Source organism: Bacteroides sp. AM54-2NS (assembly GCF_003602935.1).
In the GTDB taxonomy this organism is placed as follows: Bacteria; Bacteroidota; Bacteroidia; order Bacteroidales; family Bacteroidaceae; genus Bacteroides; species Bacteroides xylanisolvens.
Genome location: NZ_QTMZ01000007.1, coordinates 115344 through 173014, shown reverse-complemented (window position 1 = coordinate 173014; position 57671 = coordinate 115344). Strand labels below are relative to the sequence as shown.

Here is a 57671-nt window from a genome sequence, read left to right as displayed (position 1 = left end):
TACCGAGTTTCTTCTTCAGTTCCTTAGGCAGAGAATCTTTGTGTACCATCACACAGATTGTTTTAGCACGTACATAGCTTTCAGACATATTCAGATAACCTCCGGATTTGTTGCTTTCCGCTCCCCAGGAATTCTTGGTGATATAATATTTAGTACCATTCTGATCTTTCACAATACCGGTGATGTGCATCAGGTGGTCGTCAGTTGTCACAAACTTCTCGTAACCATCCTGACGGATTTCCGGTGTTACGTTGATTTCCGGATAAGGATGCTCAAACTTGAACACTTCGTCCATTCGTTGATATTTTGGCATTTTCTCAAAACGGGCACGGTCGGTTGTAGAGTAATCTTTCACATCCTCCACTTGCGGATTGATGGCGATTCCGTTCTTGAAAGAGAAACCCTGTTCGCTTACGTCACCGTCCCAACATACAGTATATCCTTTGTTCAGTGCATAGTCGATAGCCTCGATCAGTTCGTCCAACGGAAGATTATACATCGGCTGGTTTTCCCAGTTGTCGGGAACTTCAGGTGAGAATGTCTCATAATAAGGCTTGTGAGTGAAACTAGTCAACTCAACGTAATCATCCATATTCAATCCCAGACTTTCTGTGAAAGATTGAGGAGTATATTCTTTTCCTTTATAAGTGAATTTTTCAGGAAGCTTGCCTAGATAAATATCAAACAGATTATTAATAAGCGCATCAAATTGCGGAGTACGCTTTTTAGATTCAATATTTGCATCTACCAATGCTTTGAGGTAGCGTGACAATGCACCGTGATTGTGGTCTTTGTTATCGCCCAGCAATCCGGTGTACACTTCTTCCGGAACAATTCCCGCTTTCTTATAAGCGTTTTTGAAAGTGTGTGCCAAACTTCCTTCACCGATACTTCCTTTACCACGACGGAGATAATTGTCCTCCATCTGATTCATGTACTTTTGGCGGACGATAAACATCTCCGAGAGATCATATTCTCCTTTTCCCATTCGGAGCAGTTCCGACTCCATGAAAGAAGCGGTGGCAAAGCACCAACAGGTTCCTGTGGAACCCTGATCTTTAACAGGCGTTGCTTGGTGGGATACAACGGTTGTGAACTCATAACCGGGTGTTTGTGCAAAAGAGGTTACGACCAATATGAGGAGCGCAACCGACATAAATAGCTTTTTCATAATGTGTTTTATTATCTTTCTTCTGCAAATGTATAAAAAAAGCGAGGATACTCGAAAGTTCCTCGCTCTATTTATTATAATTAGTGTGTTTATTTACATGGCAACCTGCTGTGACAGCAGTTTTTGAAGTTTACCGTTTAATGTTTGGCACATGGCACCATTTCCCATTGCTTGATAGCGTTTAATACGGTACTGTAACATCATAATTTTTTCATTTGCATTCTTTTTCATAATTTGTTTCCTCTTTTTTTGCCCTCCACGTTTTGAAGAGCGGTTTTACATCTTGTTTTCTCTAATAACACTGCAAAGATACAAATTGTTTTCGGATTATATGCTGTAAAACATAAAAATCTTCTTTTTCTTTTGAATTTTCTTTTTATAAGGGTTCGAACACGGTCTATATTACAAACCTGTTACATAATTCCCGGATTTTCCCATCAATGACAATATTATTCTTATCTATCACATTTTTATGTACTTATCTAGGTATTCAGAAAATATTCTTCTATTTTTGTCAGTCAGCAACCTTATTAATAGAATAAACCAAACACTTATATGAAAACATTCACCCATCTTTTGTGCGTCCTGATTTTGTCGATTGTACTGTTTGCTTGTAACAATGCTCACTTCCTCAAAGAAGAATCCTACCGGAATCAAGTAGCTCAAGACTTTGAGCAGAAAAAACAGGCACTTCCTCATGGAGATTTATTTGCAATCTTTGCCGATTCTATTTTGTCAGTCTACGAGCGCGAAGCATTGATGTTTCTCTACGCTTATATGCCGATAGGGGATGTGACGGACTATCCGGGAGATTATTACTTGGAGAATGTCCGGCTGTCGAAGCAGACACGTGACGAGATGCCTTGGGGCAAAGAGATTCCCGATGAAGTGTTCCGTCATTTTGTTCTGCCGATCCGGGTGAATAACGAGAATCTGGATGATTCCCGCCGTGTGTTTTATGATGAACTAAAAGACAGGGTGAAGGGACTGCCGATGAAAGACGCGATATTGGAGGTGAACCACTGGTGTCACGAGAAAGTAGTCTATCGTCCGAGTGACGCGCGTACCAGCTCACCGTTGGCATCAGTCAAAACAGCGTATGGGCGTTGTGGCGAAGAGTCTACATTTACGGTGGCTGCGCTCCGGGCAGTCGGTATTCCGGCACGGCAAGTGTATACGCCCCGCTGGGCGCATACGGATGACAATCATGCTTGGGTGGAAGCATGGGCGGATGGACATTGGTATTTCTTCGGAGCCTGTGAACCGGAATCGGTTTTGAACTTGGGATGGTTTAATTCCCCTGCCAGTCGGGGAATGTTGATGCATACCAAGGTTTTCGGACGATACAACGGTCCGGAAGAGATTATGCTTGAGACACCGAATTATACGGAAATCAATGTGATTGATAATTATGCCCCTACTGCTAAAGCTATCGTAACGGTGACGGATGCCGAAGGTAAACCGGTGGCAGATGCCAAAGTCGAATTTAAGATATACAATTATGCGGAGTTCTATACAGTAGCCACGAAATATACAGATGCAGAGGGGAAAGCCAGCCTGACTGCCGGTAAAGGAGATATGTTGGTTTGGGCATCCCGCAACGGACAATTTGGTTATGCCAAAATCTCATTTGGAAAAGATGATGCATTGCAACTCGCTTTAAATAGGAAAGAAGGTGAAGCCTATTCCTTGCCAATGGATCTTGTACCTCCGGTGGAAGGAGCGAATATTCCCGAAGTCACTCCCGAACAACGGGCGGAAAATGATCGGCGGATGGCGCAGGAAGATTCAATCCGCAATGCGTATGTAGCAACAATGATGACGGAAAAACAGGCCAAAGAGTGGATAGATCAACTATATGGAAATACCTTACAACCGGAAAAGAAAGAAAAACTGGTAAACTTCCTGGTTGCTTCGCGAGGAAACCACCAAACCTTGAAAGACTTCCTTTCAGCTATCCGAAAAGAGAAAGACGCTGTTTCATGGGAAGAAATACGGGCTATATGGATATTAGAGAGTCTTTCGGCTAAAGATCTCCGCGATGTAACTCTGGATGTATTGAATGATCATCTGCTGACTAATATCTCGGATTGGGAGAAGATAGAGACTGATTTATTTAAAAGAATGTACCTCAATCCTCCTCGTATAGCTAATGAAATGTTGACTCCTTATAAAAAGGTACTTCGTGAAGCCATTGAAAAAACAGTGTACCAGTCTGTGCCCGATAGCATGAAACGTGATCCCAAAGTATTAATAGAATGGTGCAGAAAAGAGATTAAAATCAATAATGAACTGAATTCCCAACAGATTCCTATCTCTCCGATGGGAGTATGGAAAGCACGGGTGGCTGATGAAAAGTCGCGTGATATATTCTTTGTGGCAGCTTACCGGAGCATGGGATGGGCGTCCGCTGCCTGGATTGATGAAGTGACCGGAAAGGTGCAGATTCTAAATGAAGAATTTGCAAAGGAAGATGTCAACTTCGATACGGCAGAAGCTGCACAGTCTCGAAAGGGAGTGTTACAAGCGACTTACACGCCTATCCGTTCTGTGGAAGATCCTAAATATTATTCGCATTTCACTCTTTCCAAGTTTAAAAACGGCACATTCCAGTTACTTAATTATGACGAAGGAGAGACGGATATGGGGGATGGAACTACCTGGCGTAATTTGTTAAAATATGGGAGAGAGCTTGATGAAGGCTATTATATGATGGTGACCGGAACTCGGTTGGCAAGTGACGCGGTGCTTTCCAACAGTACATTTTTTACTATAGAACCCGGTAAGACAACCACCGTTGACCTGGTGATGCGTGAAAGCAAAGATCAGGTGCAAGTGATCGGCAATTTTAATTCGGAAGCGACCTATCGTCCGGTTGACAGCACTGAACAGCGGAGTATTCTGCAAACCTGTGGACGTGGCTATTTTGTAGTAGCTGTGCTTGGAGTAGGGCAGGAACCTACCAATCATGCGCTAAGAGATATAGCCGCTTTGGGCAATGACTTCGAACAATGGGGGCGTAAGATGGTCTTTCTTTTCCCTTCGGAAGAACAATACAAGAAATTTAATGCCGACGAATTTAAAGGACTTCCGTCTATCATCACCTACGGTATTGATGTCGATGACAGCATCCGCAAAGAAATAGTGCAGGCTATGAATTTGAACAATTCTATTCTGCCGGTATTTATCATTGCAGATACATTTAATAGGGTAGTCTTTGTTTCTCAAGGATATACAATCGGTTTGGGTGAGCAATTGATGAAAGTTGTACATGGGTTATAGAAAAGAGGAGGTATACAATAATCGTTAATTCTTGCCCTTAATGCGTTTTTTCGGAAAAGAATGATTACGTTTGCAGCAAATTATGACTAAGTACATTTTTTGCATATTAGCATGTGCATTTCTGGTATTGGGATTTAGTAATGTTTCCAATAAAGAATTGCAGGGATTTCAGAAAAAAACTGAAACCTCGTCTAATGACATGCGATATGAAGCAGTGTCATGCTGTTGCGTTTCTTCTGCCGGCTTCGACAAGCCAGGTAAAGATTCTCATTCGCAGTTTGTTGACGAGACATCCACTTGTAATGTTAGTGACTGCATTTTTGATAATATCTCTTTTCCGAGAAGCATTGTTCCTTTCAAGAACCTGAAGTTCAATACCAATACTGTCATTATACAGATATTGAGCTCTCTGAATGTTATGCTTCCGGAGAATCGTTTGGGGCATACCGGCCTTGATGTCAATTACACTAAATATTCGTGTAAGTATTACGTCTATACATTGGCGCATATTCTCATTTAGACTATATTCTTATCTTTGGGTAAGGTGAGGTACCTATTCAGATCCTCCATCTACCATCATTTCCTTTATTTATTATCTTAGTTTTATTCATGTTAACATGGAAAACAAAGAATGTATTTCCTATGACTTGGAACAAAGGACGGATATTGATGTGCCTGTCTTTAAGGATTAAAATATTGTGTTCCCGTTGTGAAACGGGAGTTACGTCGTATAAAAGCAAGGATATTTGAATAAGATTATACAACCTAATTTTTTATATTACTATGATTCATTTATTACTATCTACTCTTGCGATGATGGGGCTTACGTTCCTCATCGGTTTTTTTGTCGCTGCGGTCATTAAGTTGATTGCCTATGCGGCCGATTCATTTGATTTTTATAGTTCCCACCGTTTGGAGCTACTCCGTTTGCGACGCTGGCGTCAGCATCGGCAAAAGGTGGAGAGATTAGTCCGACAGATTCCCATTGCAGATGAAGATGCTTTGGGAGATTTCCGTGAAGATTACAGTAAGGGGATCGACAGAAACTTTACTGGCTATTCCGGCTATTATCATGGCGTGAGTCCGGGAGCTTCTGAAAATAATCTGATGAATTATTATTATTCACAGGATACCCGCGAATTCTTTCTTCGGGAAGAAGAGCAGGCACATGTCAATAAGAAGAACTCAAAGAAACTTACTAACAACAAACAATAAAAGAAAACTAATTTATGGAAAATATAGATTTTGCTACCTTGTTTCAAGGTATTGGTACAATGATGGCAAGCGGATGGGTGCTTGCTTCTGCAAGAGTTTTTTTAGTACTTCTCGGTTTGTTACTGATCTATTTAGGCTGGAAAGGTATACTCGAACCGATGGTAATGATTCCGATGGGACTGGGAATGGTAGCTATCAACTGCGGAACCCTCATTATGCCCGACGGTACACTGGGTAATCTCTTTCTCGATCCGATGCTTTCAGATACAGATCAATTAATGAATACTATGCAGATAGATTTCCTGCAACCTGTTTATACCCTGACGTTTAGTAACGGGCTGATAGCTTGTTTTGTCTTTATGGGTATCGGGACGCTTCTAGATGTCGGCTTCCTGCTTCAGAAACCATTTGCAAGTATATTCCTGGCTTTGTGCGCAGAGCTGGGCACTTTCCTGACAGTACCTATTGCTTCTGCTCTTGGTCTGACTCTGAAAGAAAGTGCATCTGTGGCTATGGTGGGTGGAGCCGACGGACCAATGGTGTTGTTTACTTCGTTGGCATTGGCAAAGCATCTCTTTGTCCCTATTACGGTGGTTGCCTATCTTTATTTGGGCTTGACGTATGGAGGCTATCCTTACTTGGTAAAACTGTTGGTTCCCAAACGCTTCCGCGCTATTAAGGTGGTGACAAAGAAAGCTCCGAAGAATTACGACGCTAAAGTGAAACTGGCTTTCTCTGCTGTTCTTTGTGCTATTCTCTGTTTCTTGTTCCCGGTAGCTTCTCCTTTGTTTTTCTCTTTGTTCCTGGGTGTTGCTGTTCGTGAGTCGGGTATGAAACATATCTATGATTTTGTGAGTGGTCCGTTGCTTTATGGCTCCACTTTTATGTTGGGCGTACTGCTGGGTGTACTTTGTGATGCACATCTGTTGCTCGATCCGAAGATCTTGAAACTATTAGTATTAGGTATTGTAGCATTATTACTTTCCGGTATCGGAGGAATAATCGGAGGATATATCATGTATATTATTAAACGGGGTAATTACAATCCGGTAATCGGTATTGCAGCTGTTAGCTGTGTACCCACTACCGCGAAGGTTGCACAAAGGATTGTAAGCAAAGATAATCCGGACTCATTTGTTCTGGGAGATGCTTTGGGAGCTAATATCTCGGGAGTAATTACTTCGGCTATTATTACTGGTATTTATATTACGATAATTCCATATTTATAAATAAAAGTATAGCAGTTTTTTGAGATACTGTTGGTAATGATGCAAAAAAGAAATGGTGAACAAAAGGCTTGAAGGCTGTATGTTCACCATTTCTGTCTTGTATTAGTACTATTATGAGACGATATCTCATCCCTTGCTGCCATATTTATCCATGTAAAGCGGCATCAATCGTTTCTTTTACTCTTCGTATGGAAGTTACATTTCGTTCGTATTCGTTGATGTGTACCGTGCCTCCCATAGAGACGGCTTCATTTCTGAATTTCATCTCACTTTGAATGTTTTCGCGTGCCGAGAAATGAAACTCGTTGATTCCGGTTTCTGCGGCAATGCGTGCGATATTATTTTCATTTACTCCGCATCCGGCGAGTAACATGATTCTTCCGGCGGCCTGTTTCTGTAATTCTTCTAAAAGGGGGATTCCCTGTTCAGCCGTAGGTTGCTGACCGGAAGTCAGAATACGGTTACATCCCAGTTTGATGATCTGTTCCAATGCTCTCTGCGGGTTACGGCATACATCAAATGCCCGGTGAAAAGTCACAGATAGCCCTTGAGCAGCTTCCATTAGTTTCTGCATTACTGGCAAGTCTACTTCACCCTCTGCTGTCAGGCAACCGAATACCACTCCGTCTGCCCCTAATTTTCGTGCCATTTCAATATCTTTCAGCATTGTCCGGATTTCGATATCCGAATACAGAAAATCTCCTCCACGAGGCCGGATAATAACGTGTAGGCGGGTATGAGTCAGTACTTCCCTTGCGATGGCGATCTCACCATAGGAGGGCGTTGTTCCACCTTCCGGTATTCCGGAACACAGTTCCACACGGTCTGCACCACCTTTCTGTGCGGCCAGGCAACTTTCCACTGAATTGGTACAAATCTCAAATTGATACTTTCCCATAGGCGTGTATTAAAAAAGGGCGAATTTCTTCGCCCTTATATGAATCTTCTTTTGAATCGTTACGTTATTTAGCGAAACTTACCGCACGTGTTTCACGGATGACGGTAATCTTCACTTGTCCCGGATAAGTCATTTCATCCTGGATCTTCTTGGCGATTTCACCTGACAGGCTTTCTGTCTGCTTGTCGTCAATCTTATCTGCACCAACGATAACGCGGAGTTCGCGTCCTGCCTGGATAGCATACGTCTTTGTTACACCCGGATAAGCCATTGCCAGCTGTTCGAGATCGTTCAGACGCTTGATATAAGCCTCTACGATTTCGCGGCGTGCGCCCGGACGTGCACCGGAGATGGCGTCACAAACCTGTACGATAGGAGCCAGCAGACTGGTCATTTCTGTTTCGTCATGGTGAGCACCGATAGCGTTGCAGATATCCGGTTTTTCTTTGTATTTCTCGGCAAGTTTCATACCCAGCAATGCGTGTGGCAATTCTGGTTCTTCATCAGGCACTTTACCAATATCATGCAGCAAACCTGCACGTTTTGCTTTCTTCGGGTTCAGTCCCAGTTCTGATGCCATCACAGCACAAAGATTGGCTGTTTCGCGTGCATGCTGCAACAAGTTCTGACCGTATGAAGAACGATATTTCATCTTACCGATGATACGGATCAATTCAGGATGCAGACCGTGGATACCCAAGTCGATGGTCGTACGTTTACCCGTTTCGATAATTTCTTCTTCCACCTGTTTGCGTACTTTAGCTACCACCTCTTCGATACGGGCCGGATGGATACGTCCGTCAGTCACAAGCTGATGCAGGGCCAAACGGGCAATTTCACGGCGAACCGGGTCGAAGGCAGAAAGAACGATTGCTTCCGGAGTATCGTCTACAACGATTTCAACACCGGTAGCAGCTTCCAGAGCACGGATATTACGTCCTTCACGTCCGATAATACGTCCCTTGATTTCATCCGATTCGATATGGAATACTGTAACAGAGTTTTCAATGGCAGTTTCCGTAGCCACCCGTTGGATAGACTGGATAACGATACGTTTGGCTTCTTTGCTGGCAGTTAATTTAGCATCATCCATAATGTCGTTGATGAATGATTGTGCCTGCGTTTTAGCTTCTTCTTTCAGTGATTCTACCAGGCGTTCTTTGGCCTCTTCGGCAGACAATCCGGAGATTGCTTCCAGTTTATCGATTTCCTGCTGTTGCAGTTTATCGAGTTCTTCTTTTTTCTTGTCAACAATCACAAGTTGCGCTTCCAGATTCTCTTTTACCGCTTCGGCTTCCATCTTTTTACGTTGGATTTCTTCCTGACGCTGGCTAAGTACCATTTCACGTTGCTTCAACTTGTTTTCCGCTTGCTGAATCTTCTGATTCCGCAATGCTACCTCCTTTTCAAGGTCTGCTTTCTTATTCAGGAATTTCTCCTTCACTTCCAGCAGCTTGTTTTTCTTAATTACTTCCGCTTCCGTCTCCGCTTCTTTCAGGACATTATCGTATTTGGATTTCAGTACATACCGGAATAGTATATATGAAAGGACTCCTCCTACGATGAAGCAAGCAATTGCTGTTGCTATTATTGCTATCATTCTACATTTAATTTAAGTATATAAATAAAAACGCACCGCCAAATATCAAAGCAATTATTTTTGCTTGGATATTGTGCAGTGCGTGGTTGTTTTATCTCTTATCAGCGAATAGCCGGTCGGGATTTATTCTTCCTTAAAATAATCCTCCAGCAATTCTGTCAGTTCTTTTACCTTCTCCACATAGGGGCTGGTATCATTACGTTGCATCAATTGCAGTCTCTCTAACGAGAACTGATAGGCTACCATGCAATAATTTTTTCGGGTTCCAGATTTTTATAGACTTCCCGATACTTATTAAGCCTGATATTTACCTGCTTGGCGGCTTCCCGTACCATTTGTTCTTCCTCACGGTTGATGGTTAACGGGTAGTTTGAGTCTGCTATCTGCAGGTTTATCTTTATTTTATCGTTCATACATCTTCTTCTTATTCATTCAACAAAGCGATGCATTTATCGACTTCACGCACTAATTTTGACAATCGCAGCTTCGTCTCTTTTACGTCGCTGCCGTTAAGGCTGATTGCCGTAGCTGTTTTTAGGTTTGTATAGCTGACTTCCAATTCATCGTATTGAGCTTGTACCTTCTCGTTTTTCAGCTTTTCATTTTCGAGAAGCTTCTTCAACTCGGCATTTTCACGCTTAAGTTCATCGTGCAAATAAATCAAATGCCGTAGTTGCGTTTCAAAGGAATTCAATAACTTTTTTTCTTCTTCTGTCATCACTACACCAAAATTGTACACAAAAATACGATTAACTCTGATATTACAAAAACTTTTCGGGAGAAAATGTTCTTTTTCGTCTAAATTAGCTATGAACGGAGGGGAAAGTAGAGTATTGCATAGGAAGCAAATACAGACTGCTTATAATATTATGGTATATTTTAAATTAATGCGAATTAGTAATTGAAAATGAATTGTCATTCATTTTTGTACGATTCTGAATCATTACAAAATCGATTAAATTTTTCTACTGGGTATTTATTTTCAATCTTTCTATTTCTTCTTTCACCTTTTCTCTGTCTCTTCGATGAATAAGGAGTTTGCGGGTGAAGAGTAACAATTTCACCATCTCTTCACCTGTAGCGAGTAGTTTCAAAAATAGTTTCAAGGCTTGAAACAATCTGTTTCACACCGAGAAACACTTCGTTTCGCTACTTGAAACAAAGTGTTTCCCGCCTTGAAACTTTTAGTTTCAAACAAGGTTGAAACTAATTACGAAATAGCTTTACTAATTTTACTCAATGGTGGAATCTGGAGGCTGCAATTTGATTTGATTCACGATGAAGAGTAGGTGAAGGGGCAGCTATTCACCTACAAACTGCTTGTTTATCGGCCATACAGAAGAAAAGTGAAGGAGCTGGAAGAATTGGACGTATTATAGAGAAAGAGCATTGAATGATTCAAAACTGTATAAATCTGAATTCTTCTTTTTTGTTGGTATCGTAAAAGATTACTATTCAGCAAACTTTTGTAACTTCGGTATGTTTTTCAGGAAAGTATTAAGATATAATATCTGGTAGATAAGTCATTAATATACCTCCAAACGTGGCGTCGATGCACGCATTTTGATTTCCGCATCCAACACGATTGAATGATTGGGAGATGCCGGATCTTTGATTTTCTCTAAAATAAGTTCGGCAGCTTTTTTCCCCATCTGGTACAAAGGCGGTTCTACTGTAGTCAATTTGGGATAGACTATGTTGGAAAGTTCGGTTCCTGAAAAACTGGCTACGGCGATTTCTTCGGGTATTTTTTTTCCAAGTTCTCTCAATCTGTTCATAGCTCCAATGGCCAATGTTTCCGTAAAAGCGAAAATAGCATTGAAAGGAATATTTCTTTCCACTAATATATCCGCAGCTTTTTTCCCTTCTTCAAAAGTCATACCGGTTTTTATCAGCATATTATTCTTATCAAAAGGAATCCCGAATTTAGCCAAAGCGTCTTTGTATCCTCTGACACGTTCTATGGAGTTGTAAATATCGTCCGGTCCCTGTATATGAACAATCTGTTTGCGTCCGCTTCGGATCAGACTTTCTACGAGAAAGAATGACTTCATATAATCGTCCACTATTACTTGCGGAACTTCAAGTCCATAGGGAATACGATCATAGAACACCATAGGCATTCCCGCTTGCTGTAAACGAGCATATTCCTCCTTATTCCTTTTATAACTGCAAAGACAGATGATGATGCCATCCACCATGAATCCTTCCATCAGTTGCAGGTTCTCTTTTTCTTTTTCCGGATCTCCTCCCGACTCTGCAATAATCACCTTTATATTTTTGGTGTGAAGCACTTCTTGTATTCCGTTTATTACTCGTGAAGCAAACGGAGTAACCATTTCAGGAACGATCACCCCCACGGTATTGGTATGTCCGTATTTAAGGTTGATTGCTACAGGGTTTGGTCTATATCCCAATCTTTTAGCTGCTTCTATCACCTTTTCTTTCGTTTCTTTACGGATATTCTTGTCATCCCCCAATGCACGAGATACAGTGGAGACGGATATTGACAAATGTCGAGCGATGTCTTTTATGGTTATATACTTCATGCTGAATGATTGTTTAAATCAAAGTAAAGATATTGATTTCAAACAATAAATCCTAATATTGGAGTAAAATACGAATCCCATTTGCCTTTGTGTAATGCTTTTGTAACGTTTGCAGATTTTGGGAACGTTCCCGCAATCGTTTGCAGGCAAAAGAGTTAGGAAAAAACTTTTTTTCAAGCTCTTGTTCTTTATCTTTGCTACATCAACATGATGTCGAACTAAAGAAAAAGAACTATGAAAACACACCTCTTTTCTTATAAGTGCGGTCGAAAGCACATCAAAGTTTACCATCTATTTGAATTGGTAATAATTAAAGGATAAAAAACGGTCATGGACAAGAAAGTACGAAGTATAGAAATTTCGAAACGGGTTCCAATTGTGGGCAACTACGATGTAGTTGTCTGCGGTGGCGGACCAGCTGGTTTCATAGCGGCCATTGCGGCTGCTCGCAGTGGTGCGAAAACTGCTGTTGTGGAACAATATGGTTTTTTAGGTGGAATGGCTACAATGGGGCTTGTTACTCCTTTGAGTGTATTCACCTATAATAATGAAAAGGTGATAGGCGGTATTCCATGGGAGTTTATCGAACGGCTGGAGAAGATGGGAGGCTGTATCATTGAGAAACCTCTTGGCAATGTAGCTTTTGATCCGGAGCTTTACAAACTTTTATGCCAGCAAATGATGCTGGAAGCCGGTGTGGATATGTATATGCACTCTTACTTAAGCGGTTGCCAGGCAAAAGACGGCAAAATATCTTGTATCCTCTTTGAGAATAAGAATGGGACAGAAGCCATCAGTGCCGATATGTATATCGACTGCACTGGGGATGGTGACCTTGCCGCTATGGCGGGTGTTCCGATGCAAACTGATGAATGTAAACCGCTGCAACCTCTTTCCACCTATTTTATATTAGGAGGTGTGGATACAGATTCGCCCATGATAATTGATGCCATGCACCATAATAAACAAGGCAGAATTGTCATTGCATTGCAGTTCGTGAGAAACTTTTAGCAATGAAAGAGGCACTTGGCATCCCCGAATTCGGAGGTCCTTGGTTTTGCACCACTCTTCGTCCGGGCGAAGTAACGGTTAATATGACCCGTACTGCAGGAAATGCCATTGATAATAGAAATTTTACCGCAGCGGAATGTCGCTTACGGGAAGATGTATTTAAAATAGCACGAATCTTTAAAGAGAACTTTGAAGAGTTTAAAAACAGTTATGTGACGACCGTCGCCGTACATGCCGGTATTCGTGAGACACGCCGTATCAAAGGTGTACATACCATTACAGCAGAAGAATATGTGAATGCTTATAAATATCCTGATAGCATATCACGCGGCGCACACCCTATAGATATCCATGTGGCAGCAGGTGCGGAACAGAGCGTGACTTTCCTTAAAAAAGCGGCGTATGTACCTTATCGCGCTCTTATAGCTGAAGATTTTTCGAATCTGCTCGTAGCGGGACGCTGTATTAGTGCTGATAAGACTTCCTTTGCGTCACTTCGCGTTCAGGCAAGTTGTATGGGGGTAGGACAAGCCGCAGGAGTGGCAGCCGCACAATGTATAAAGGCAGGTGTGACCGTACAAAAGGCTGATATTCACAATCTCATAGAGGAATTGAAGAAACTTGGAGCAATTATATAAAGAAGAACCAGAATATGGAACAGTTAGATTATATTATTATTTTACTCTACTTTCTCGGACTGATTGCCGTGAGTGTTGTGATGTCCCGGAAAATTAAAAACTCCGAGGATATGTTTATTGCCGGACGAAATTCTTCGTGGTGGCTGTCGGGAGTCTCTTCCTACATGACTATCTTCTCGGCAAGTACCTTTGTCGTTTGGGGAGGCGTTGCTTATAAATCGGGACTTGTTGCGGTAGTTGTTGCACTTTGTCTTGGCGTAGCATCGTTTATTGTCGGTAAATGGATCTCGGGCAAATGGCGGGAGCTACGTATCAAATCGCCGGGAGAGTTCCTTACCATCCGGTTCGGACATCGCACGGTAAGTTTTTACACGATTTCAGGAATTATAGCCCGTGCGGTACATACGGCAGTGTCTCTGTATGCGGTAGCGGTTGTGATGTGTGCATTAATCAAAGTCGATGGTGGCAGTATTTTTGCAAGTACAGGTATGATGGGCGATTCACCGATGGGTTACCTAAGTATTTGGTGGGCGCTTCTTATCCTTGGTGCCATCGCTCTTGGATACACCATTGCCGGAGGATTTCTTGCGGTACTAATGACTGATGTAATTCAGTTCGGAGTACTTCTGGCCGTGGTTGTATTTATGATACCTCTTTCATTTAATGCAGTTGGAGGCGTAAGTGCATTTATTGATAAGGCCAGTGAGATACCGGGATTCTTCTCGGGCACATCTCCGACCTATACATGGGGGTGGCTTTTACTGTGGATATTTCTCAATGTGTCCATGATTGGCGGTGACTGGCCGTTTGTACAACGATACATAAGCGTGCCTACTACAAGAGACGCAAAAAAGAGTACTTATTTAATCGGAATTCTTTATATCGTCACTCCTCTCATCTGGTATCTTCCTACCATGATTTATCGTGTGATGGAACCCGGACTTGCGCTTGATTTGGATGCAACCACAATGACTTTCAACGGCGAACACGCTTATGTGAATATGAGCAAACTCGTGCTCATGAAAGGAATGGTCGGCATGATGTTGGCAGCGATGCTATCGGCTACATTGAGTAATGTTTCGGGCATTTTGAATGTATATGCCAATGTATATACTTATGATATTTGGGGACACAAAGAGAAAAACCGTCAGGCAGATGAGAAAAAGCGTATCAAGGTAGGACGTCTCTTCACATTTGTCTTTGGACTTGTGATTATCGCTTTGTCAATGCTCATCCCGTTTGCCGGAGGTGCCGAAAAGGTGGTAGTAACCCTTCTTACTATGGTGATGTGTCCTTTATATATTCCGTCGATATGGGGACTGTTCTCGAAGCGGCTGACAGGCAACCAACTTATTTCTGCAATGATTCTTACCTGGCTCGTTGGTATTATGGCTCGCGTCATAATTCCCGCCTCCGTTATTAGTCCAAGCCTTATAGAGTCAGTTGCCGGTTGTGTACTTCCTGTACTTATCCTTGCAATTATGGAAGTTTGGTCGGCACGTAAAAAGTATGAAGACAATGGTTATCAAGCCATTTGTGAATATACTGATCCTGAAGCCGATCGCGAACCGACATTAAAGGAGAAGAAAGCGGTATTAATCTATTCACATTTGGCTGTTAACTGCTTCTGTATTACCATTGGTGTCGTTGCGCTCTTACTGATAGGTCTGCTTATTGCCGGCGATCCGAAGACCCTTGCGGTCAAAGGAATTGTGATAGGAAGTATCGTACTGATGATTGCCATGATACTTGCTTATGTGATATACAGAATTATATATGCAAGACGTCTGAAAATGTCTAGCTAGTCAATTATTAATAACCCTAAATACTAATCAAATGAATCTAAAGATGTTATTGTTTGCAAGTGTGTCGCTTGTGCTTTTTGCATCTTGTCATAACTCGGATGATCCGTATATGACACTCGCGACAAAGACACTTGATGTAGAAGCAGAAGGTGGACTTTTCACTGTTGACCTTTCATCTAATGTCTATTACAGAGTCAATAATGACTGTCAGACTGATGGAAGCGATAGCCATTGGGCAGTTGTTGATTCGCATGAGACACAAGGTGAGATTACTAAGTTTACAATCAAAGTCTCTGAAAATTCATCGACTAGTTCACGTGTCGGTGCCATTCGTTTCATTGGCGATGATGTAACTCCTTTAAAGCTGGTTATTACCCAAAAGATGATTGTTCCAAAAGGTATCAGTCCTATCACCGAATCGATTGACGCAACTACAACAGAATCTTCGTTCAAAGTCTTTGGAGATAAGGAGTGGAAGGCTGTATGTACAGATGCGGATGTGACCGTTTCTCCTGCAAATGGGGTAGGCGAATGTGATATTAAACTTACTTTCCCGGAGAACAAGACATTTACCAAAAGGACAATTAAAGTAACGGTAACCATCCAGGATGATACAGACTATACCTATACTCTTGTACAAGATGCTTTCTCGGGTATTTTGGCTGATTGGGACTTGAATAGTTTAACTGCCAACACAAGTGGAACATTTGCTGATGATGAGGCACAATCGGTATTCCCGGGAACCAATGGCAAGTATATTGCTCCGAGTGCCGGAAGTGGTAAGATTGAGTATTGGGCATGTGACCGGACAGGTTATGTAGAGCAGAAAGTCGTATGCAGCCGTGCCGTGGGTGCTAATGGTGACCCGTATGTATCAGGAGCTATTCCGGGTGATTATTGGTATGTCTATGGGGATATGAAAGGTACGACCATTCCTGCCGGTACCAAGATACACTTCTATTTTGTGACCAAATTAGGAACGATGTGTTCCAACTACTGGATGATCGAATTCAAGGATGGAGAAGAATGGAAACCGGCTCTTCCGACTTCGACTCTTCAGGAAAGTGCGACAGAGACACTGTCGGGTGCACCTATCAATTACTCGGCGACTATTACCTACAACTTTGCGGGAATGTTGCTCGATAGCAGTAACAATGGCGCATATATCCCTGCCGAAGGAGTATTTACCACGACTAAGGATATGGATGAGATTGTGTTAAGATTCGGACAGGCAGGTCGTTTATGTCTTAATGGCGCCAAATTCGCTGGAAAGTATATTGACTGGACACATGCAAGCGGCCAGACACGTTTTTCAGCGCAACATCCGAGTAATCCTGAAACAGGTGCGGCAATCAAAGAGTATAACCAACATGTATTGCTTGAAATCGTAGAATAAAGAGTATGAAAAAAAGTATATTAAGCCTGTTATTGGCATGTTTCCTGCAAATCAATCTGGCTTTTGCACAGAATGTAATGAAGGGTGTCGTTAGCGATGCCAATGGTCCTCTTGTCGGAGTGGTGATCCACGATAAAGACAATGCAAAAGGTACTACCTCCGATATGTCGGGAAAGTATGCGCTCAATGGCGCTGAATCAGGCCATACAATAGAATTCCGTTATCTTGGTTATGTGACCGAGACTGTGGTGTGGGATGGTAAGAGTGTAGTAAATATAAAACTTAAAGAGGATGCTGTACAACTTGAAGAGACGGTTGTTATCGGCTATGGATCTGTAAAGAAGAAAGATCTTACAGGTGCGGTCGGTGTAATCAACAGTTCGCTTATCGAGAAACAGAGCACGTCTCAACTTTCACAATCTTTGCAAGGACTGATTCCGGGACTGACGGTTACCCGTTCGAGCAGTATGCCGGGAGCGAGTGCTACGGTTCAGGTGCGTGGTGTGACAACAATGTCTGATTCGAGTCCGCTTATCCTTGTCGATGGTATGATGGTCAGTAGCCTCGACAATATAGCAAGCGAAGACGTACAGCAGATTACTGTACTTAAAGATGCAGCTTCTGCATCCATCTATGGTGCCCGTGCTGCTGCCGGTGTTATCTTGATAACGACTAAGGAGGCAACCGAGGGACAGCTTTCGATCGGTTATAACGGAGAGATTTCGTTGTCTTCTCCTACCGAATTTCCGAAATTCCTGACCGACCCTTATCACTACATGACAATGTACAATGAATGGTCGTGGAACGATGCCGGTAATCCTGCGGGAGGCGAGTTTGCCAACTATTCACAGGACTACATCGACAACTATGCTACCAACAACAGGTATGATCCCATTCAATATCCTATCTATGATTGGAAAGACGCTATTCTTTCAAATACCGCTATGCGCCATAAGCATAACTTGACCATGACGTATGGCAACAAGGTAATCAAGAGCCACACTTCCGCTACCTACGAAAATGCCGACGCTATCTATAAAGGTTCAAACCACGAAAGAATCTCTATCCGTTCGCGTAATAATCTCAAGATTAGTGATAAGCTCTCCGGTTCTATCGATTTCTCGGTACGTTATGCCACGAAAAATGACCCGACTTCCGGTAGTCCGATTCGTGCAGCTTATATGTATCCTTCCATTTATTTGGGACTTTATCCGGATGGCCGTGTTGGTCCTGGTAAAGACGGCAGTCTTAGCAATACGCTTGCCGCCTTATTGGAAGGCGGAGAGAAGAAGACTGTATCCAACACAATGACCGGTAAATTCTCGTTGAGCTATAAGCCCATAAAAGATTTGACCCTTACTGCCAATCTGACTCCTACCGTCGGAACTGTTTCGATCAAGGAGATGAAGAAAGCCATACCTGTTTACGATGCATACGAAACCGATGTTATGCTGGGATATGTTTCAGGATATACTTCCAATTCGCTAAGTGAAGAACGCCGTAACATCAAATCATTGGAGAAACAATTCATCGCTACATACGACAAGACCTTCAGCAAGGTACATAACTTCAATGCCATGGTCGGTTATGAAGATTATAGTTATACGTATGAAACGATGTCGGGATCGACCAACGATATGTCTTTGTCTTCTTTCCCTTATCTTGATTTGGCGAACAAGAATGCTCTTGCCGTAGCCGGCAATTCTTATCAGAATGCATACCGTTCATTTTTTGGTCGTGTCATGTATAATTACGACAGCCGTTACTACCTCCAGCTCAATGCTCGTGAAGACGGATCTTCACGTTTTCACAAGGATCACCGTTGGGGATTCTTCCCGTCCGCATCGGTGGGTTGGGTCATCTCTAATGAGAAATTCATGCAAAACATAACCCCGATAAACTATCTGAAGTTCCGTGCCTCTATCGGTACGCTCGGTAATGAGCGGATTGGAAATTATCCTTATCAGACATACATTTCGTTCAATAATGCCATTATGTATGACAGTGCAGGTTCTACGCCCCAATCTTCGATGTCTGCCGCTCAACAGGATTATGCGTATGAGAATATCCATTGGGAGAAAACACAGAGCTGGGATATAGGTGTGGATGCCGCTTTCTTTAACAATCGTCTTGACTTTAGCGCAGACTATTATTATAAGAAGACAACAGATATGCTCTTGTCAGTGGCAATCCCGTCGTTTACAGGTTATTCGGCACCTGACAGGAATGTAGGTAAAATGCATACCCGCGGTTGGGAAGTGAAACTCGGCTGGTCTGACCGTATCGGAGATGTAAGTTATGCGGTAAGTTTTAATATCTCTGATTACAAGTCTATAATAGATAATCTTAATGGCAAGCAGCAGTTTAACAGCGATGGTACCATTATTACCGAAGGCGCAGAATATAACTCCTGGTACGGATATAAGACTGCAGGTTTGTTCCAGACCGCAGAGGAAGTCAGTGAAAGCGCTCTGCTTTCGGCTTCTACCAAACCGGGTGATGTGAAATATGTAGATGTCAGCGGTCCGGACGGCACTCCTGACGGAATTATCAATGAGACATACGACCGTGTAGTGCTTGGCAGCTCATTGCCACACTATCTATATGGAGGTTCTATTAGTTTGGGCTGGAAAGGTCTCTCTTTCTCCCTACTCTTCAATGGTGTCGGGAAACAACTTTCACGCCTCACCGAGAGTATGATTCGCCCTATGCAGGGACAATGGCTTCCGGCTCCGTCAGTCCTTCTGAACGACAATGGCAGCCGTAATTATTGGAGTGTATATAACACTGCAGAGCAGAACGCGGCAGCCAGCTATCCCCGTTTGAGCCATCAGGGCGGTGAATACAACAACTACAAAATGTCGGATTACTGGCTCAAGAGTAGTGCCTATATGCGTATAAAGAATATCAACGTTGGCTATACAGTTCCTAAAAAAATCGTCTCTAAAGTCGGAATCAAGGGACTTCGGGTGTACGTCAATATCGATGATCCATACTGCTTTGATAGTTATCTTTCGGGATGGGACCCTGAAGCAGGCGCTTCTACCTATATCACACGCACTTATACATTTGGAGTGGATATCAAATTCTAATGGAGTATGAAAAAATTACATAATATGAAAAAAATACATGTATTGATTTGCATGATAGCTCTTCTATCTGTAACTTCTTGTGTGAACCTCGATCTGAATCCTCCTTCAGCCGCATCCAGTGAAAACTGGTTCTCGTCACCGGAGGAAGTTCGAATCTCGTTGAACGATTTTTATCGCAGTACCTTCTTTGTTATAGAAGAAGGTTGGACGCTGGATCGTAATACGGATGACTGGGCGCAACGAACCAACATTTATACCATTGCGGCAGGTTCACTGAATGCGTCTTCTACAAGTAATCCTAACATCAAGACTGTTTGGAGTTACACGTATAAGAACATTAGTCGTGCCAACCGAATTTTGGAGGCACTCGACAAACTTGAAGGCAAATATTCCACCACTGAACTGAATACGCTTCGTGCCGAAGCCCGTTTTTTCAGAGCATTTGCTTATTCACGTTTGATTACTCTTTGGGGAGATGTTCCTTTCTACGTGACTTCGATTACTCCGGAGGAAGCATTTGAGATGGGGCGTACCGACAAAGCTGTCGTTCTGAAACAAATTTATGAAGATTATGACTATGCCGCAGAAAATTGCCGGCCGCAAATAATAATAGCGGCGCCACCCGTGTAGATAAAGGAACGGCTTATGCTTACAAGGCTCGTACCGCTCTCTATCAACACGACTACGGGACTGCCGCAAAGGCTGCGCAAGACTGTATGGATCTAGAAGTATATGACTTGGCCCCTGATTATGGAGAACTTTTCCGCGACAAGACAAGAGGAAGCAAAGAAGTTATCTTCTCTGTTGCTCACTCAAGCGATCTTGAGTTGGATGAAAACGGTAAACCTACTACACAGGCTATCGGTTCCTTTATTGCCCGTTCGGCAGGCGGTACACATAATGCGCAACCTTCGTGGGAACTTCTTGCTGTCTACGAAATGACGAATGGCAAGACGATTGATGAACCGGGCAGCGGTTTTGATCCTCACGATCCATTTGCCAACCGTGATCCCCGTTGCCTGGAAACATTTGCTGCTCCCGGCAGCCGTATCTATGGTATTGAGTGGAACCCTGCGCCAAACGCACTCGAAGTAATGGACTATACACAAAATCGTATGATTACAAACAAAGATTCCAAAGGCGGTTCAGATGCTTCCAATTGCGCTTACAATGGTTGTTGCCTGCGCAAAGGCGCGCAAGAGTCATGGCGTACTACTTTGTATAACGACAACCCCGTCATTCTCATGCGTTATGCCGATGTTTTGTTGATGTATGCCGAAGCTAAGATTGAACTGGGAGAGATTGACGCTACTGTCCTTGCTTGCATCAACGATGTCCGTGCCCGTGCTTATGGCACCACCCGTACACAAACCAACGACTATCCGTCCATCACGACAACCGATCAGACAGCATTGCGCAAAGTGCTCCGTCGTGAGCGTCGTGTGGAGTTTGCATGGGAAAATCTGCGCTATTTCGACTTGCTTCGTTGGCATCAGTTTGAGAATGCTTTCGGACACAATATGTACGGATTTACCCGTACAGCCAACAGGGCAAAGGAATACTTTGCGGCAGGCAACTGGTTTTGGCCGGAGACTCCGACATTTGACAAAGACGGATTTCCTTCTTTTGAAGCGATGGCCGACGGAACCTATATCGTCCAGCATGGTGAACGTAAGTATGATGAGAAGATTTATTTATGGCCATTGCCAAGTGATGATGTATTGATAATGAATGGCAAACTTGTTCAAAATCCAGGGTACTAACTTTATTAAATAAATGATATTATGAGCATTGGAGAAATTTTATTGCGCAGTCGCTATCAACCATTGAAAAGGGTGTTGAGCTATGATGTATTCAATACCGGCTTTAACGGCTGGATGACATTGATGCCTAACTTTACGGAATATCCCGATTTTGATGTTCCCAAGACATTGGTCAATAAAGACCAGTGGCCACCGGTCATGCTTAGTTCCGCTACTTTCAGGTATCCGGGCACTCACGGGGCTATGTCCGGCACTTACTCTCTTAAACTTTCGACAAGACCTGTTGCCGCTCCTTATACGGAGATTCCGGCGGAAGGTTGTCTGGGACATGCCATTAAGCGGCTTTCGTTCTCTCGCCCGGGCTGCAAATATTTGCAGATAGAATGTTGGTTTACATACACGGCGGAGCAGGATGTGGTGGATGGCGGTGACCGTCCGCAACCGGGTTTACATGAAAGTTCCATCCGCGACTTTGGCCTGGGATTCGATGTACAGGAGGGTGGAAAGCGCTACCATGTAGGAGTCCGCTATCTCAATGCAGTAGATGGCAAATTAATGCAGAAGTGGCAGTATGAACATTCCAATGAAGACATAACCGACCGCGATTGGGCTTATGGACTTGACGGAGACTGGTGTAAGAGGGGAGTCGATCCCTGGTGGTTCGGCCGCCGTTATCCTAATGGCGACCACGATGGATTCAAGGATTTGAAAGATGGTCATCAGAAACTCATTTACAATGAGACCGACTGTAAACTCAATTGGCAATACATGCGTCTGAAACTTGACACGGAGCTTCGTGAATATGTAGAGTTCCAATGTCAGGACAAAATTTGGGATATGCGTGGCATTGAGGCCGATACCGTTGACGGATATGGACGCATCGACAATCTTATCAATCCTCTTTTCTGGGTGGGTACTGATACCAATCGTCGTGTATTCTTTTATATAGATTCTGTTGTTGTTTCACAAGAATAAAAGGAGGAATGTAATATATGAAAATGTTTAATGATTCCCATCTTGAGGTAAAGAAGTTCTTTAAAGGTACTTTCTTCACTCATCCTTACGAGGCTGGTTGGGCAGATGAGGCTATATTCTTTGTTATGGTTGAGAAAATAGAAGGAGATCCCGTATTCGAAGGTCGTGTACAACTATCGCAAGACGGTATACATTGGGCTGACGACGGTAGTGAGCCTGTAATCTTCAAAGGACTTGGCCAACATATTATAAAGGTAAATTCAAATTTTGGTAATTATATTCGTCTTGCTGTCAGCATTGAAGGCGGAGAGATGTTTTTAAATCTTCATATAGCATGCAAAGGTTAATATTTATATTTAGTCTGTTCATCCTTGCGATTGTAGGATGCAGCTCCAATGAGTCTCACTCATTTTTGATTCGTCCGGATGGAGGTGGGGAAGATGCTGCCACTGAAATAGAGGTAGGTAAAACGATTCCTGCCTGGCAGGAGGGGGTGATGGATATTCATTTCATCAATACGACTACCGGTGAAAGCATGTTTGTAATATTCCCGGATGGTACGCAAATGCTTATCGATGCCGCAAGTTCGAGTGTTACAACCAACTCTAATAGTAATACGACCAATACCGGTATCCGTAGTCGTTGGGATCCGACTCTGACTTCTACCCGTGGTTCGCAGATTATAACTGATTACATTCGTAAGTGTATGGTATGGACAGGTAACAGTACGATTGATTATGCCGTACTTACCCACTTCCATAATGACCACTTTGGCGGTTATACTTCTTCCTTGCCAAAATCAGCTAATTCCAGTACTTATTCGTTGATAGGTTTTGCCGAGATTTTCGATAATTTCAAGATTGGTACGCTTCTTGATCGTGGCTATCCCGATTATAACTATCCGTTCGACATGGCGACAATGGCAGACAATGCTCCAAGTTGTAATAACTATATCAATGCAGTGAAATGGCATGTCGCCAATCAAAAGTTCGATGCTGCGATATTTAAAGCAGGGGCGAATAATCAGATCGTTCAGAAGTATAATCCTGCAAAGTATCCTACTGCAAAGGTGCAAAACGTGGCAGTGAATGGAGAGATCTGGACAGGTTCGGGCACTACCACAAAGAAGACATTCCCTGAACTCTCGGAGATTACATACGAAAACAGTAAGAACATTACCTCCAGTGACAATTGTCCGCCGGAGAATATAACCAGTTGTGTGATGAAAGTTTCGTATGGCAACTTTGACTTCTTTGCCGGTGGTGACCTTCAGTATAACGGACGTTCGACTTATGCATGGAAAGATGCCGAATTGCCCTGTGCAAAAGTAGTAGGTCAGGTGGAACTGATGAAAGCCGACCATCATGGAACGAGCAACACCAATCAGGTGGATGCTCTGAAAGCACTCAATCCACAAACGATTGTTGTCAATTCGTGGGTAGATTGTCATCCCCGTACCGATATACTGAATTCGATGGAGACAACACTCCCTGCGTGTGACATGTTTATCACTAACTTCTGGCAGGGCGATCGTCCCAGCGGAGTAGACGACCGGGTTACGGCGGAAGAGGCTGCGAGAGTAAAGGGATATGATGGACATATTGTAGTTCGTGTGACCGATGGAGGAAACAAATACAGAGTTGTGACAATCACAGATTCTGACGGGGCAATGACTGTTAAGACTATTTCCGGTCCATATACAAGCAGATAATGAATACAAAATATTATGATGTAATAGTAGCAGGTGCAGGTCCTGCCGGGATATGTGCGGCTGTAGCCGCCGCCCGGCAAGGAGCACGTGTTGCCCTTATCGAAAGATACGGAGTCATTGGAGGTAACCTGACCGCCGGGTATGTCGGCCCTATTCTCGGTAGTGTAAGCAAGAACACGATGCGCGATGAGGTTTGTGCTATTCTTGGCGTCGAAGACAATGACTGGATTGGCGAACATGGAAATGCTCACGATTTCGAAGAGGCAAAACTTACATTGGCAGAATTTGTCGCCAGGGAAAAGAACGTCGATGTCTTTTTGCAATGTTGCGTGTCGGATGTTATTCGTGACGGAAAGGTGGTAAAAGGCATTAAGTGTGCAAGTAACGAGGGGACGCTCTGTTTTGAAGCCGCGGTTACGATTGACTGTACCGGTGATGCCATAGTATCTTTTCTTGCCGGTGCAAAAATAGAAAAAGGACGTGCTGACGGACTCATGCAGCCTGTAACCCTTGAATACACCATTGATGGCGTAGATGAGTCGAAAGGAATTATCTGCATTGGAGATGTAGACAATGTTCAATTGAATGGCGAGTGTTTTCTTGATTGGTGTAAAAAGAAAGCCGATGAGGGCAAACTTCCCCGGATGCTTGCTGCCGTGCGTTTGCATCCGTCGGTCAGACCGGGTTGCCGTCAGGTAAATACGACACAAGTCAATAGAGTGGATATTACTTCGGTAAGCTCTATTTTCGCCGCCGATCTTGAACTTAGGCAACAGATACGCCTCCTGACTCAATTCTTGAAAGAAAATTTGCCGGGTTACGAAAACTGTAGAGTGATCGGAAGTGGTACAACAACCGGAGTGCGCGAAAGCCGCAGGGTGATGGGCGACTATGTGATCGATGCCGATGAAATGGCGGAAGGCTGCCGTTTTGCCGATGTGGTGGTACATAAAGCATTGTTCATTGTCGATATACATAATCCTGACGGAGCCGGACAGGCGGAACCGACCATCCAATATTGCAAACCATACGATTTGCCGTATCGTTGTTTTCTCCCGTTGGGCTTGGAAGGGCTTCTGGTGGCGGGACGGTGCATATCGGGTACTCACAGAGCTCACGCTTCCTATCGTGTCATGAGTATTTGCATGGCGATGGGAGAGGCAGTTGGTATTGCCGCTGCCATGAGTGCGTCGCAGCATTGTACTCCGCGGGCTCTCGATGTGGGAGAGTTGCAGAAACGGCTTGAGTCGTTAGGCGTAGAGCTGTTCGATTAACGTAGAACATAATCATACTTTAAATTTATAGAGCATACTTATGAAAAAGATCTATTTGTCTGTCGTGTGCTTACTGATCTCTATTCCCCTTATCGCCCAGTTGTATGTAGAGCCGGAGAAAGAGGTGGAGTGCTCTGTCTTCCTGGCAAAGGAAGGACGGGGGCGGGCACAGCAAGGACTTGAAATATGGGATGATTACATATTTTCGTGCGAGGATGGAGGGCACGTGAATATCTATGATTTCAAAAGTGCCGATCCGAAACCTGTGGCAGGCTTTGAGTTGGCGTCCTCCCATCCGGACAACCATGTAAATAATGTATGCTTTGGCGTCGAGACAAAACGCGGAGCATCGTTTCCTCTCTTGTATATCACAAACGGGAAGGTAGGAAGCGAGTTGGAATGGTTGTGTTTTGTGGAGAGCATCACCCGTCGTGGAAAACGTTTTAGCAGCGAAATCGCACAGACAATTGAACTCGATGGCTCGAAATGGGCGGAGAAAGGGTATGTCTCCATCTTTGGAGCGCCAAGCTGGCTGGTCGATCGGGAACGGGGCTTTATATGGATATTCTCGGCGCGTAAACGTACTGTGGCGAAGGTGACAAAGCATGCATGGGAAAACCTGTATGTCGCCACCAAATTCCGCATACCGTCGTTGAGTGAGGGTGCAAAGGTGCGCCTCGACGAAAATGACATTCTCGATCAGGTGGTGTTCCCCTATGAGGTATGGTTCACGCAAGCGGGCTGTATGCATGATGGTAAAATCTATTTCTGCTTCGGAGTTGGGAAACAGGATGACAGCCGTCCTTCCTGCATCCGGGTGTACGATACGGATAGGCGGACAATTACTGTCCGGTACAATGTGCAGGAACAGGTTATTTATGAACCGGAAGATATTGTGGTCAAAGACGGAGTTATGTATGTCAATACCAATACGAATGCGAAAAAGACGTCTGATCTTCCTTGCATATTCAAACTCTCTCTTCCGAAAGAAAAGCCGGTGGCCGAAAATCCTCTCGACGAGATACGCAGGGATCCGGAACGTGCGGGCGGCGTGTATTATGTGACCGATCTTTCACATCCGGTTACGCCGGCGCCCAAAGGATATACGCCTTTCTATATAAACGGCTATTTCCGTCATGGAGCGCGTCAGATAGACGATGAGGTGACTTATTCTGCCATATACGGCGTATTGGAGAAAGCTCATGCCACAAACAACCTTACCGATTTTGGGAAAGCCTTGTACGAACGTCTTGAACCGTTCAAGAAGAATGTGTTTTACAAAGAAGGCGATCTGACACAAATCGGTTATCGTCAGACAAGGGAGATAGGCCGGAGGATGGTACAAAACTATCCGGAAGTATTTGAAGGCCATCCCTATTTGAAGACTAACGCAACGAATGTGCTTCGGGTGGCGGCCACCATGCAATCTGTAAATTCGGGCATTTTGTCGCTACGCCCCAGGCTTGAATGGGCGGAGATAGACAACTCCCGTTCGTTCCTTACCACACTGAATCCATACGGTAACGTATGTCCCGGCAGGAGTCCGCTTGATAAATATATACTTGGTAAGGAAAACAGTTGGTATAAAAAATATCGTTCATATATAGATGAAAAGTTGGATGTGGATGCTTTTTTTAGAAGACTGTTTATAGATGTTACACAAGTAGAAAGTGAATATGACAAGTACGACCTGATCCATCGCTTCTGGTTAATGGCATCACTGATGCAATGCCTCGACCGCCAAGTGCCTATATGGGATATCTTTACAGAAGAGGAAATATTGGCTTGGGCGGAAATCGAGAACTATAAGTATTTTGCGCAGAAAGGTCCTGAACCGGTATCTCACGGGCGTAGTTGGGGACTTGCATCCCGCACGTTACGCCATTTGTTAGACGAATCTGCCGAAGATCTGGTGCGCAAGCGTCATGGTATCAATCTCAACTTCGGACACGATGGCGTTCTGATGGCCATCTTGACCAATTTGCAAGCCGGGACGTGGGCGCGGGAGGCTAGTAATTCCAAAGAAGCGTTACGGAGTTGGAAGTATTGGGATATTCCGATGGGTGCGAACCTTCAGATGATCTTTTACCAATCAGAAGGCAATCCGGACGTTTTAGTTAAGTTTATGCTGAATGAAAAAGACCTCCGGTTGCCGTTGGAAGCGGTTGAAGCATCTTATTACAAATGGAATGAGGTTTATAAATTCTATATAGAACATTGCGACAAGGTGGAAAAATCACTTGCCGAAACATTGAAATTATCGTATGAAGACTTTTAATTATAATCGTGCTGAAATAAAGGCCGGAATAGTACATTTCGGCGTTGGAAACTTCCATCGTGCACATCTCGAAGCTTACACAAATTTATTACTTGAAGATCCGTCACAAAGATGCTGGGGGGTATTCGGAGCCATGATTATGCCTACGGACGGGGTATTGTTCAACGCCCTCAAGAAAGATGACGGCATATATCAGTTGACGACATGCAGCCCTTCCGGCGAACAGGATAGTATGCTGATTGGTTCGCTTGTAGAACTGGCATGGGGGGAAATAGGCAGTGAGCCTATCATCGCTAAAATAGCATCGGAGGAGATAAAAATTATCTCTCTCACCATTACCGAAGGGGGATATAAGGTTGACTTTAACAAGTCGCGCAGTGTGTTCTGGTATGTAGCCGAAGGACTTAAACGTCGGATGGAGAAAGATTTGCCGATTACGATTCTTTCGTGTGACAACATGCAGATGAACGGCAATGTCGCCAAATGTGCGTTTATGTCATACTTCGAAGCGAAATATCCCGAGGTGGCAGCGTGGGCGAAAAAGAAAGTGACGTTCCCGAATTCGATGGTAGATCGAATCACTCCCGTAACAAAACCGGGTAAGGTTACAGATGTGTGTTGTGAAGACTTTATACAATGGGTGATTGAAGATAATTTCATTGCAGGCCGTCCTGCATGGGAGAAGGTGGGAGTTACATTCACCCATGATGTGACCCCGTATGAAATCATGAAATTAAGTCTTCTCAATGCGTCACATACTCTTCTTTCTTATCCTGCCTATATGGAAGGATTCAGGAAGGTCGATGCTGTAATGGCAGACGAGAGGTATCGTGCAATGATAAAGTTGTTTATGAATAGGGACGTTACTCCTTATGTTCCGGTTCCCGAAGGCGTTGACCTTGAAGCGTATAAAGACCAGCTTATCGAACGATTTTCAAACAAGGCGATCAGCGATCAGGTATCACGGCTTTGCGGCGATGGCATTGCTAAGTTTGCCGTTTATGTGGTACCCATACTCAAACAGATGTTGCAGGATGGGAAGGATATTTCGATAGAGGCTTTCCTGATAGCTGTTTATTGCAAATACCTGATAGGTGCGCGCACCGAGTCCGGTGAAAATATAGCTATCTCCGAACCTCACATCACCCCGGCGGACAGGAAGTTGATTTCCGGAGGATCGCCGGCCGAGTTCTTGAAAATATCACCTTTTGTGTCATTGGGACTGGACAAATATCCTGTGTTTATGGAAAAGTATGAGCAGTTTTATGCTATGCAGGTAGCGGAAGGGTTGAAGGTCTTATTACAGTAAACAACTAAAAAATAGAAGGCAATGAAGAAGTTTTTCATAACGGTTGTTCTGTCGCTTTCGTGCGTATTGTCGGTTTCGGCACAAAAACAGACGGAGGCGTCAACGCTTAACCTGATAGGTAAGCCGTTTGAATCGACTCCCAATCCCTATCATAGAGTTGATACATTGGTTTATAAAGGTTTTAACAGGACGGAGAATCGACAACTCCGTTGCTCTGCCGGTATGGCTGTGTTGTTTAAAACGAACACACGTAATATACAGATTACGACAAAGTGGGGATATGTATATTCGAGCCATTCAACCATGCCGATCTCTTATAAAGGATATGATCTTTATATCAAAAATGCAAACGGTCAATGGCAGTATGCGGCAAGCGGTTCATTGAAAGCGTATAAGGGCGAGAAAACCGAGACATTCACGCTCATTGAGAATATGGATGGTACGATGCACGAATGTATGATGTATATGCCGATGTATTCGGAGGTCATTTCTTGTAAGATAGGGATAGATGACAATGCTGTTATCGAACCGTTGAAGTCCGATTTTCGTCACAGGATAGCGGTATATGGCTCTTCGTTTACGCAGGGAGTGAGCACGGATCGATCCGGTATGAGTTATCCCATGCAATTTATGCGTAATACAGGTCTTCAAGTCGTGTCGCTCGCAACAAGCGGACGTTGCCTGATGCAACCTTACATGCTCGACGTTCTTGCGGAAGTCAAGGCTGATGCCTTTATATTCGATACTTTTTCAAATCCTGACGCAGAACTGATAAGAGAGCGCCTGATGCCGTTTATCGATCGGCTTATAGCGGCACATCCGGCTACTCCGTTGATATTTCAGCGTACGATCTATCGTGAACGACGTTCATTCGATACAGTTCTTGATGCGAAAGAACGGGCTAAGGCGGCAACCGTAGAGGAGTTGTTTGCGAAAATCCTCACGAACCCGAAATATAAAGACGTTTATCTGATTACGCCTGATGCTTCCGATGCGCATGAGACATCGGTCGACGGAACTCATCCAAGTAGTTATGGATATGCACTTTGGGCGAAGTCGATAGAGACTCCGGTAATAGAAATTTTAAGTAAATATGGTATAAAATGAGACAAGCGGTATTAGTAGAACCAAAACATATTGAATTTCGTGAAGTTGAGGCGCCTAAGGCGTCGGACCTGAAAGAACATCAGGTGCTTCTGAATATTAAGAGAATTGGTATTTGTGGAAGTGAGATACATTCTTATCACGGATGTCATCCGGCAACTTTTTATCCGGTAGTTCAGGGGCATGAATATTCGGCAGTGGTAGTCGCTACGGGGACGGCGGTTACGATCTGCAAGGCGGGTGACATTGTCACCGCACGTCCGCAACTTGCGTGTGGGAAGTGCAAGCCTTGTCAGCGGGGAGAGTATAATATTTGTGAAGAGCTAAGAGTGCAAGCCTTTCAGGCAAATGGAGCTGCGCAAGACTTTTTTGTGGTTGATGATGACAGGATTGCGGTATTGCCTGAAGGTATGTCACTTGATTATGGGGCTATGATAGAACCGGTGGCAGTGGCTGCGCATGCAACCATGCGTGGCGGGGACTTGAAAGGTAAGAATGTGGTTGTATCGGGTGCCGGAACGATCGGTAACCTCGTGGCGCAGTTCGCTAAGGCAAGAGGAGCCAAACGGGTTCTTATTACCGATGTAAGTGATTTCAGACTTGAAATCGCTCGTAAATGTGGTATAGTAGATACGCTCAATGTAGCTAAGACGCCGCTCAAAGAAGGAGCGAAGAGGCTTTTCGGGGATGAAGATTTTCAAGCTGCGTTTGAGGTTGCCGGGGTTGAGTCGAGTATTCGTTCGCTTATGGAGTGTATCGAAAAAGGGAGTACCATTGTTGTAGTGGCGGTATTTGGCAAGGATCCGTCACTTGATATGTTCTATTTGGGAGAGCACGAACTGAAGGTGAACGGAACGATGATGTATCGCCATGAAGATTATCTTACGGCTATCGATCAGGTAAGTTCGGGAGCTATCCGTCTCGAACCGCTTATTTCGAATCATTTCCCGTTCGAGCAGTATGACGAGGCATATAAATTTATAGACGAGAATGGTGCAACATCCATGAAAATAATTATTAAACTATAAAACCATGAAAATAATAGGTATAGGAGAAGTTGTTTGGGATTGCTTCCCGGAAGGTAAGAGACTTGGCGGAGCGCCTATCAATTTCTGTTTTTTTGCGAAGGAATTGGGAGCAGAATCATATCCCGTTACGGCAATAGGTGAGGACGAACTCGGCGATGAAACGTTTACAGTGCTTAAAGAGACCGGACTTGATTTAGGATATATTTCCCGTAATATTTTGCCGACAGGTAAAGTGCTTGTATCGTTGAATGAGGCCGGTGTACCGCAATATGACATTGTTGAGAATGTTGCTTGGGATGCTATCGAGTGTAGTCCTGCGACCATGAAACTTGTCAGCGATGCAGATGCTGTTTGTTGGGGCTCTTTGGCACAGCGAAGTGAAAAGTCACGTGCTGCAATCTTGAGACTCATAGATGCCGTGCCGGATACCTCTTTGAAGGTGTTTGATATTAATATCAGGCAACGTTTTTATTCAACAGACTTGATTGTGGAATCTTTGCAAAAAGCAAATGTGCTCAAATTGAATGAAGACGAATTGCCGTTATTGATCTCTCTTCTTTCCCTTTCGACTGATTTTGTGGAAGCTATCGCAGAACTCATTGCTCGTTTTTCGCTCAAGTATGTTATATTCACACAAGGGGCAGTACGTAGTGGCATATATGATGCAAGTGGGGAAGTGTCATCCATAAACACACCTAAAGTCGAGGTGGCCGATACTGTAGGTGCAGGCGACTCGTTTACTGCTACCTTTGTTGTGAATATACTTAGAGGGGCGTCGGTCGCTGAATCACACCGCAAAGCGGTAGATGTATCGGCATATACTTGTACACAAAGGGGGGCTATTAATCCGTTGCCGGATAGTAAAAAGTAATCTCTTTTGATTGCATTTTATAGATAACTCCAGTTAAATAGTTATTTTTGCAGAAATAACTGATTTTTACGAAATAAAGGAACCCATGTTGAAAATATTAGTAACCTACGCCGTACAAGGCGAATTTGTAGAACTTAAATGGCCGGATATAGAACCTTACTACGTTCGTACAGGTATTGGTAAAGTTAAATCAGCCTTTCATTTGGCAGAGGCAATCCGTCAGGTACAACCGGACTTGGTGCTCAATATCGGAAGTGCTGGAACAGTCAATCATCAGGTAGGAGATATTTTTGTATGTCGCAAGTTCATAGACCGTGATATGCAGAAAATGAAAGAGTTCGGATTGGAGTGTGAGATCGATTCATCAGCTCTGCTCGAAGAAAAAGGTTATTGCACGCATTGGACGGAACATGGAATCTGCAATACAGGAGATGGTTTCCTCACCGAGTTGACTCACGTTAGCGGAGATGTTGTAGATATGGAAGCATACGCACAGGCATTTGTTTGCCGTTCAAAAGAAATACCGTTTATTTCCGTGAAATACGTGACTGATATTATTGGTCAGAACTCCGTGAAACATTGGGAAGATAAACTTGCCGATGCACGGCAGGGACTATCACACTATTTCAATGTCTTGAAAGAAAGAATATGATAAGTGACTCCTGCGGCTATCAATCCCAGGAGAATCTTTACCCATATAAAAGGTATTAGGAAGAAAATGCAATAAAGCATCGTTCCCCACATTAATACGAGAGAAATTATTTTGGCACGGAGAGGAATCGCCTTGTTTTCGCGGAAATTGCGGATATAAGGACCGAAGTGCCGATGGTTGAGCAGCCAGTTATATAATCGGGGTGACCCTTTGAAATAAAGGGCGGCGGTGAGCAATAGAAAAGGGGTAGTGGGCAGTAGCGGCAGAAAGATGCCGAGAATGCCGAGCGCAAGAGAAATACTACCTAAAACAATATATAGAGTTTTCATGCGGCAAAGATAGTGCAAAAAAAGGGAAAAAATAACACTCTTTGCTGGATGAAAACTCTATTTTATATTACCTTTGCCGTTGCATCGAGGTGACATTAGATGCGTGTAACTATTAAAATACATACACTCATGTTTACAGTAATCAAACGCATGGAGATCTCGGCTTCTCATAAGCTGGTACTCCCGTATCGCAGTAAATGCGCCAGTTTACATGGTCACAACTGGATTATCACCGTCTATTGCCGTTCTATGCGGCTCAACTCCGAAGGAATGGTGGTAGATTTCACCCGCATCAAAGAAGTGGTCACGGAGAAACTCGACCATCAAAATCTGAACGAAGTACTCCCATTTAATCCCACAGCGGAGAATATTGCCCGGTGGGTATGCAAACAGATTCCTCAATGCTATAAAGTAGAAGTGCAGGAATCGGAAGGAAACATTGTCATCTACGAGAAAGATTCCGGCAGCGCAGAAGGACAAGAATAGCAAACCAAACAAATTTTGATGATGAGAAAGATTAATGAAATCTTTTACAGCTTGCAGGGCGAAGGCTACCATACCGGAACTCCGGCCATCTTCGTCCGTTTTTCCGGCTGCAACCTGAAATGTGACTTTTGCGACACACAACACGAAGAAGGAAAAATGATGACCGACGATGAAATAATCGCCGAAGTGAAAAAATATCCTGCCGTCACCGTTGTCCTTACGGGCGGCGAGCCTTCCTTATGGATAGACGATGAATTGATCGACCGTTTGCACCAAGCAGGCAAATATGTGACCATCGAAACCAACGGTACACGCCCCCTGCCGGCAGCTATCGACTGGGTGACCTGCTCCCCCAAACAAGGGGCGAAACTTGCCATCGACCGGATGGATGAAGTGAAAGTGGTCTATGAAGGACAAGATATAAGTATTTTTGAACTACTTCCGGCCGAACATTTTTTCCTCCAGCCTTGTTCTTGTAATAACACTGCTTCAACAGTGGACTGTGTAATGCGACATCCCAAATGGAGACTCAGCCTGCAAACACACAAATTAATCGACATCCGTTGAACAAAATAGACGGGTGATGCGGAAGAAGCTTAAATTATTACAAAATATAGTATGAAAGTAGGTTTGTTTATTCCTTGTTATATCAATGCTATTTACCCCAATGTGGGAGTGGCATCGTATAGACTATTGAAAAGTTTGGGAGTAGACGTCGATTATCCGTTGGATCAGACTTGTTGCGGACAACCGATGGCAAATGCCGGTTTTGAAGATGAATCGATGAAATTGGCACTCCGTTTTGACGATCTGTTTCGGGAATACGATTACATCGTCGGTCCTTCCGCCAGTTGTGTGGCATTTGTGAAAGAGAATCATCCGGGCATCTTGGAGAAAGAAGGACATGTTTGTCAGAGTGCGGGAAAGATTTATGATATTTGTGAGTTCATTCACGATGTCTTGAAACCTTCCAAAATTCCTGCACGCTTTCCTCATAAAGTCAGTATTCACAATAGCTGTCATGGGGTGCGCGAACTGTTGATTTCCGCTCCCACCGAACTGAACATCCCTTATTACAATAAATTGCGTGACCTGCTCAATCTGGTAGAAGGCATCGAAGTATTCGAGCCCAGCCATATTGACGAGTGTTGCGGCTTTGGCGGAATGTTTGCGGTGGAAGAGCAGGCAGTCTCCGTCTGCATGGGGCGTGATAAGGTAAAAGATCACATCGCTACCGGAGCCGAGTATATTGTCGGAGCGGACAGTTCCTGCCTGATGCACATGCAAGGTGTCATCAAACGGGAGCATCTGCCTATTCAGATTATCCATATTGTAGAAATTCTAGCGTCGCAATCATGAGTACAAAACATTCAAAGGCTGCCGAAAAGTTCTTGCAGGACAGCAAGATGGCAGCATGGCATAATGAAACCCTTTGGATGGTCCGTGCCAAAAGGGACAAGATGAGCAAGGAAGTTCCCGAATGGGAAGAGTTGCGCAACAAGGCTTGCGAGTTGAAACTATACTCCAACAGCCACCTCGAAGAACTTCTGCTGGAGTTTGAGAAGAATGCTACCGCCAACGGCGCCATCGTACATTGGGCAAAAGATGCCGATGAATACTGCGCCATCGTCTACGAAATACTGAATGAGCATAACGTCCACCATTTCATCAAGAGCAAATCCATGCTCGCCGAAGAGTGTGGATTGAATCCTTTCCTGATGGAGCGTGGCATCGATGTCGTAGAGTCCGATTTGGGCGAACGCATCCTGCAACTGATGCATCTCGAACCGAGCCACATCGTATTGCCTGCCATCCACATCAAACGGGAACAGGTAGGCGAACTATTCGAAAAGGAGATGGGCACGGAAAAGGGAAACTTTGATCCTACCTACCTGACTCATGCCGCACGTAAGAACCTGCGCCATCTCTTCCTCAATGCCGAAGCCGCCATGACAGGCGCCAACTTTGCCGTTGCTTCAACCGGTGACATTGTGGTCTGCACCAATGAAGGAAATGCCGATATGGGTACTTCCTACCCGAAACTGAACATTGCCGCTTTCGGTATGGAAAAGATTGTCCCGGATCTGGACGCGTTAGGCGTGTTCACCCGATTACTCGCCCGTTCGGCCACCGGACAACCGGTGACAACATATACCTCTCATTACCGCCGTCCCCGCGAAGGCGGTGAATATCATATTATCATCGTAGACAACGGCCGGAGTGCCTTACTGTCCAAGCCCGATCATATCAAGACACTGAACTGTATTCGTTGCGGTGCGTGCATGAACACCTGCCCGGTGTACCGCCGGAGTGGAGGCTACTCTTATACGTACTTCATCCCCGGACCTATTGGCATCAACTTGGGTATGGCCCACGCTCCGGAGAAGTATTATGATAATCTTTCAGCCTGTTCTCTGTGTATGTCCTGTTCCGATGTCTGTCCGGTGAAAGTAGATTTGGCCGAACAGATTTACAAATGGCGTCAGGATTTGGACGGACTGGGGAAAGCCAATACGGGAAAGAAGATCATGTCCGGTGGTATGAAGTTCCTGATGGAGCGTCCGGCATTGTTCAACGCAGCCTTGTGGGCAGCCCCGGTGGTAAATGGCCTGCCTCGTTTCATGAAATACAACGATCTCGACGATTGGGGAAAGGGGCGTGAACTGCCGGAATTTGCCAGCGAGTCGTTCAATGAAATGTGGAAGAAAAACAAAGTACAGGGAAAGGAGGAATCCAAATGAGCAGCAGAGAAGAAATATTAGCCAGCATCCGCCAGCATACGCAGACGCGTTATGATAAACCGGATATTGCGGATATGAAACGATTGTCATATCCTGACAAAATAGAACAGTTCTGTGCAATCAGCCGTGCAGTGGGTGGTACAGCAGTTGTATTGGGTGAAGGGGAAGATGTGAATACAGTCATAAGACGGACTTATTCGGATGCTATGCGCATTGCTTCCGTATTGCCGGATATTTCCTGCGCTACGTTCAATCCCGATAATTTGGATGATCCGAAAGAGTTGGACGGCACAGATGTTGCCGTAGTGAAAGGAGAAATCGGAGTAGCCGAAAACGGAGCCATCTGGATACCGCAGACGGTGAAATATAAAGCGATCTATTTTATCTCGGAGAAGTTGGTCATTCTGCTCGACCGGAATAAAATTGTAGATACCATGTATGACGCCTACCGCGAACTGGACGGACAGGAATATCAGTTCGGAACGTTCATCTCCGGTCCGTCAAAGACTGCTGATATTGAGCAGGCTTTAGTGATGGGAGCGCATGGGGCACGAGCCGTGTTAGTGATATTAACCTAATGTTTCCGTGTTGATTATTCTAAAATAAATTTGGTTTCAAAACAATGGAGTTTTATATTTGTTAGTACAAACGAAATGGAGACTCCGTTGACGCTGTAAAAACAGAGGCTCTATTGATAAGAAATAGAGCCTTTGTTTTATATAAACAGAGCTTCCGTTTGATGTAAATAGAGGCTCTGTTTGGATAAAGTCCGGCTTCCATCTGATGTAATAGAGTCTTTGGGAGAATATAGTCGAATCTCCTTTGATGTAAATAGGATATCTGTTTCTGTTTGTCCATAGTAGATAAATGAATTTGTAGGATAAGAGTAGTAAAACGTTTAATTATAAATTATATGTATGCCAATAAAGTAAAGAAAATAGCCGCCGTCCATGACCTTTCGGGAATGGGGCGCGTATCTCTGACCGTCGTCATTCCTATTCTTTCATCCATGGGGTTTCAGGTCTGTCCGCTTCCTACGGCTGTGTTATCCAATCATACGCAATATCCCGGTTTCTCCTTCCTCGACCTGACGGACGAAATGCCGAAGATTATTGCCCAATGGAAGAAATTGGAGGTAGAGTTCGACGCTATCTATACCGGATACTTGGGTTCTCCGAGACAAATTCAGATTGTTTCTGATTTTATCAGGGACTTTCGTCGGCCGGACAGCCTGATCGTTGCCGATCCGGTGTTGGGAGATAACGGACGATTATACACCAACTTTGATGGAGAGATGATAAAAGAGATGCGCCACTTAATCACGAAAGCAGATGTGATTACCCCCAATCTGACGGAACTGTTTTATTTATTGGATAAACCCTATAAAGCAGATAACACGGATGAAGAACTGAAAGAATATCTTCGTCTTTTGTCCGACAAAGGTCCGCAAGTGGTTATCATCACCAGTGTTCCTGTACATGATGAGCCTCATAAAACATCTGTCTATGCATATAACCGTCAGGGAAACCGCTACTGGAAAGTGACCTGCCCTTATCTGCCTGCACATTATCCCGGCACGGGCGATACTTTTACCAGTGTCATCACCGGTTCTTTGATGCAGGGAGACAGTCTGCCGATGGCGTTGGACCGTGCCACACAGTTTATCCTGCAAGGTATCCGTGCCACTTTCGGGTATGAATATGATAACCGCGAGGGTATTCTATTGGAGAAAGTGCTTCATAATTTGGATATGCCAATACAGATGGCTAGTTACGAACTGATTTAAGATAGGCTTTGTGTTGTTATTACTATGCCAATAGGTTGGCACAACAATGCCACCTTGTTTGCATGTCTGTGCCACTGTGTTGGCACAAATGTGCCTTCTTATTGGTATTTATTAAGTTCAGAATCGTACTGTTACTCTTGCCGGGAGTTTTCCACTTGTCCACTTAGGCCCTTCTTTGACAAGCCGGATGGCTTCTTTATCTGCGAATTCACATAATCCATGAATAACAGTGATATTTTGCGGCTTTCCTTCTTCATCAACAAAGAAAGAAAGGACTACCTCCCCTTTAATATCTTTACAGTTATCATCCGTTGGACGAACGAGATTCTCTTTCAGGTATTTTTGATAGCTACGTTTACCGATGACAGGTTGCGGAGTAATCTCTTTCTTTGCCTGTTCCTTAACCGTCACAACATTTCCGGTAGTTGTTGACTTCTTATTTTTCTTAGCGCCGTATCCCACTACCACCACTTCATTGAGTGCCTGTTTGTTTTCGTTCATGGCAATGAGCATCGTCCGGTTGGTATCTATCCGGATTTCTACCGGATTATATCCGATATACTCCGCTGTCAATCGTTTCTTATCATCCTTTTTGACTAACGAAAATTCTCCATTCATATTTGTGATGGTTCCGATATTCGTTCCTTTATATGTCACACTGGCTCCGATAAGCGGTTCTCCTTTTTCGTCGGTCACCCTCCCTTTAATCATGTTCTTTTGAGGAAGGATAGTCGCTACCTTAGCCAACTTCATTTTCTTATCAGATTCAGATTCGAAAGTATCCATCGTTGCTACTACTTCTTGCAATGCGGCAGTCTCTTCCGACACTTCCTCCATCACCGGCACACCTTGTTGTGGTTGGGAAGTCGCTTGGATTTTGGCAATCATATCTTTCTTATCCGCTTGTCTCGCAGTAATTTCGGAAACAGGAGTGGAATCTTCGGAAGCAGGAGTGGAATCTGTTTTTACCTTTGCGGTAGCCAATGCGATTTCCTTTTGTGGAGTTGCCGGAACTGTTGGAGTTGCAGGAATAGCCGGAGTGGGCGGAATTGCGGGTTCAGCCAACTTGGAGGAAACACTCTCTTTGGCAATGAACACTTCGTCCGTCATACTCTTTTTCAGGAACAGGAAATAACTGCTGACACCGAATCCGATAGCCAGACAGGCAGCGATGCTCCAAGTGATAGCACGGGTGTTCTTTTTCTTTGCCGAATGAGCTGAAACCTGCATCCGCAGTTTCTCGATCCGTTGTTCGTGATTTCCCTCCACCTGGCTGTAACCATCCATAGCATCGGCCAGGAAAGGATCCTGCATCGACTCTCGTTCCAGTCGGTGGGCCTCTTTTCCTTTGCGGAGTCCTCGTATGTAGTCCAATAGTTTCATAGGGCTTGTTTCTTAATACAAATTTTTAAATTTCGCTTTCCGTTCTGGATATAGCTTTTCACATTGTTCAGAGTAAATCCGGTCTGTTCCACAATGTCGGCATACGACATCTCTTCCAGAAAGAAACGCGTAATACTGGTCCGTTGTTCTTCGGGCAACTTTTCGAGACAGTGATGTAATGCCTTCAGTTGTTCCTCCGAACTATCCTCTTCACTTAATAGATGCAGAAATTCGTCAGATTCCATAATATTAACCGTATAATCTAACGGAATTTCTTTATTTTCCTTCCGTAAAAGTTGCAGGCAATGATTCTTCGCCACCCGGTAGAGCCATGGCTTGAAAACTTTTATCTCATAATTTCCCAGTTTAGGCAATAAATCTTCAAACAACTGCATGACTGCTTCCTGTGCCCGGTCTTCATCATGCAGGTATTTCAGGCAAAGTCCGTACAGTAACGGGATATATCGGTTATATAATTCACCGAAATATTCCGTATCGCCGGACTTCGTATAGTGTATCAGTAATTCCTCGTCCGATAGTTTCGATATGTTTCTTTTGAAAAACAACATCTATTCCTCTTCTTCGTCGATAACGACTTGATATTTTTCTTTCATTCTTTCAAAATCACCTGTTATCTGCTCTAATATTTCATGTGTATCCGTACTCTTTACCAAAGCGGGCATACCATAATAGATGGATGCTTTGTATGGCAACAGGATCATCTTTCCTTTGGGTAAAGAGCGTCCCATACCGGTCATGAATACAGGAATATATTTCACTTCAGGTCGTAGCGATAGGATACGGGCAATGCCGGATTTTATTTTTCCCATCTGCTCCGGTTTCCCTCTGGTTCCTTCCGGAAAAAGAATCAGTGAATATCCGGCATCAATGGCTTCAAGCATCTTACGGATCGGATCGTGCTCCGAATCTTTTTCCCCTTTTCTTCTGATAAGAAGCGTATTGATGAAAAAGTTGCTGATGGAAGCCTGAAAGCGGGTTTTCCCGAAATAGTCTTCTGCTGCTACGGGTTTGACTTTCCACAAAAGTTCGCCGGGCAGGGAAGACAACAGGCTTAGGGTGTCCAGGTGACTGTTATGGTTGGCAAGGATAATGAATTGCTTTTCTTTTTTAAGGAAGCGGCAATCGGTGAACTGAACCCCTACGATTAATTTCAGGAACCATTGGAAAACACCTTTATATATAATCTGCATCGCAGCAGCTTGCATGAATCTTTTTTCCATTCTCTCCGTTTAATATGCAATGTAATAAACTAAATGAAAAAATACAGGAGCAGTGTAGGACAGCGAATCTATCCGGTCGAATACTCCTCCATGACCGGGAATACTGTTCCCCATATCTTTAATTCCTTTATCTCTCTTGATAGCGGAGATGACCACGTCTCCCGAGAAGCCGGCAATCGCAAGGAGGGCGCTAACCAGAATAACGTTAGGAGCGGAGAGGGGAGTCAGGAAACCGAGAAAGTAACCAATCGCAGTGGTACTGATGACACCGCCCAGGAAACCTTCCCATGTCTTGTTCGGACTTACTTTCGGAAGAATCTTATGCCGTCCGAGAAGTTTGCCCCAGATAAATTGCATGATGTCATTGATTTCCGTAAGGAATACAAGGAACAACAGCAGGCCCCGTCCTCCAGAGCTGAATCCCGGTAGTTCGGGAAGTGACAGGAGATAAGCGAGGTGGCTGATACCGAATACTGAAAGCATCAGAATCCATTGCAACAGCGCCATCGACTTGGTGATTCCGTGTGTATCTCCCTTTAAAACGAGCCGTAAAGGCAATACGAGGAACATGACTACCGGAATGAAGATGATGAATGCTCCATACCAGGCAAGGTAAGCCAGGTAATATTGAATGGGGATAGCCAGTATGCCCCAAAACAGTGCTCCGCGATCTGCCTCTCTGAATCCCAATACAGAATAAAGTTCTCTGAAAGCAATGAAAGAGAGAAAGGCAAGGAAGAAATAAGAGATGTTATAGCTGATAAATACAGCACCGATAAACATACCCGCCATGATCCACCATGAGCGCGTGCGTGCGACGAGTTCGCTGATATTTGTTTTCGGAGATATCTTTTTTACAAGGAAAAGAATAAGGCTTGCCGTAACAAGCAATCCGATGATAAGCGAGATGACAATAATCAACTCATCGCTTAATGTAGGGAATATTTTATCCAGTAGATTTTTCATTTTATTTCAGTGTTTGTTGTGTGTGACATGAGGTACAGGCGATGTATCAGTGTCGCGATAAGACCGATGTTGATAATGATTAGAGCGATGAAGCATACCATCCGGTCGTATCCTGAATGGATGGTGCAGGTGGCGACTACAAAGGTCAGTGTCAGCAACGCCATGCGGTGTTGTTTGGCCATCGGACCATTAAAGAAATGCTGATGTGTTTTATAGGCTCCTATCCAGCGGAAATAAGCTGTCATAACAGCAAGAAGGGCGCCCAGCATCCCAATTCGACTCCGAATCCACCTGCTACATACCCGACGGGAATGATGAACAATGCATCAGCAAAACGGTCGGGCATATCGTTATAAAGATCTCCGTTGGCACTTTTCTTTCCTCCTTCAATGGCAACCATCCCATCGAACAGGTTGCAGAGCAACCGCGACTGCATACAAACGATGAACAGAATATAGGCTACATATTTATTGAAGCCGGGATAAATAACTGTGCCAATCAGCAGGAGGCAACCTACCATAGCGAAGAATACACTCATCATGGAAATTTGATTGGGAGTGACACCCCAACGAGTTAGTTTGCGGGCAATGTTATTAGCCCAGGCCGTGTTTCGTGAGGCTATTTCCCGCCTTCCGTCGACTTCGTTTTTCATATTTGTGATATGTTTATGATTCGCAAATATACACATCATCTGATGAGTGGCAAAGGAATAAGGGAGAATTTTGAAAGGACTCTTTTTTCTGCCGGATAAAAAAAGTTCAAGTCATTTATGGAATCAGTGTGAAATCTGCATCTCTATAGTAAAAGCGAACTATTAGTAACATTTTAAATAATGAAGTTATGAAAACAAATCAATTCAGAGCAATGATGCTCGTACTGCTGATGGCAGTTGTTTCTTTAGGTATGGTGAACGCGCAAGCTATTACCGTGTCGGGTACTGTGACGGATGCAAAGGATGGAACTCCGCTTGTTGGCTGTTCGGTACAGATAAAGGGTACTACGAAAGGTACGGTAACGAATATGAATGGCCGGTACACGATACAGGCTAAGAAAGGGGAAACGTTGTTGTTCCAGTATATCGGGTATAAGCAGGAGAGACGGGTAGTAAAATCGACCACGCTGGATGTGAAGATGAAAGCTGACGAACTGGTATTGGAAGAATGTGTGGTGGTAGGATACGGCCATGAGACAAGAGCTGCAAAAGTAATGTCTACTGCTTATAGGGCAGTATGTCCGACTCCGGGAATCATGTATGATGCTGCAAATGCGGAAGAATACGGGGAGTTTCAGGAGAATGGTTTCAAGAGTGTGTCGGATGCTCCACTTTCTACTTTCTCTATTGATGTAGACGCCGCTTCTTATAGTAATATGCGTCGTTTTATCAATAAAGGTGAACTGCCTCCGGTTGATGCTATCCGTACAGAAGAATTAGTGAACTACTTTTCTTATGATTATCCGAAGCCGACAGGAAGTGATCCTGTGAAAATTACGATGGAATCCGGAGCCTGTCCCTGGAATACTAATCATCGTCTTGTACGTATCGGCCTGAAAGCAAAAGAAATCCCGACGGATAATCTGCCTGCATCTAATCTGGTATTCCTGATTGATGTCTCCGGTTCTATGTGGGGAGCCAACCGCTTGGATTTGGTGAAGTCATCTCTCAAATTATTGGTGAATAACTTACGTGATAAAGATAAAGTAGCGATTGTGACTTATTCAGGCAGTGCCGGTGTGAAACTGGAAGCAACTCCGGGTAGCGACAAACAGAAGATTCGCGAAGCGATAGATGAATTAACGGCGGGTGGCTCTACGGCAGGTGGTGCAGGTATCATGTTAGCGTATAAAATAGCCAAGAAGAATCTGATCTCTAACGGCAATAACCGTATCATACTTTGTTCCGATGGTGATTTTAATGTGGGCGTTTCTTCCGCTGAAGGATTGGAACAATTGATTGAAAAAGAACGCAAGAGTGGAGTATTCCTTACCGTACTGGGTTATGGCATGGGTAATTATAAAGATAAGAAGATTCAGGTGTTGGCTGAAAAGGGAAATGGCAATCATGCTTATATAGATAACTTGCAGGAAGCCAACCGTGTTTTGGTAGGCGAATTCGGTGCTACGCTGCATACAGTGGCAAAAGACGTCAAACTGCAAGTCGAATTTAATCCTTCCCAAGTGCAGGCCTATCGTCTGGTTGGTTACGAAAGTCGTCTGTTGAAAGACGAGGACTTTAATAATGATGCTAAAGATGCCGGAGATATGGGTGCGGGACATACAGTGACAGCCTTTTACGAAGTGATTCCTACGGGAGTAAAGAATGAATATGTAGGTAAAATAGACGACTTGAAATATCAGAAGAAAGAGAAAGTGTCCGTGAAGCCGACAGGCTCTAATGAACTCCTGACTGTGAAACTGCGTTATAAAGCTCCGGATAAAGATGTCAGCAAGAAAATGGAACTTCCTTTCGTAGATAATAAAGGAAATAATGTTTCTTCCGATTTCCGCTTTGCTTCTGCAGTGGCTATGTTCGGACAGTTACTTCGGGAGTCTGACTTTAAAGGAAATGCCAGTTACGACAAAGTGATTGATCTGGCCAAACAGGGACTGAATAATGATGATAAAGGATATAGAAGAGAATTCATTCGTTTGGTTGAGGCTGCTAAAGGATTGGAAAGAACAAATAAGAACTAGGAAAGCAAACAGGAGTCATTGGAAATGTACATCATATTATTATGCGTAATATTCACTGATATGAATAAACGTACAATTCCAGATAGATAATCCTAGAAAATAATAGTGACGGTATATGCTCGGGATAGTGACGCTATCACTGTTGTATACCGTCACTATCTTTGCCGGATACCGTCACTATAATTAATTTCGTCCGAAATTCGTCTGACCTAAAACGAAAAATAGCCATAAACTTATCGTTTACAGCTATTTAACTCTGCACGGGAGGAGAGGCTCGAACTCCCGACACCCGGTTTTGGAGACCGGTGCTCTACCAACTGAGCTACTCCCGTGTTTGCGGCTGCAAAGGTAGTAGAAACTTCTGAATCTCCAAACATTCGGGTAAATAAGTTTTGAATTATTTTAATTTTTCCCACTCATCGGGCTTGAAACCGACCAGAACGAAGCTGTCTGTCACTACCAATGGACGTTTCACCAATTTACCGTTCGTTGCCAAGAGTGCTATCTGTTCTTCCTCACTCATAGCAGGCAGCTTCTCGCTTAGTTTCAGCTCTTTATATACTAATCCACTCGTGTTGAAGAATTTCTTCACCGGTAAACCGCTACGTGGAATCCATGCTTTTAATTCTTCAACTGTAGGATTTTCTTCTACAATTAATCGGTTTGTAAACTCAATGTTATTTTCTGTTAACCATTTCTTGGCTTTCTGGCATGTGCTGCATGCCGGGTACTGCAAAAATAATGTTGCCATATTCATTTATAATTTAATTCTTACTATGTAATACTTAACACTTAATACTTAACACTTAATACTTAATACTTGATACCTAATACTTACTACTTAAACCTCACCTCAATATCTGCAAATCCTGAAACATAATCCGGTAAGCGGCTGCTTTCTTGTCCAACGCCAGTGGATATGCTCTTGATGATGAAGGCATCCGGTAAAGCCGCATGGCGCGTCCTTCAAAAACGAACTCGGAGTAATCGCCTACTTTCGGCTCTTCTATTTCGAATTGCTGCCGGAGAGTGTCCGTTGCTTTTTGCCCCGTAGTGACGATGGCTTTACATTCGGGAAGTTGTCGCAGCAATGCTGCTACATCGGTAGCCTCCACTACTTCGAGAAACTTATCCGATGCGTTATCCTGCAACCGGCGGATGGATGAAGCGGTATCAAACAGGGCAATTCCCTTTTCGTTCAAAAAGTCTATGATTTGCTCACGACAAAACGATTTTAGTGTCGAATTCAGAAAATGATTCTTATCATTAAAGAATAAGGTTCCATATATACGCCACATGTCATTGTTTAGGTTTGGATAATAAAAATCCATCGACCATCTTTTTTTCTGTGGCGGGAAACTGCCCAGCATAAGCAATTTTGATTTCGCTGGGAGAAATGGTTCTAGCGGATGTGTTTCGATTTCCATGTTATCGTTCATTTTAATTTCGTACAAAAATAGTGATAATGTTTATTTCCCTCAAAATCAATGAGAAAAAATGCTAGATTTAAAATATTTAGTTATTTTTGCGGTGTGATGAACAAACAGTATCTTATTATATCATTGAAAAAAGAAATTTTAGTAAGTTGTTTCTTAATGAGCTTATTTTTCCTGGAGGGTGGGAATTGTTATGCTTCGGAGCAACAACTGTTAAGAGGGACGATAGAAACTCCTTCTGACAATTATACCGTGAGAGGGCGTGTTATTGATGTCTATGGTGAACCACTAATCGGTGCTACAATACGAGAGAAAGGGGGAGCCAATGGTACTGTGACCGATATTGATGGACGATTCTTTTTATCTGTTCCGGATAGTGCTGTCTTGCAGGTTTCTTTTGTAGGTTACAAGACTTTAGAAGTCAATGTGACAGGTCGGACTATGCTTGAAATACGCCTTCAGGAAGACGCGGTGATGCTTGATCATGTCATCGTAACAGCCTTGGGAATTGAAAAGGATGAAGCTACACTGGCTTATTCTGCGCAGAAAATCAAAGGTGAGGAACTGAATCGTATAAAAGAAATAAATATGATTACTGCCCTGGCGGGAAAAGCAGCCGGTGTACAAATCAATAAAAACTCTTCCGGAATGGGAGGGTCTGCCAAAGTCAGTCTCCGGGGAATCCGTTCGGTGTCCGGTGATAATCAACCGCTGTATGTGATAGACGGAGTGCCGATGTCGAATACCTCTTCCGAGCAGGCTTATTCGGCTATTGGAGGTACGGCGAATGCCGGCAACCGTGATGGAGGAGATGGGATTTCTAACCTGAACCCGGAAGATGTGGAAAGCATCAGTATCTTGAAAGGTGCTCCAGCAGCAGCTTTATATGGTAGCATGGCTGCTAACGGGGTCATTCTTATCACTACTAAAAAAGGGAATTCTGTCGGGCAAAGGAATATTAATTTCTCTACAGGACTAACTTTCGAGAAAGCATTCAGCCTGCCTAAAATGCAAAATCGTTACGGTGTCAGTGATGTGGTAGACAGCTGGGGTGAGAAAGATAATCTGACGGCTCATGATAACCTGAATGATTTTTTCCGTACCGGATTGACCTCAATGACTTCTGTGTCCGTCAGCTATGGAAATGAAACTCTACAAACTTATTTCTCCTATGCCAACACCACTGGAAAGGGGATTATGGATAAAAACAAGCTGAAGAAACATAATATAAACCTACGCGAAACAGCTACCATGTTCAACAAACGTTTGAAACTGGATGGTAATGTGAATGTAATGAAACAGACTGTTGAGAATAAGCCGGTATCGGGAGGTTTTTATATGAATCCGTTGGTAGGGCTTTATCGTTTTCCTCGTGGTGAGAATCTGTCTTATTATAAAGACCATTTTGAAACCTATGACGAAGAACGGAATTTGAATGTGCAAAACTGGCATACATTTACCGAAGACTTCGAACAGAATCCATATTGGATAGTGAACCGTATACAAAGTAAAGAAACGCGTACGCGCATTATCCTTTCCCTTTCGGCAAACTTTAAGATAAATGATTGGTTGACTATTCAAGCTCGTGGCAACATGGACTACTGGGCTGACAAGTTGCGTCAGAAATTCTATGCGTCTACCGCTACTGCCCTGTGTGGAGCGAACGGTCGATATATTGAAATGGATTATCAGGAAACGCAGATGTATGGTGATGTCATGGCGATGTTTAAGAAAACCTGGGGAGATTTTACACTGGATGCGGCTATTGGCGGTAGTATAAATGATCGAATCAGAAACTCGACCCGTTATGATTCCAAGAATGCTTCTCTGAAGTTTGCTAATGTATTTAATATTGCCAATATCATCATGAACAGTTCTGCCAGTATTGACCAGAAAATAGATGAGCATCGTCAGCTTCAATCTATTTTCGGTACAGCACAGATTGGCTACAAGGAAAAATTATTTCTTGATTTGACAGCTCGTAATGACTGGGCATCAACCTTGGCTTATACTGAACATGAGAAAGCGGGATTTGCTTATCCTTCCGTTGGTCTTTCCATATTGCTTGATAAATGGGTGAAGCTGCCCGAATGGATTTCTTTTGCGAAACTGCGTGGTGCCTATAGTAAAGTGGGGAACGATATTCCTGTATTTGTCACTAATTCCGCTTCGCATATCAGTGCCGGTGGCGAGATACAGGCAAATGATGCCGCTCCTTTCAAAGATATGGAGCCGGAAATGACTCATGCCATGGAATTCGGAACGGAATGGAGATTCTTCCAACATCGGTTAGGAATCAATCTGACCTATTATCGTACCAACACTTATAATCAGTTCTTCAAACTTCCTGCTCTTGCAGGTGACAAGTATGCTTTCCGATATGTAAATGCTGGGAATATCCAAAACCAAGGATGGGAAGTGACACTGAACGGAACTCCGATACTGACTTCTGATTTCACCTGGAAAACTTCCATCAACTTCTCTACCAACAAGAATAAGATCGTGAAGCTGCACGACGAGTTGAAAGAATTGGTCTACGGACCTACGAGCTTTTCTTCCAGTTATGCAATGAAACTGGTGAAAGGTGGTTCTATCGGTGATATCTATGGTAAAGCCTTTGTGCGTGATGCCGCAGGAAACATTGTTTATGAAACAGAAGGAGATTACAAAGGACTTCCATTGGTGGAAGGTGACGGAAATACGGTGAAAGTAGGAAATGCCAACCCTGTCTTTATGATGGGATGGGATCACACATTCTCTTACAAAGGATTCAGCCTTTATTTCCTGCTTGACTGGCGTTACGGAGGAAAAGTCCTTTCGCAGACACAAGCGGAAATGGATCTCTATGGCGTATCGGAAATTACGGCTGATGCACGCGACAGAGGATATGTGATGCTTGAAGGTCAGCAGATCGATAATGTGAAAGGATTCTATAAAAATGTAGTGGGCGGGCGTGCCGGAGTGACAGAGTATTATATGTATGATGCCACTAATTTACGGTTACGCGAAGTATCGTTGAGCTACAATTTCTCAAAGAAGTGGATACAAAAAACGAAGGTTCTGAAAGATGTGCAGCTTTCGTTTGTGGCCCGCAATCTATGTTTCTTATATAAGAAAGCTCCTTTTGATCCGGATTTGGTACTTTCCACCGGGAATGATAACCAAGGGATTGAAGTATTCGGAATGCCTACGACCCGTAGTTTGGGCTTTACTCTGAAATGTGAATTTTAAAGGTAGGAGAGAGAAATGAAGAGAAAATATGTATATTTATACTTGCTGGGCTTACTGCTCTTTTCTGTAGCATGTACCGGTAATTTCCGTGATTACAATACCGACTTGTCCGGAATCACGATGATGACCTGATTATTGACGACAATGGTTATGGAATCCGTTTGGGCATTATTCAGCAGGGTATTTATTTTAATTATGATTTCGGAAAAGGGAAGAACTGGCCTTTCCAGCTGATACAGAATCTGAACGCAGATATGTTTGGTGGATATATGCATGACGGTAAACCCTTGAACGGAGGTTCGCATAATTCCGACTATAATATGCAGGATGGTTGGAACAGCGCCATGTGGACGCATATGTATTCTTATATTTTCCCGCAGATATACCAATCGGAGAATGCTACCCGGAATACACATCCTGCTTTGTTCGGGATCACGAAAATATTAAAGGTAGAAGCCATGCATCGTGTGACGGATTATTATGGTCCCATCATTTATAAGAATTTTGCGAATGCAGAAAACCACTACCGTCCTGATAAACAAAAAGATGTTTATTATGAGTTTTTCAATGAACTCGATTCTGCCGTGGTTGCCCTCACCGGTTATATAGAGGAGAAACCGGAATTCAATGGATTTGCACGTTTTGATATTTTGTTGGATGGTAAATACCCTTCCTGGGTAAAGTTTGCCAATTCGTTGCGTTTGCGTCTAGCTATGCGTATTGCCTCTGTTGCCCCCGATAAGGCACGTGCTGAAATACAGAAAATAAAAGAAAACGATTACGGCTTCTTTGAAGCGGAAACAGGCGGAGCTGTTGTTTCTACCAAATCCGGATATACCAATCCATTGGGAGAACTTAATCGTGTGTGGAATGAAACTTACATGAGTGCGAATATGGAATCAATCTTGGTGGGATATAATGATCCCCGTCTTGGAATTTATTTCGAACTCTGTACGGATGAAACCCTGAAAGGACAATATCGTGGAATTCGTCAGGGGACATGTTTTGCTCATAGTCATTATTCCGGATTGTCGAAGCTGTTTGTCAAGCAAAGCACCGATGCGCCTCTGATGACTGCTTCGGAAGTTTGGTTTCTGCGTGCCGAAGCTGCATTGCGCGGGTGGACGGATGAAGATGAAGAAACCTGTTATCAGAACGGTGTAACTACTTCTTTCCATCAATGGGGAATCTATGGCGTAGAAGATTATCTGCAAAGTGAACAGACCGCCTCCGACTTTATAGACACGTATGATGAAGAAAATAATATAGAGGCCCGTTGTAAAGTCTCTCCCAAATGGAATCCGCTGGATGATAAGGAAACGAAACTGGAGAAGATCATTACGCAGAAGTGGATTGCTATGTTTCCGGAAGGTTGCGAAGCTTGGGCAGAACAAAGACGAACAGGGTATCCCCGTTTATTTCCCGTACGATTCAACCATAGCAGAAACGGTTCTATCGACACGGAGATTATGGTGCGCCGTCTAAACTTCCCCGGTACCTTACAGACGGAAGACCCGGAACAATATTCCGCGCTTGTGGAAGCTTTAGGAGGAAACGATCATGGAGGTACAAGGCTTTGGTGGGACACGGGAAATAATAACCTGGAATAAAAAAAGATAAAAGTAGTGTGTTTATATGTGTAGCTTTAACTATTTTTGCATCTTCATTTAAACACATTTACTTATGAAACAGATTATCTCTGCTCTTTTCCTTTGTATGTTGCTCTCTGCCGTACCGGGATTGCAGGCGCAAAACATCCAGTTACATTATGATTTTGGACGTTCTTTGTATGATAAAGATTTGCAAGGTCGTCCGCTGTTAACTTCCACAGTAGAGAAGTTTCATCCTGATACTTGGGGAAGTACTTATTTCTTTGTCGATATGGATTATACCTCCGAAGGTGTCGCTGCTGCTTATTGGGAAATAGCCCGTGAAGTGAAATTCTGGAAAGGTCCTTTCTCTGCGCATCTTGAATATAACGGTGGATTATCCAAAGGTATGTCTTATAAAAATGCTTATCTGGCAGGAGCCACGTATACCTTTAATAATGCTTCTTTTTCCAAAGGCTTCACACTGACCGCCATGTATAAGTATATTCAGAAACACTCATCACCCAACAACTTCCAGTTGACAGGTACATGGTACGTAAACTTCTGCCGTAACCTGCTCACTTTCTCCGGCTTTGCCGACTGGTGGCGTGAAGAAACGAACTACGGAAAGACTATCTTCCTCTCCGAACCACAATTTTGGGTAAACCTGAATCAAATCAAGGGAGTAAATAAAAACTTCAATCTAAGCGTTGGCTCCGAAGTCGAATTGAGCAATAACTTCGGTGGTCGCGATGGCTTTTATGTGATCCCGACGCTTGCTCTGAAATGGACGCTGAACTAAAAAAATCGAACCAAAAATCGAACCAAAAAGCGAGTTAAAAGAAATAGAGTAAAAAGAAGTCAGGCTAAAAGAATCCGAACTTCAGAGGAATCTCCGTTTATCCCTTTGTGGAACTTACAAAATATATAGAACAACCTATTAAATGAAAACTGATTTAATCTACGGCGTAGAAGACCGTCCCCCTTTTAAAGACGCCCTGTTTGCGGCTTTACAACATCTCTTGGCTATTTTCGTGGCAATTATCACACCGCCGCTTATCATAGCGAGTGCCTTGAAACTGGATGTAGAAAAGACAAGCTTTCTAGTTTCCATGTCCCTTTTTGCTTCGGGAGTATCTACCTTTATACAATGCCGTCGTTTCGGTCCGATAGGAGCAAAGCTGCTCTGCATCCAGGGAACCAGTTTTTCTTTTATCGGTCCTATCATCGCCACAGGAATGGTAGGCGGATTGCCGTTGATTTTCGGTTCCTGTATGGCTGCCGCACCTATCGAAATGATTGTCAGCCGCACATTCAAATATTTGCGTAATATCATCACTCCGCTGGTTTCCGGTATTGTCGTACTGCTTATCGGATTGAGCCTGATAAAAGTAGGTATCGTATCTTGCGGAGGTGGATATGCAGCTATGGATAACGGTACGTTTGCTACCTGGAAAAACCTGTCTATTGCAGCACTGGTACTTCTTAGCGTCTTATTTTTCAACCGTTGTGGGAACAAATACCTGCGCATGAGTTCCATTGTACTCGGACTTTGTCTGGGTTATGGTTTGGCATTTGTTTTGGGAAAAGTGGATATGAGTGCATTGAATGTAGAAATGCTGATGAGCTTTAATATTCCCCACCTTTTAAATATGGTGTTGATTTCAATGTGTCTTCTTTCATAGCCATTGGTCTGGTCTACCTGATAACTGCCATCGAAGCAACAGGTGACGTGACTGCCAACTCTATGATTTCCGGACTTCCCATTGAAGGAGATTCCTATTTGAAACGAGTTTCCGGTGGAGTAATGGCAGATGGATTCAATTCCTTCCTCGCTGGTATATTCAACTCTTTCCCCAACTCCATCTTTGCACAGAATAACGGTATTATCCAACTGACCGGAGTAGCCAGCCGCTATGTCGGTTATTATATCGCAGCAATGCTCGTTCTTTTGGGATTATTTCCCATTGTAGGTGCCGTATTCTCCTTAATGCCCGATCCTGTATTGGGTGGTGCAACCTTACTAATGTTCGGTACAGTAGCAGCGGCAGGAATCCGTATTATCTCCTCACAAGAAATAGGCCGTAAAGAAACTCTGGTATTAGCAGTCAGCCTTTCCTTAGGCCTAGGAGTAGAATTAATGCCGGACGTATTACAACAAGCCCCGGAAGCAATTCGAAGTATCTTCTCTTCAGGGATCACCACCGGAGGCCTAACTGCAATTATTGCAAATATAGTAATACGTGTAAAAGAATGATGAATAAGTATTAAGTATTAACCGACAAGTATCAATCAACAAGTTTAAGTATTAATCGACAAGTATCAAATAGCAGGTATTATCCAGCAGCTTCGGTAATACTTATTACTTAATACTTAGTACTTATTACTTATTTCTAAATTACTCATTTTATCAGTAGTGCGGAAGGGGAAATCAGGATACTCGTAAAGACTGAAGCGAGGTTCGGTTTCTCCTTTCGTATAATTCCAGATAGAAGCATAATCTTCCGGATCTTCTCCCATCTTGGCTAATTGGCGCAGATAAGCGGCCAGTGATTTATTTTCTACAATATAAATCTGTCCCATCTGGTCGATAATCGGGCTATGATGACGAGTGCCGTCATGTTCGAAGCGTAGAATCCGTTTTCCTTCTTCCGTCAGTCCCACCAATTGGAAGGTCATACTCTTACCGATAGCCGGCAAATTCAATACACTGCGATCCGTAGCAAGGAAAGGCAAATGATGTTTTCTCATGAAATGTCTTAATTGCTTGGCAACATCTTCTTTCGTCTCCTCTTCCGTTCCGACTTTCGTCTCTAATATTTTGTATAATTCCTCCGCCTGTTCCAGTGTCATCCGACCATAAATCTTTTCCTCCTGTTGTTCCTGCATCGAACGGCTGTTGGGAGCAAATACTGCATAATTCTCATTGAATCCCTTCACCGAGAAAGTATAATAACATACCACGCCCAATGAATTGAGCACCTGGCGAAGCCGTGTCGTATGTCCCCGACGCGAAGCAGCCACTGTATATACCAACTGATTCGTGATAATCCATCCGGCAGAAAGAATCTTCCGAATCGCCTCTTTAGCTTCAGGCGTGACCTCCAGCGGTGTTTGAAAATGAGTCTGGATAATAAACTGTTTCACCCCGATAGCCGAAGCCTTTTCTTTGAATTCCCGCAGAATATCCACCAATCCGTCATTGATACGCATCGGCAAATAAGCCAACAACCGTGACCCCAGCCGTACCCGTTGCAATTCCGCATATTTCTCTCCTTCCGGTCGTTCGAGATTTGCCTTCTGCTTGCGTACCGCCATCCGATACACCGCATCCAAAATATTCTGAAGCGTCTTATTCTGACTCATCAGCGCATCGCCCCCTGTAATCAGAATATCCCGCAGCTGTGTATCCTCTTCAAAATAAGTCATCAACCGGCGCAACTTACGATCCCATGACTCCTTCGGGCGTAAAGACTCAAACTCGAAATTCAACCGTTCGCTTTGGAAATCATACATCCGCTGGCAAGAAGCACAAAGTCCCCCGCAGGCCCTTCCCATCGTGTCAGGAATGAGAATAGCCACCTCCGGATACCGGCGATGAATATTATGTCCGTCCGGCAGAAGCCATCCCGCAGCATTAGGTTTACCAACCTCCACAATATCCTCCTTTTCCCACGCACGAATATTTCCATACGTCTCCACCAATCGTGGCGAATACAGAATATAACTCCGGATAGCCTCATCATTATACCCATATCCTGTAATATTGAGTAACGATAAATAATAAGGAGTCGCAAAAAACGGCATCCCCTTCTTCCGTGCCCGATAAAGCAAATACATCGTCTCCGAAGAAAGAGAATTCCCCAGGAACCGATTCAGTTCTCCCGGACTCTTCACAGCCATCGCCAAGTGAAAGCGGAAATCATTCCACCACTCACTTACCAACCTGTATTTCTCCTCATAACTCATTCCCTCCTCAAAGTGGAAACGAACCGAAGGCTTCGACTTCCTGTTCTCAATCTTCTGAATCAGCAAGTGCAACATCCGCTCCTTATTCTCATCCCGTATCTCCCGTACCTCTTCATCCAGTCCGGTTTCCCACCGGTCATTCCGACTTTTGATACGCTGCGGTGACGGCAAAGGCATAACTTCTCCCTTCAACCGTTTAAACATCTGAAAAATTTCAATAAACAAATCCGTCGGCATCTCCATATTCTCCAACGTCCCCGTCAGAAACTCATAAAGCAGCCGAATAGTCTGTACTGACATATCCTGTCCCGTAGACAGTTCATGAACATTTTGCCCATCATAATCAAGTAAGAGTCGAATTTGCTCCCTCGCCTCCTCCGCAGCTTCGTTTTCTATCCTGCAAGTCTCCAACAACCGCAGTATTCCAGCCTTGAAATCCTCAACAGTAGAGCTCTTATCCGCTATCTCCACTATCTCCGGAATCTCCTGACCATAGATTTGTTTCAACTGTGAAAAAGTAAGTGTAAGCATTTTCTTTTGTTTCATAAGCAATCTATCAATTTTTAAATTATATAATAAGCATTTTAAGTTTGAACGACCTCCCTTCTCCCCGAACTATATGTCTCAAATCCCGAACAGCATCTCATCCCCTAAGTATTCTCCATCCATAACCTACCAACATAATCATCAAAGCGCAACATAATACACAATCACACCGCATAGCACTCTACACTGCATAGCATTCCACGCCGCATGGCCTCCCGGCCTCGTCTGCACGGCGTCAAGCGGAGGTTTCATTCCCGGCGTTAAGAAGGGCAGACTGTTTGAGCGAAGCGAGTTTCTGCCCTTTAGCTGGGGATGAGACCGGAGTAGCCGGGCAGATGCAGCCTTGATTTTTTCTTTTTGGTACTTTTTCTTTTGTATCAAGACAAAAGAAAAAAGTACATAAAAGATAACAAAAAAAGCGGAAGTACAAAACCCCCGCTTTCTCTATCATATTAATCTTTACGCTTTTCTAACATTTAACGCGACTTATTTTTTCGTTTCCGTGTCGTCATCCTTCCGTTTCGGTTCCTTCTTGGCAAGTAGAACGATATTATACACATAATCCGTCATCCACTGCTCCGAGTATCCCAGACGCTCTTTGTATTGGCGGATAGCCGCAGCCGTCTTATGCACATCATCCGCTTTCCATACCGTCTTGGTGCAAACATCATGCACCGTCTTCTGCGTCATGCCATACAGAGCCTTTTTAAAGATCGACGGCATACGGAACTTCCACTGCATCAGATTTCCCATCAACATCATCAGATCATTAGAAAATCCCTGATACATGAACAAATAAGATTGAATATCATTTTGAGTGCGGCAGTTACGTTTTACGGAAGCGTCGATTTCCTTGAAGAAATTCTCATTCAGCCCATAATCCTGCATCAGCATTTTGCGTGATGCAGACTTTTCGGCCAATCCCAGTTTACCGTTTTGAGTAGGCACTTTAAACAAACGTTTGAAGTTAGCTACGTCCGGCAAGAATCGGATATTGGTGATACCTAAGTTTGTGGCGATCACTGACTGGAAATACACCCGGGTCAGTGAAATGAAATCTTCTACATTGCCGACTTTCGTTTCATCGGATTTTTTCTTGAATAAACCAAATAAGCCCATTGTTATATTTACAATTTTACAATTTACAATTTACTATTTGAGTGCGTGGAAGGTATATAATATAACTACCATCTGTCAATTTCCGTGCAAAGGTACAAAAACAGTTGGTTTTCACCAACATTCCAAGTCCTTTTCGATGTCCGGCATAGACTCTTTCTTAAAAACAGGACTTTGGATACCGGCTTTCTTTTGTGCCCGGTAATCATTTAACAGGCGGATCGCATATTTTCCAAGGAAGAGGATCGCGATCAGATTGCAGATAGCCATTAATGCCATAGTGACATCTGCCAGGCTCCATACCATATCCAATGTGGCAAGTGACCCGAAGAGCACCATGCCGCCCACTAATATCCTGTAACCATGAAGCACCCACTTCCGGTGAGTGATAAAGCGGATATTGGCCTCCCCGTAATAATAATTTCCCAGAATACTGCTGAAAGCGAAAAAGAAAAGAGCCACAGCAACGAAGACGCTGCCCGAAGAACCGATCTCGTTCGTCAATGCCTGTTGAGTCAACTGCACCCCATTGGTCGATCCATCCAGCGGAGCACCACTAAACAGAATGATAAAAGCCGTACAAGTACAAATCAATAATGTATCCGTAAATACTGCCAAAGTCTGTATCAATCCTTGTTTCGCGGGATGACTGACATGAGCCGTGGCAGCCGCATTCGGAGCCGATCCCATACCGGCCTCATTGCTGAAGAGTCCTCTCTTGATACCTTGCATCAATGCCATGCCGACTCCTCCTGCCAGTGCCTGTTCCCAACCGAAAGCATGACTGACAATTAGCGCGATGACGCCCGGTAAATGAGTGATATTGAGTATAACAATCACCAGCGCCAACCCCACATATCCCAATGCCATAACCGGCACGATAATGCTGCTGACACGGGCAATGCGTTGAATACCTCCGAAGATGATAACCAACGTCAGCAATGTCAGTACCCCTCCCAATATAATATGATTGACCCCGAAAGCATGCTCCGCAGCAGCACAGATGGTATTGCTCTGTACAGAATTGAAAGCAAAACCGAAAGTGATGCTTATTAATATGGCAAAAAGCATTCCCATCCACGGTTGTTTCAATCCCTTCTTCATATAATAGGCAGGACCTCCGATGAATGAATCCTTTCCGCGTATTTTGTATAATTGCCCTAAGGTAGACTCGATGAAAGCACTCGAAGCCCCTAACAGTGCGATGACCCACATCCAGAAAATAGCTCCGGGACCGCCGATAGCGATGGCGGTAGCCACTCCCGCAAGATTTCCCGTACCCACACGGCTGGCGATAGAGATAGCGAATG

Annotated in this window: 42 protein-coding genes, 1 tRNA gene and 6 pseudogenes (2 of these 49 cut by a window edge); 30 read left to right on the top strand and 19 right to left on the bottom strand. The window is 43.8% G+C overall.

Annotated elements, in window-relative coordinates:
• Positions 1–1171, bottom strand: the 5' portion of a protein-coding gene (locus tag DXA05_RS07030; protein ID WP_128858964.1) for a C1 family peptidase. 8 nt of this gene lie to the left of the window's left edge; the window shows 1171 of its 1179 coding nt (coding positions 1–1171); its start codon is at positions 1169–1171; its stop codon lies off the left edge, out of view.
• A gap of 93 nt (positions 1172–1264) precedes the next feature.
• Positions 1265–1402: a hypothetical protein gene (locus tag DXA05_RS26430; RefSeq protein ID WP_004301914.1), complete on the bottom strand. Its 138-nt coding sequence runs from the start codon at positions 1400–1402 to the stop codon at positions 1265–1267.
• 324 nt (positions 1403–1726) lie between these two features.
• Here DXA05_RS26430 and DXA05_RS07025 point away from each other — a divergent pair, with 324 nt between their 5' ends.
• The 4 genes from DXA05_RS07025 to DXA05_RS07010 all read left to right on the top strand — a co-directional run bounded on the left by DXA05_RS07025 (position 1727) and on the right by DXA05_RS07010 (position 6897).
• Positions 1727–4453 carry a transglutaminase domain-containing protein gene (locus DXA05_RS07025; RefSeq protein WP_128858963.1) on the top strand — a complete coding sequence of 909 codons (2727 nt, stop codon included), beginning with the start codon at positions 1727–1729 and terminating at the stop codon, positions 4451–4453.
• Positions 4454–4535: 82 nt separating this feature from the next.
• Positions 4536–4973, top strand: coding sequence for a hypothetical protein (locus tag DXA05_RS07020; protein ID WP_008645296.1), 438 nt, complete (start codon positions 4536–4538; stop codon positions 4971–4973).
• Positions 4974–5236: 263 nt separating this feature from the next.
• Positions 5237–5668: a hypothetical protein gene (locus DXA05_RS07015; protein ID WP_008021027.1), complete on the top strand. Its 432-nt coding sequence runs from the start codon at positions 5237–5239 to the stop codon at positions 5666–5668.
• A 14-nt stretch (positions 5669–5682) separates the two neighbouring features.
• A complete protein-coding gene (locus DXA05_RS07010) occupies positions 5683–6897 on the top strand; it encodes a sodium ion-translocating decarboxylase subunit beta (RefSeq protein ID WP_128858962.1) in 1215 nt (404 codons plus the stop codon).
• Positions 6898–7042: 145 nt separating this feature from the next.
• Here the strand turns inward: DXA05_RS07010 and DXA05_RS07005 are convergent, their stop codons facing one another.
• The 5 genes and pseudogenes from DXA05_RS07005 to DXA05_RS06980 all read right to left on the bottom strand — a co-directional run bounded on the left by DXA05_RS07005 (position 7043) and on the right by DXA05_RS06980 (position 11944).
• The gene (locus tag DXA05_RS07005; RefSeq protein ID WP_128858961.1) at positions 7043–7795 is read right to left on the bottom strand and encodes a copper homeostasis protein CutC; all 753 of its coding nucleotides are present in this window, start codon (positions 7793–7795) and stop codon (positions 7043–7045) included.
• Positions 7796–7859: 64 nt separating this feature from the next.
• On the bottom strand, positions 7860–9395 hold the full coding sequence (gene rny / locus DXA05_RS07000) for a ribonuclease Y (protein ID WP_004313412.1): 1536 nt from the start codon (positions 9393–9395) through the stop codon (positions 7860–7862).
• A 123-nt stretch (positions 9396–9518) separates the two neighbouring features.
• Positions 9519–9808: pseudogene (locus DXA05_RS06995) on the bottom strand (cell division protein ZapA).
• Between the two features lie 11 nt (positions 9809–9819).
• Entirely contained in the window at positions 9820–10134 is a 315-nt protein-coding gene (locus DXA05_RS06990; RefSeq protein WP_004304743.1) for a hypothetical protein, read from the bottom strand.
• 787 nt (positions 10135–10921) lie between these two features.
• Entirely contained in the window at positions 10922–11944 is a 1023-nt protein-coding gene (locus DXA05_RS06980) for a LacI family DNA-binding transcriptional regulator (RefSeq protein ID WP_004313409.1), read from the bottom strand.
• Positions 11945–12274: 330 nt separating this feature from the next.
• Between DXA05_RS06980 and DXA05_RS06975 the strand changes: the two are divergent.
• The 15 genes and pseudogenes from DXA05_RS06975 to DXA05_RS06905 all read left to right on the top strand — a co-directional run bounded on the left by DXA05_RS06975 (position 12275) and on the right by DXA05_RS06905 (position 32851).
• Positions 12275–13593, top strand: a pseudogene (locus DXA05_RS06975) (FAD-dependent oxidoreductase).
• Between the two features lie 14 nt (positions 13594–13607).
• The gene (locus tag DXA05_RS06970) at positions 13608–15398 is read left to right on the top strand and encodes a sodium:solute symporter family protein (RefSeq protein WP_120079006.1); all 1791 of its coding nucleotides are present in this window, start codon (positions 13608–13610) and stop codon (positions 15396–15398) included.
• 31 nt (positions 15399–15429) lie between these two features.
• The gene (locus tag DXA05_RS06965; RefSeq protein WP_128858960.1) at positions 15430–16794 is read left to right on the top strand and encodes a BACON domain-containing protein; all 1365 of its coding nucleotides are present in this window, start codon (positions 15430–15432) and stop codon (positions 16792–16794) included.
• 5 nt (positions 16795–16799) lie between these two features.
• Entirely contained in the window at positions 16800–19886 is a 3087-nt protein-coding gene (locus DXA05_RS06960) for a TonB-dependent receptor (RefSeq protein ID WP_004313405.1), read from the top strand.
• Between the two features lie 24 nt (positions 19887–19910).
• Positions 19911–21649, top strand: a pseudogene (locus tag DXA05_RS06955) (RagB/SusD family nutrient uptake outer membrane protein).
• A 21-nt stretch (positions 21650–21670) separates the two neighbouring features.
• Entirely contained in the window at positions 21671–22624 is a 954-nt protein-coding gene (locus tag DXA05_RS06950; protein WP_128858959.1) for a DUF6772 family protein, read from the top strand.
• Between the two features lie 17 nt (positions 22625–22641).
• Entirely contained in the window at positions 22642–22971 is a 330-nt protein-coding gene (locus DXA05_RS06945; RefSeq protein ID WP_004304776.1) for a hypothetical protein, read from the top strand.
• A complete protein-coding gene (locus DXA05_RS06940) occupies positions 22959–24335 on the top strand; it encodes a hypothetical protein (protein ID WP_128858958.1) in 1377 nt (458 codons plus the stop codon). Before DXA05_RS06945 ends, DXA05_RS06940 begins: the two co-directional genes overlap by 13 nt.
• Complete coding sequence (locus DXA05_RS06935) at positions 24335–25609, top strand: FAD-dependent oxidoreductase (protein WP_117513545.1); 1275 nt, start codon at positions 24335–24337, stop codon at positions 25607–25609. The genes DXA05_RS06940 and DXA05_RS06935 overlap by 1 nt, the downstream gene beginning before the upstream one ends.
• 40 nt (positions 25610–25649) lie before the next feature.
• Positions 25650–27887 (top strand): histidine phosphatase family protein, encoded by a 2238-nt coding sequence (locus DXA05_RS06930; protein WP_128858957.1) that lies wholly within the window; start codon positions 25650–25652, stop codon positions 27885–27887.
• On the top strand, positions 27874–29196 hold the full coding sequence (locus tag DXA05_RS06925) for a mannitol dehydrogenase family protein (protein WP_118408614.1): 1323 nt from the start codon (positions 27874–27876) through the stop codon (positions 29194–29196). Before DXA05_RS06930 ends, DXA05_RS06925 begins: the two co-directional genes overlap by 14 nt.
• A 21-nt stretch (positions 29197–29217) precedes the next feature.
• Positions 29218–30303 (top strand): SGNH/GDSL hydrolase family protein, encoded by a 1086-nt coding sequence (locus DXA05_RS06920; protein ID WP_128858956.1) that lies wholly within the window; start codon positions 29218–29220, stop codon positions 30301–30303.
• The gene (locus DXA05_RS06915) at positions 30300–31328 is read left to right on the top strand and encodes an alcohol dehydrogenase catalytic domain-containing protein (protein WP_128858955.1); all 1029 of its coding nucleotides are present in this window, start codon (positions 30300–30302) and stop codon (positions 31326–31328) included. The genes DXA05_RS06920 and DXA05_RS06915 overlap by 4 nt, the downstream gene beginning before the upstream one ends.
• Positions 31329–31332: 4 nt before the next feature.
• On the top strand, positions 31333–32199 hold the full coding sequence (locus DXA05_RS06910) for a carbohydrate kinase (RefSeq protein WP_128858954.1): 867 nt from the start codon (positions 31333–31335) through the stop codon (positions 32197–32199).
• An 85-nt stretch (positions 32200–32284) separates the two neighbouring features.
• A complete protein-coding gene (locus DXA05_RS06905) occupies positions 32285–32851 on the top strand; it encodes an MTA/SAH nucleosidase (protein ID WP_008775563.1) in 567 nt (188 codons plus the stop codon).
• Here the strand turns inward: DXA05_RS06905 and DXA05_RS06900 are convergent.
• The gene (locus DXA05_RS06900; RefSeq protein WP_004304786.1) at positions 32821–33180 is read right to left on the bottom strand and encodes a YbaN family protein; all 360 of its coding nucleotides are present in this window, start codon (positions 33178–33180) and stop codon (positions 32821–32823) included. The genes DXA05_RS06905 and DXA05_RS06900 overlap by 31 nt on opposite strands.
• 129 nt (positions 33181–33309) lie before the next feature.
• On the opposite strand from DXA05_RS06900, the gene DXA05_RS06895 reads away from it, so the two are divergent.
• From DXA05_RS06895 to DXA05_RS06870, 6 genes are all read left to right on the top strand, one after another.
• Positions 33310–33666 (top strand): 6-carboxytetrahydropterin synthase, encoded by a 357-nt coding sequence (locus DXA05_RS06895; protein WP_128858953.1) that lies wholly within the window; start codon positions 33310–33312, stop codon positions 33664–33666.
• Between the two features lie 21 nt (positions 33667–33687).
• Positions 33688–34233 carry a radical SAM protein gene (locus DXA05_RS06890; protein ID WP_004320698.1) on the top strand — a complete coding sequence of 182 codons (546 nt, stop codon included), beginning with the start codon at positions 33688–33690 and terminating at the stop codon, positions 34231–34233.
• Positions 34234–34284: 51 nt separating this feature from the next.
• Positions 34285–35025 (top strand): (Fe-S)-binding protein, encoded by a 741-nt coding sequence (locus DXA05_RS06885; protein WP_004304789.1) that lies wholly within the window; start codon positions 34285–34287, stop codon positions 35023–35025.
• Positions 35022–36407, top strand: a complete 1386-nt coding sequence (locus DXA05_RS06880; protein ID WP_004304790.1) for an LUD domain-containing protein — start codon at positions 35022–35024, stop codon at positions 36405–36407. Before DXA05_RS06885 ends, DXA05_RS06880 begins: the two co-directional genes overlap by 4 nt.
• Positions 36404–36985, top strand: coding sequence for an LUD domain-containing protein (locus DXA05_RS06875; RefSeq protein WP_128858952.1), 582 nt, complete (start codon positions 36404–36406; stop codon positions 36983–36985). Before DXA05_RS06880 ends, DXA05_RS06875 begins: the two co-directional genes overlap by 4 nt.
• Positions 36986–37320: 335 nt before the next feature.
• The gene (locus DXA05_RS06870) at positions 37321–38193 is read left to right on the top strand and encodes a pyridoxamine kinase (RefSeq protein WP_004304792.1); all 873 of its coding nucleotides are present in this window, start codon (positions 37321–37323) and stop codon (positions 38191–38193) included.
• Between the two features lie 117 nt (positions 38194–38310).
• On the opposite strand, the gene DXA05_RS06865 is transcribed toward DXA05_RS06870, so the two are convergent.
• From DXA05_RS06865 to DXA05_RS06845, 5 genes and pseudogenes are all read right to left on the bottom strand, one after another.
• Positions 38311–39576 carry an energy transducer TonB gene (locus DXA05_RS06865; protein ID WP_087318273.1) on the bottom strand — a complete coding sequence of 422 codons (1266 nt, stop codon included), beginning with the start codon at positions 39574–39576 and terminating at the stop codon, positions 38311–38313.
• The gene (locus DXA05_RS06860) at positions 39573–40145 is read right to left on the bottom strand and encodes a sigma-70 family RNA polymerase sigma factor (protein ID WP_117611088.1); all 573 of its coding nucleotides are present in this window, start codon (positions 40143–40145) and stop codon (positions 39573–39575) included. The genes DXA05_RS06865 and DXA05_RS06860 overlap by 4 nt, the downstream gene beginning before the upstream one ends.
• Positions 40146–40802: a lysophospholipid acyltransferase family protein gene (locus tag DXA05_RS06855; RefSeq protein WP_008021065.1), complete on the bottom strand. Its 657-nt coding sequence runs from the start codon at positions 40800–40802 to the stop codon at positions 40146–40148.
• A 24-nt stretch (positions 40803–40826) separates the two neighbouring features.
• On the bottom strand, positions 40827–41783 hold the full coding sequence (locus tag DXA05_RS06850) for a phosphatidate cytidylyltransferase (protein ID WP_117611087.1): 957 nt from the start codon (positions 41781–41783) through the stop codon (positions 40827–40829).
• Positions 41780–42435: pseudogene (locus tag DXA05_RS06845) on the bottom strand (CDP-alcohol phosphatidyltransferase family protein). Before DXA05_RS06845 ends, DXA05_RS06850 begins: the two are co-directional and overlap by 4 nt.
• 188 nt (positions 42436–42623) lie before the next feature.
• On the opposite strand from DXA05_RS06845, the gene DXA05_RS06840 reads away from it, so the two are divergent.
• Positions 42624–44474: a VWA domain-containing protein gene (locus tag DXA05_RS06840; RefSeq protein WP_128858951.1), complete on the top strand. Its 1851-nt coding sequence runs from the start codon at positions 42624–42626 to the stop codon at positions 44472–44474.
• A 259-nt stretch (positions 44475–44733) separates the two neighbouring features.
• Here the strand turns inward: DXA05_RS06840 and DXA05_RS06835 are convergent.
• The 3 genes from DXA05_RS06835 to DXA05_RS06825 form a co-directional block, all read right to left on the bottom strand.
• Positions 44734–44806 (bottom strand) — tRNA-Trp (locus DXA05_RS06835).
• Positions 44807–44871: 65 nt separating this feature from the next.
• Complete coding sequence (locus DXA05_RS06830) at positions 44872–45225, bottom strand: arsenate reductase family protein (RefSeq protein WP_004308288.1); 354 nt, start codon at positions 45223–45225, stop codon at positions 44872–44874.
• Positions 45226–45322: 97 nt separating this feature from the next.
• Positions 45323–45901 carry a uracil-DNA glycosylase family protein gene (locus tag DXA05_RS06825; protein ID WP_055235875.1) on the bottom strand — a complete coding sequence of 193 codons (579 nt, stop codon included), beginning with the start codon at positions 45899–45901 and terminating at the stop codon, positions 45323–45325.
• A 108-nt stretch (positions 45902–46009) separates the two neighbouring features.
• Here DXA05_RS06825 and DXA05_RS06820 point away from each other — a divergent pair, with 108 nt between their 5' ends.
• From DXA05_RS06820 to DXA05_RS06805, 4 genes and pseudogenes are all read left to right on the top strand, one after another.
• The gene (locus DXA05_RS06820; protein ID WP_049703428.1) at positions 46010–49141 is read left to right on the top strand and encodes a TonB-dependent receptor; all 3132 of its coding nucleotides are present in this window, start codon (positions 46010–46012) and stop codon (positions 49139–49141) included.
• A 15-nt stretch (positions 49142–49156) separates the two neighbouring features.
• Positions 49157–50751: pseudogene (locus tag DXA05_RS06815) on the top strand (SusD/RagB family nutrient-binding outer membrane lipoprotein).
• 73 nt (positions 50752–50824) lie between these two features.
• Positions 50825–51532, top strand: coding sequence for a DUF5020 family protein (locus tag DXA05_RS06810; protein ID WP_008021077.1), 708 nt, complete (start codon positions 50825–50827; stop codon positions 51530–51532).
• A gap of 142 nt (positions 51533–51674) precedes the next feature.
• Positions 51675–52987: pseudogene (locus DXA05_RS06805) on the top strand (nucleobase:cation symporter-2 family protein).
• Positions 52988–53103: 116 nt separating this feature from the next.
• Here the strand turns inward: DXA05_RS06805 and DXA05_RS06800 are convergent.
• From DXA05_RS06800 to DXA05_RS06785, 3 genes are all read right to left on the bottom strand, one after another.
• The gene (locus DXA05_RS06800; protein ID WP_049703249.1) at positions 53104–55245 is read right to left on the bottom strand and encodes a KamA family protein; all 2142 of its coding nucleotides are present in this window, start codon (positions 55243–55245) and stop codon (positions 53104–53106) included.
• Positions 55246–55731: 486 nt separating this feature from the next.
• Positions 55732–56364, bottom strand: coding sequence for a hypothetical protein (locus tag DXA05_RS06790; RefSeq protein ID WP_009041269.1), 633 nt, complete (start codon positions 56362–56364; stop codon positions 55732–55734).
• Positions 56365–56475: 111 nt separating this feature from the next.
• Positions 56476–57671, bottom strand: partial view of an alanine/glycine:cation symporter family protein gene (locus DXA05_RS06785; protein ID WP_009041270.1) — the 3' portion only. The gene runs 193 nt beyond the window's last position; the window shows 1196 of its 1389 coding nt (coding positions 194–1389); the start codon falls outside the window, past its right edge — the gene reads right to left on this strand; the stop codon is at positions 56476–56478.

Bases quoted from the DNA above. Each gene is read 5' to 3' on its own strand.
- DXA05_RS26430 (WP_004301914.1), bottom strand. From the start codon at position 1,402: ATGAAAAAGAATGCAAATGAAAAAATTATGATGTTACAGTACCGTATT.
- DXA05_RS07025 (WP_128858963.1), top strand. From the start codon at position 1,727: ATGAAAACATTCACCCATCTTTTGTGCGTCCTGATTTTGTCGATTGTA.
- DXA05_RS07020 (WP_008645296.1), top strand. From the start codon at position 4,536: ATGACTAAGTACATTTTTTGCATATTAGCATGTGCATTTCTGGTATTG.
- DXA05_RS07015 (WP_008021027.1), top strand. From the start codon at position 5,237: ATGATTCATTTATTACTATCTACTCTTGCGATGATGGGGCTTACGTTC.
- DXA05_RS07010 (WP_128858962.1), top strand. From the start codon at position 5,683: ATGGAAAATATAGATTTTGCTACCTTGTTTCAAGGTATTGGTACAATG.
- DXA05_RS07005 (WP_128858961.1), bottom strand. From the start codon at position 7,795: ATGGGAAAGTATCAATTTGAGATTTGTACCAATTCAGTGGAAAGTTGC.
- rny (WP_004313412.1), bottom strand. From the start codon at position 9,395: ATGATAGCAATAATAGCAACAGCAATTGCTTGCTTCATCGTAGGAGGA.
- DXA05_RS06980 (WP_004313409.1), bottom strand. From the start codon at position 11,944: ATGAAGTATATAACCATAAAAGACATCGCTCGACATTTGTCAATATCC.
- DXA05_RS06970 (WP_120079006.1), top strand. From the start codon at position 13,608: ATGGAACAGTTAGATTATATTATTATTTTACTCTACTTTCTCGGACTG.
- DXA05_RS06965 (WP_128858960.1), top strand. From the start codon at position 15,430: ATGAATCTAAAGATGTTATTGTTTGCAAGTGTGTCGCTTGTGCTTTTT.
- DXA05_RS06960 (WP_004313405.1), top strand. From the start codon at position 16,800: ATGAAAAAAAGTATATTAAGCCTGTTATTGGCATGTTTCCTGCAAATC.
- DXA05_RS06950 (WP_128858959.1), top strand. From the start codon at position 21,671: ATGAGCATTGGAGAAATTTTATTGCGCAGTCGCTATCAACCATTGAAA.
- DXA05_RS06945 (WP_004304776.1), top strand. From the start codon at position 22,642: ATGAAAATGTTTAATGATTCCCATCTTGAGGTAAAGAAGTTCTTTAAA.
- DXA05_RS06940 (WP_128858958.1), top strand. From the start codon at position 22,959: ATGCAAAGGTTAATATTTATATTTAGTCTGTTCATCCTTGCGATTGTA.
- DXA05_RS06935 (WP_117513545.1), top strand. From the start codon at position 24,335: ATGAATACAAAATATTATGATGTAATAGTAGCAGGTGCAGGTCCTGCC.
- DXA05_RS06930 (WP_128858957.1), top strand. From the start codon at position 25,650: ATGAAAAAGATCTATTTGTCTGTCGTGTGCTTACTGATCTCTATTCCC.
- DXA05_RS06925 (WP_118408614.1), top strand. From the start codon at position 27,874: ATGAAGACTTTTAATTATAATCGTGCTGAAATAAAGGCCGGAATAGTA.
- DXA05_RS06920 (WP_128858956.1), top strand. From the start codon at position 29,218: ATGAAGAAGTTTTTCATAACGGTTGTTCTGTCGCTTTCGTGCGTATTG.
- DXA05_RS06915 (WP_128858955.1), top strand. From the start codon at position 30,300: ATGAGACAAGCGGTATTAGTAGAACCAAAACATATTGAATTTCGTGAA.
- DXA05_RS06910 (WP_128858954.1), top strand. From the start codon at position 31,333: ATGAAAATAATAGGTATAGGAGAAGTTGTTTGGGATTGCTTCCCGGAA.
- DXA05_RS06905 (WP_008775563.1), top strand. From the start codon at position 32,285: ATGTTGAAAATATTAGTAACCTACGCCGTACAAGGCGAATTTGTAGAA.
- DXA05_RS06900 (WP_004304786.1), bottom strand. From the start codon at position 33,180: ATGAAAACTCTATATATTGTTTTAGGTAGTATTTCTCTTGCGCTCGGC.
- DXA05_RS06895 (WP_128858953.1), top strand. From the start codon at position 33,310: ATGTTTACAGTAATCAAACGCATGGAGATCTCGGCTTCTCATAAGCTG.
- DXA05_RS06890 (WP_004320698.1), top strand. From the start codon at position 33,688: ATGAGAAAGATTAATGAAATCTTTTACAGCTTGCAGGGCGAAGGCTAC.
- DXA05_RS06885 (WP_004304789.1), top strand. From the start codon at position 34,285: ATGAAAGTAGGTTTGTTTATTCCTTGTTATATCAATGCTATTTACCCC.
- DXA05_RS06880 (WP_004304790.1), top strand. From the start codon at position 35,022: ATGAGTACAAAACATTCAAAGGCTGCCGAAAAGTTCTTGCAGGACAGC.
- DXA05_RS06875 (WP_128858952.1), top strand. From the start codon at position 36,404: ATGAGCAGCAGAGAAGAAATATTAGCCAGCATCCGCCAGCATACGCAG.
- DXA05_RS06870 (WP_004304792.1), top strand. From the start codon at position 37,321: ATGTATGCCAATAAAGTAAAGAAAATAGCCGCCGTCCATGACCTTTCG.
- DXA05_RS06865 (WP_087318273.1), bottom strand. From the start codon at position 39,576: ATGAAACTATTGGACTACATACGAGGACTCCGCAAAGGAAAAGAGGCC.
- DXA05_RS06860 (WP_117611088.1), bottom strand. From the start codon at position 40,145: ATGTTGTTTTTCAAAAGAAACATATCGAAACTATCGGACGAGGAATTA.
- DXA05_RS06855 (WP_008021065.1), bottom strand. From the start codon at position 40,802: ATGCAAGCTGCTGCGATGCAGATTATATATAAAGGTGTTTTCCAATGG.
- DXA05_RS06850 (WP_117611087.1), bottom strand. From the start codon at position 41,783: ATGAAAAATCTACTGGATAAAATATTCCCTACATTAAGCGATGAGTTG.
- DXA05_RS06840 (WP_128858951.1), top strand. From the start codon at position 42,624: ATGAAAACAAATCAATTCAGAGCAATGATGCTCGTACTGCTGATGGCA.
- DXA05_RS06830 (WP_004308288.1), bottom strand. From the start codon at position 45,225: ATGGCAACATTATTTTTGCAGTACCCGGCATGCAGCACATGCCAGAAA.
- DXA05_RS06825 (WP_055235875.1), bottom strand. From the start codon at position 45,901: ATGGAAATCGAAACACATCCGCTAGAACCATTTCTCCCAGCGAAATCA.
- DXA05_RS06820 (WP_049703428.1), top strand. From the start codon at position 46,010: ATGAACAAACAGTATCTTATTATATCATTGAAAAAAGAAATTTTAGTA.
- DXA05_RS06810 (WP_008021077.1), top strand. From the start codon at position 50,825: ATGAAACAGATTATCTCTGCTCTTTTCCTTTGTATGTTGCTCTCTGCC.
- DXA05_RS06800 (WP_049703249.1), bottom strand. From the start codon at position 55,245: ATGAAACAAAAGAAAATGCTTACACTTACTTTTTCACAGTTGAAACAA.
- DXA05_RS06790 (WP_009041269.1), bottom strand. From the start codon at position 56,364: ATGGGCTTATTTGGTTTATTCAAGAAAAAATCCGATGAAACGAAAGTC.